Annotated in this window: 33 protein-coding genes and 1 pseudogene (2 of these 34 only partly in view); 19 read left to right on the top strand and 15 right to left on the bottom strand. The window is 40.8% G+C overall.

Annotated features, from left to right (window positions below):
* The 6 genes from GD631_RS06535 to GD631_RS06560 all read left to right on the top strand — a co-directional run.
* Nucleotides 1-1,535, top strand: partial view of a RagB/SusD family nutrient uptake outer membrane protein gene (locus GD631_RS06535; RefSeq protein ID WP_143256886.1) — the 3' portion only. 430 nt of this gene lie to the left of the window's left edge; 1,535 of the gene's 1,965 nt are visible here — the last part of the coding sequence; the start codon falls outside the window, past its left edge; it ends in the stop codon at nucleotides 1,533-1,535.
* Nucleotides 1,536-1,554: 19 nt separating this feature from the next.
* Nucleotides 1,555-2,928 carry a BT_3987 domain-containing protein gene (locus GD631_RS06540; RefSeq protein WP_143256887.1) on the top strand — a complete coding sequence of 458 codons (1,374 nt, stop codon included), beginning with the start codon at nucleotides 1,555-1,557 and terminating at the stop codon, nucleotides 2,926-2,928.
* A 125-nt stretch (nucleotides 2,929-3,053) separates the two neighbouring features.
* Nucleotides 3,054-4,505, top strand: coding sequence for an alpha-L-fucosidase (locus GD631_RS06545; RefSeq protein ID WP_143257091.1), 1,452 nt, complete (start codon nucleotides 3,054-3,056; stop codon nucleotides 4,503-4,505).
* A gap of 32 nt (nucleotides 4,506-4,537) precedes the next feature.
* Complete coding sequence (locus tag GD631_RS06550) at nucleotides 4,538-8,095, top strand: glycoside hydrolase family 2 TIM barrel-domain containing protein (protein WP_143256888.1); 3,558 nt, start codon at nucleotides 4,538-4,540, stop codon at nucleotides 8,093-8,095.
* Nucleotides 8,096-8,135: 40 nt separating this feature from the next.
* The gene (locus tag GD631_RS06555; RefSeq protein ID WP_143256889.1) at nucleotides 8,136-9,662 is read left to right on the top strand and encodes a C2 family cysteine protease; all 1,527 of its coding nucleotides are present in this window, start codon (nucleotides 8,136-8,138) and stop codon (nucleotides 9,660-9,662) included.
* 169 nt (nucleotides 9,663-9,831) lie between these two features.
* Nucleotides 9,832-11,646 carry an AMP-dependent synthetase/ligase gene (locus GD631_RS06560; RefSeq protein WP_143256890.1) on the top strand — a complete coding sequence of 605 codons (1,815 nt, stop codon included), beginning with the start codon at nucleotides 9,832-9,834 and terminating at the stop codon, nucleotides 11,644-11,646.
* A 168-nt stretch (nucleotides 11,647-11,814) separates the two neighbouring features.
* Here the strand turns inward: GD631_RS06560 and GD631_RS06565 are convergent, their stop codons facing one another.
* Nucleotides 11,815-14,733 (bottom strand): M16 family metallopeptidase, encoded by a 2,919-nt coding sequence (locus GD631_RS06565; protein ID WP_143256891.1) that lies wholly within the window; start codon nucleotides 14,731-14,733, stop codon nucleotides 11,815-11,817.
* Between the two features lie 100 nt (nucleotides 14,734-14,833).
* Here GD631_RS06565 and prfB point away from each other — a divergent pair.
* From prfB to GD631_RS06585, 5 genes are all read left to right on the top strand, one after another.
* A protein-coding gene (gene prfB, locus GD631_RS06570) for a peptide chain release factor 2 (RefSeq protein WP_143256892.1) occupies nucleotides 14,834-15,950 on the top strand; the annotation gives its coding sequence in 2 pieces (ribosomal slippage) (nucleotides 14,834-14,896 and nucleotides 14,898-15,950; 1,116 coding nt in all).
* An 84-nt stretch (nucleotides 15,951-16,034) separates the two neighbouring features.
* Entirely contained in the window at nucleotides 16,035-16,169 is a 135-nt protein-coding gene (locus GD631_RS22270; RefSeq protein WP_255435730.1) for a hypothetical protein, read from the top strand.
* Nucleotides 16,170-16,404: 235 nt separating this feature from the next.
* Complete coding sequence (locus GD631_RS06575; RefSeq protein WP_143256893.1) at nucleotides 16,405-17,457, top strand: porin; 1,053 nt, start codon at nucleotides 16,405-16,407, stop codon at nucleotides 17,455-17,457.
* 118 nt (nucleotides 17,458-17,575) lie between these two features.
* A complete protein-coding gene (locus GD631_RS06580; RefSeq protein ID WP_004305204.1) occupies nucleotides 17,576-18,043 on the top strand; it encodes a CYTH domain-containing protein in 468 nt (155 codons plus the stop codon).
* A 58-nt stretch (nucleotides 18,044-18,101) separates the two neighbouring features.
* Complete coding sequence (locus GD631_RS06585; RefSeq protein ID WP_143257097.1) at nucleotides 18,102-19,394, top strand: MgtC/SapB family protein; 1,293 nt, start codon at nucleotides 18,102-18,104, stop codon at nucleotides 19,392-19,394.
* Between the two features lie 219 nt (nucleotides 19,395-19,613).
* On the opposite strand, the gene GD631_RS06590 is transcribed toward GD631_RS06585, so the two are convergent.
* The gene (locus GD631_RS06590; RefSeq protein ID WP_143256894.1) at nucleotides 19,614-20,771 is read right to left on the bottom strand and encodes a DNA/RNA non-specific endonuclease; all 1,158 of its coding nucleotides are present in this window, start codon (nucleotides 20,769-20,771) and stop codon (nucleotides 19,614-19,616) included.
* Nucleotides 20,768-21,793, bottom strand: a complete 1,026-nt coding sequence (locus GD631_RS06595) for an endonuclease/exonuclease/phosphatase family protein (RefSeq protein WP_143256895.1) — start codon at nucleotides 21,791-21,793, stop codon at nucleotides 20,768-20,770. The genes GD631_RS06590 and GD631_RS06595 overlap by 4 nt, the downstream gene beginning before the upstream one ends.
* Nucleotides 21,794-21,993: 200 nt before the next feature.
* Between GD631_RS06595 and GD631_RS06600 the strand changes: the two genes are divergently transcribed.
* The 7 genes and pseudogenes from GD631_RS06600 (at nucleotide 21,994) to GD631_RS06630 (ending at nucleotide 33,472) form a co-directional block, all read left to right on the top strand.
* Nucleotides 21,994-24,522, top strand: a complete 2,529-nt coding sequence (locus GD631_RS06600; RefSeq protein WP_143256896.1) for a TonB-dependent receptor — start codon at nucleotides 21,994-21,996, stop codon at nucleotides 24,520-24,522.
* A gap of 47 nt (nucleotides 24,523-24,569) precedes the next feature.
* The gene (locus tag GD631_RS06605) at nucleotides 24,570-25,412 is read left to right on the top strand and encodes a DUF5689 domain-containing protein (protein ID WP_143256897.1); all 843 of its coding nucleotides are present in this window, start codon (nucleotides 24,570-24,572) and stop codon (nucleotides 25,410-25,412) included.
* A gap of 20 nt (nucleotides 25,413-25,432) precedes the next feature.
* Nucleotides 25,433-27,514, top strand: a complete 2,082-nt coding sequence (locus tag GD631_RS06610; RefSeq protein ID WP_185911590.1) for a DUF6359 domain-containing protein — start codon at nucleotides 25,433-25,435, stop codon at nucleotides 27,512-27,514.
* Between the two features lie 76 nt (nucleotides 27,515-27,590).
* Nucleotides 27,591-28,442 carry a DNA/RNA non-specific endonuclease gene (locus GD631_RS06615; RefSeq protein WP_143256898.1) on the top strand — a complete coding sequence of 284 codons (852 nt, stop codon included), beginning with the start codon at nucleotides 27,591-27,593 and terminating at the stop codon, nucleotides 28,440-28,442.
* Between the two features lie 228 nt (nucleotides 28,443-28,670).
* Nucleotides 28,671-29,253, top strand: a pseudogene (locus GD631_RS06620) (AAA family ATPase); the annotation flags it as partial.
* Between the two features lie 977 nt (nucleotides 29,254-30,230).
* Complete coding sequence (locus GD631_RS06625; RefSeq protein ID WP_143256899.1) at nucleotides 30,231-30,680, top strand: hypothetical protein; 450 nt, start codon at nucleotides 30,231-30,233, stop codon at nucleotides 30,678-30,680.
* Between the two features lie 233 nt (nucleotides 30,681-30,913).
* Entirely contained in the window at nucleotides 30,914-33,472 is a 2,559-nt protein-coding gene (locus GD631_RS06630) for an outer membrane beta-barrel family protein (protein ID WP_143256900.1), read from the top strand.
* Nucleotides 33,473-33,499: 27 nt separating this feature from the next.
* Here the strand turns inward: GD631_RS06630 and GD631_RS06635 are convergent, their stop codons facing one another.
* The 12 genes from GD631_RS06635 to GD631_RS06690 all read right to left on the bottom strand — a co-directional run bounded on the left by GD631_RS06635 (nucleotide 33,500) and on the right by GD631_RS06690 (nucleotide 56,976).
* Nucleotides 33,500-34,873: a glucoamylase family protein gene (locus GD631_RS06635; RefSeq protein ID WP_370511851.1), complete on the bottom strand. Its 1,374-nt coding sequence runs from the start codon at nucleotides 34,871-34,873 to the stop codon at nucleotides 33,500-33,502.
* Between the two features lie 48 nt (nucleotides 34,874-34,921).
* A complete protein-coding gene (gene bglX / locus GD631_RS06640) occupies nucleotides 34,922-37,231 on the bottom strand; it encodes a beta-glucosidase BglX (protein ID WP_143257102.1) in 2,310 nt (769 codons plus the stop codon).
* Nucleotides 37,232-37,373: 142 nt separating this feature from the next.
* Entirely contained in the window at nucleotides 37,374-38,906 is a 1,533-nt protein-coding gene (locus tag GD631_RS06645) for a RagB/SusD family nutrient uptake outer membrane protein (RefSeq protein ID WP_143256902.1), read from the bottom strand.
* Nucleotides 38,907-38,918: 12 nt separating this feature from the next.
* Nucleotides 38,919-41,984: a SusC/RagA family TonB-linked outer membrane protein gene (locus GD631_RS06650; protein ID WP_143256903.1), complete on the bottom strand. Its 3,066-nt coding sequence runs from the start codon at nucleotides 41,982-41,984 to the stop codon at nucleotides 38,919-38,921.
* A gap of 248 nt (nucleotides 41,985-42,232) precedes the next feature.
* On the bottom strand, nucleotides 42,233-43,123 hold the full coding sequence (locus GD631_RS06655; protein WP_143256904.1) for a carbohydrate kinase family protein: 891 nt from the start codon (nucleotides 43,121-43,123) through the stop codon (nucleotides 42,233-42,235).
* Between the two features lie 314 nt (nucleotides 43,124-43,437).
* Nucleotides 43,438-45,582, bottom strand: a complete 2,145-nt coding sequence (locus tag GD631_RS06660) for a GH92 family glycosyl hydrolase (RefSeq protein ID WP_244983361.1) — start codon at nucleotides 45,580-45,582, stop codon at nucleotides 43,438-43,440.
* Nucleotides 45,583-45,616: 34 nt separating this feature from the next.
* Nucleotides 45,617-47,725, bottom strand: a complete 2,109-nt coding sequence (locus tag GD631_RS06665) for a family 43 glycosylhydrolase (RefSeq protein WP_143256906.1) — start codon at nucleotides 47,723-47,725, stop codon at nucleotides 45,617-45,619.
* Between the two features lie 102 nt (nucleotides 47,726-47,827).
* Entirely contained in the window at nucleotides 47,828-49,006 is a 1,179-nt protein-coding gene (locus tag GD631_RS06670; RefSeq protein WP_143256907.1) for a glycoside hydrolase family 76 protein, read from the bottom strand.
* A gap of 56 nt (nucleotides 49,007-49,062) precedes the next feature.
* Entirely contained in the window at nucleotides 49,063-50,241 is a 1,179-nt protein-coding gene (locus tag GD631_RS06675) for a SusE domain-containing protein (protein WP_185911591.1), read from the bottom strand.
* A 38-nt stretch (nucleotides 50,242-50,279) separates the two neighbouring features.
* Nucleotides 50,280-51,893 carry a RagB/SusD family nutrient uptake outer membrane protein gene (locus tag GD631_RS06680; protein WP_143256909.1) on the bottom strand — a complete coding sequence of 538 codons (1,614 nt, stop codon included), beginning with the start codon at nucleotides 51,891-51,893 and terminating at the stop codon, nucleotides 50,280-50,282.
* 27 nt (nucleotides 51,894-51,920) lie between these two features.
* The gene (locus GD631_RS06685) at nucleotides 51,921-55,037 is read right to left on the bottom strand and encodes a SusC/RagA family TonB-linked outer membrane protein (RefSeq protein ID WP_185911592.1); all 3,117 of its coding nucleotides are present in this window, start codon (nucleotides 55,035-55,037) and stop codon (nucleotides 51,921-51,923) included.
* A gap of 127 nt (nucleotides 55,038-55,164) precedes the next feature.
* Complete coding sequence (locus GD631_RS06690; RefSeq protein WP_143256911.1) at nucleotides 55,165-56,976, bottom strand: glycoside hydrolase family 2 protein; 1,812 nt, start codon at nucleotides 56,974-56,976, stop codon at nucleotides 55,165-55,167.
* Between the two features lie 418 nt (nucleotides 56,977-57,394).
* Here GD631_RS06690 and GD631_RS06695 point away from each other — a divergent pair, with 418 nt between their 5' ends.
* Nucleotides 57,395-57,671, top strand: the 5' portion of a protein-coding gene (locus GD631_RS06695) for a hybrid sensor histidine kinase/response regulator transcription factor (RefSeq protein WP_143256912.1). It continues 3,731 nt past the right edge of the window; the window shows 277 of its 4,008 coding nt (coding positions 1-277); its start codon is at nucleotides 57,395-57,397; its stop codon lies off the right edge, out of view.

The following is a 57,671-nucleotide window of genomic DNA, read 5'->3' on the forward strand; positions in this document are numbered from 1 at the left end:
AGGCCTATTATCATTTTCGTCTGTTAGAAATGTATGGTCCTATTCCTATTATAGATGAAAGACCGTCACAAGGTACATTGCCGGAAGAATTTCCGGGACGTTCGCATTTCGATTATGTGGTAGACTATATAGTAAATCAGAAATTAAAGGATGAGACTATCAATGCGCTGCCGGATGTAGGCAATGCAGATGATTGGGGGCGTGCTACCAAAACGACTGCTTTGGCTTTGAAAGGACGTACGTTGTTGTATGCTGCTTCTGATTTATGGAATGGTCGTTTCCCTTATCCTGACTGGAAAAATGACAAATATGAGACTCCAGGGTATGGAAAGGAACTGGTGAGTACTACCAAAGACAGGAAAAAATGGGAAACAGCGCTTGCGGCTAACCTTGCTGCTTTAAAATATGCAGAAAGTGAAGATGGAGGAAAACGCAAGTTAATAGATTTGGATAATATGCCCAAAACATTGATGGATGTAGGTTTGCCATATATCCCGGGAGTAGATACATCGACGCCGGAAGGAAAAGAGTTTGCACAAAGAGTACTTATGTTACGCTCTATCACTGCTTCCAATGAGGATGACGGAAACAGAGAGACTATTTGGGGATTATTCTTGCAAGGCAATGGCTCTCATGACAGAATAAATTTCGAAGCACAGTCACCGAAACATATCGTTTGTTATAATCAAGCAAATAATAGTTGGATGGAAGGATGGTGCGGACTGGCTCCTACTCTTTATAGCGCGGAACATTTTTATACAAAGAATGGGAAATTGCCTGAAAAAGATAGCGAGTTCGCTCCCAAGACTGAATGGCTGGAAAGTGCTAATTTAGATCGACCGGAAATTATAAAGCTGAATGCTTATAGAGAACCTCGTTTTTATGCCACAATATCTTTTGACGGCGACGATTACTCTACGGAAATTTGTGACGGAGAACCTTTGAGGATAAACTTAAGAGATAAGGAAAAACAAGGATATAATCCTAATCACGCGAACCGTGACTTCACTGTTACAGGTTTCTTTATGAAAAAGCATATAGCACCAAACATAAAAATATCAAGTGTAACAGGAGCAATAAGCAACAAAAATTATCCTAAACCTTTATTCCGTTTGGGCGAACTTTATTTGAACGTGGCTGAATGTTATGCTGAACTTGGAGAGATAGGTAATGCGATTAAGTATTTAAATCCTATACGTAAACGTGCGGGAGTGCCTGAATTGACAGAGGCGGACGTTACGAGCGAAATGACAATTGTTGATTGGGTACGTTCGGAACGATTCATTGAGCTTTGGGGAGAAGGGCATCGTTATTACGATGTACGTCGCTGGATGATTGCTCCCGAACAGTTGAAGGCTGGGGCAAGAGAAGGGCTTAATGTCGAAAATGCAGGTATGGACCCTAAATTTGGGGAATTGAATAGAAGAGTAACGATTAATCAACCTTTCCAATGGGATAACCGTATGTATATGTGGCCTATTGATTGGAGTGAAATTGCAAACGATCCTCAGTTAGTTCAGTGCCCGGGATATTAATCGTATAAAGAAATTTAGTATGAAAAAGAAAATATTAGTAACGTTATTGACAGGAGGCTTGATTTTACTGGCTTCTTGTAATAAATCAGATTATGATCTGGAGAAAATGATTCCAGAGGAGTTCCATAAAATAGTGTATTTGAAAACATATGGTAAACAGGAACTGAATTTACTCGTTACAGGAAAGAAAAATGTATTTAATTATTCAGTTTTGAAGGGTGGAGTGATGCCTGAACTTACAGCGACGGCTGATTTGAAAGTAATGACCCAGAAAGAATTGGATGAAAAATATAGCAATCTGGAGAATGTAAAATATAAGTTGATCACAGAAGAAGCTTATACGATTAGTAACACTCATTTTGATTTTACGTCAGAAGAAAACTATAAAGAGTTCAATATATCATTTGATCCTCAAATAGTGGCTGATGATAGTGAAGACGATCCGGATGCTGTGTGGGTACTTCCGCTGTATTTGAGCAGTGATACGGACTCTGTAAATGCAAATAAAAATAATATATTTTTGCAGGTAACAGATATTGTAAGACCTCTTGTCGGGTTTAAAACTACTGCTTTGGAATATCATGAAGAAAGTTTAGGTAGTCCATTACAATCTATATCATTGCCTGTCCCTGTTGTTTTGAATGTAGAAAATACGGGTTGGAACATTGATTGCAGTTTCGCAACTAATGCTGATTATGTAAAGTCATACAACGAAACACATGGAACCAGTTTTCAACTGTTGGAAAGCGGATATTCATTCGATGAGTCTTTGACATTGTCTCAAACTACTCCCGAGGCTTCTATCAATGTCAAAGTCGATATTAAAGATTTAGGTCCGGGAGATTATCTGCTGCCAATAGAGATTGTGGAAACTTCTATATTTAGCATACAGAATGGAAAGAATATATACCCTTTAGCTATACGTATCATGGGTTATATACAAAATAGGGATAAGTGGGAAGCAAAAGCCTCTTCGGATTCTAAAGGTGCTGAAATGGAAGGTGATTATCAAGGTGGGGCAGAACATGCGATTGATGGTAACGTGAATACGTTCTGGAATTCCAGATGGAAAAATCCTATACCTAATCCACCTCATTATTTATGGTTTGACACGAAGAGAGAAACTTTATTCACTCACATTCGTATTGTTCCTAGAGATGTGTTTAAAAACGAGATGTCAGGTAAATTCTATGTAAGTGACAGTGACGTTGCTATCTCTAGTGATGACAGTTCATGGAAAGAAGTGGGTTCATTTACCATGTTAGATACTCCGATTACTCAGATATTTGGTATTGTTCCTACTAAAGGACGTCAGATAATGATTAAAGTTGAATCAAGTACTGATGGTAATAAGACCGCATGTTTTGCTGAAGTCTATGCTTATGGCATGTAAATAAAAACTGGAAAAAGTTGCCATACATATGGCAGACCCCGCAAGATTTTTCTAACTTTATTGCTTGATTTTGCGGGGTTTTCTTATTTAGAGAATATTATTAACAAAATAGCTGATACATGAAGATGAACAGGAAAAGAACTTTATTAATAACGGGACTGACAGCTTTGTTTATGCAAACTTTTGCACAAAAAGCTCCGGAACCCTACGGATTAGTTCCGAGTGAAAGACAATTGGAATGGTATGATCGTGAGATGATTGCTTTTTTTCATTTTGGTATTAATACATTCGAAGAATATGTAAATGAAGGAGATGGGAGAGCGCCGGCCGCTATTTTCAATCCTACCGCTTTAGATTGCCGGCAGTGGATGGAAACACTGAAATCGGCTGGTATTCCATGTGGTATTATTACTGCAAAACATGCTGACGGATTTTGTCTTTGGCCAAGCCAATATACTGATTACTGCGTAAAAAATGCTGCATGGAAAGGGGGAAAGGGAGATGTCGTTCGTGAATTTGTGGATGCTTGTGAGGAATATGGTGTAAAGGCCGGCATATATCTTGGACCTCACGACAGACATGAGCATCTCTCTCCACTTTATACAACTGAACGATATAAAGAGTATTATGCTCATCAGTTAGAAGAACTTATGGGTAATTATGGTAAAATATGGGAAACATGGTGGGATGGTGCAGGAGCAGATGAACTGATTACTCCTGCTTATAAACATTGGTATAAGATTGTGCGCGAAAAGCAGCCTGATTGTGTCATTTTCGGAACGAAAAATTCTTATCCTTTCGCTGATGTGCGTTGGATGGGAAATGAGGCGGGGAAAGCCGGAGATCCTTGTTGGGCTACAACGGATTCTGTAGCGATACGCGATGAAGCTCAATATTATAAGGAGTTAAACGAGGGTGTACTTGGTGGTAATGCATATGTCCCGGCTGAAACGGATGTTTCCATTCGTCCTAGCTGGTTCTATCATGAGGAAGAAGATGAGAGAGTGAAAAGTGTGAAAGAACTTTGGGAGATCTATTGCTCGTCTGTAGGACATAATAGTGTATTACTGCTAAATCTTCCGCCGGACAGACGTGGACTTATTCATTCTGCGGACTCTCTGAATATGGCTTTATTAAAGAAAGGTATAGACGAAACGTTCTCGAAAAATTTATTGGCGGGCTCAAAAATAAATGCAACAAATGTACGAGGTAGTAATTTCCGGCCGGAGAATCTGATAGATGCAGATAAAAAAACGTATTATGCCGGTAAAGATGGTCAAGCAAACTCCGATATTACATTTAAATTACCCCGTACTACGGAATTTGATTGCTTGATGTTGCAAGAAGTTATTCAGTTAGGACATCGGACCACTAAATGGAGTGTAGAATATTCCAATGATGGAAAGAATTGGAAGTCCATACCGGAGGCAAGCGAAAAACAGACAGTAGGGAATAAGTGGATCATTTGTTTTAGTCCTGTGAAAGCTGGTTATGTGCGTCTGCGTATTCAAGATGGTTTGGCATGTCCGGCCTTGCATACATTCGGAGTTTACAAACAATCTTCACTTTTTAAATAATCGGAATAGGTATATTTAATAAAATTATATCAATGAGAGGAATTGCAGGAATATACTTTATCTTCTTTTGTCTACTTTCCGTTTCGGCACAGAAATTTGATCCTAAACAAGGGTATGAAATTCATACTGTAAATGGATTGGTATTAGATAATCAAGAAAGCTACAGTCCGAATTCAAATATTTTTATAGCTAAACGTGAATCTAACAAAGGTTCACAAGTCTGGAATTTGCGTCCGACAGGAAGAGAGGGGTATTATAGTATTGTAAGCCCGCTTACTGAAATGGGGATAGACAATGCAGGACTCGGAGAAAAAGAAGGAGCTATTATTCAATGGGATGCGGATGTAAAAAACTTAAATCAGCAATGGAAAGTGACTAAACTCGATAACGGGAATTATACGTTTTCCAGTGCTACTAGTGGTTATTGTCTAGGGTTCTCAGGGGCAGGTCTTGTGGGAGAACCTGTATTTCAGGTAGAACCGGATGATGCAAAAAGCAATCAGCAATGGAAAATAGTAGAGTCTTCTATGAAAATAGAGCCTGCTCCATTGAAGACTGAAAGCGATAACGACTGGGAAAATGAACGTATCTTTGCCATAAACAAAGAGGATGGGCGTTCTACATTTATTCCATTTGTCAATACGGAGGAGATGAAGAAAGACCCCATTTATCAGTATCCCTGGGAACGTACTAACTCGTCGCGTTACTTCTTGTTGAATGGGAATTGGAAGTTCAGTTGGGTGAAACAGCCTTCTGAACGTCCGAAGAATTTCTATCAGCTTGACTATGATGTGTCTGACTGGAAAGAAATACCTGTTCCGTCCAATTGGGAAATGCATGGATATGGGACTCCTATCTATACCAATATCGCTTATCCTATTCGTAATAATCCTCCTTTTATTCAATCCCAAAGGAAATATACAATAGAGAAAGAACCCAATGCAGTCGGGTCTTACAGACGTGATTTCAGATTGCCGGACGAATGGACAGACAAACAAATATTTATTCATTTCGATGGCATATATAGTGCTGCGTATGTATGGATTAACGGGAAAAAGGTGGGATATACTCAAGGTGCAAATAATGATGCCGAATTTGACATTACGAAATATGTGAAACGGGGAACTAATACGGTAGCTGTAGAAGTCTATAGATGGAGTGATGGCAGCTATCTTGAAGATCAGGATATGTTCCGGATGAGCGGGATTCATCGTGATGTGTATTTGATTGCTACTCCTAAGGTTCGTCTGCGTGACATCAAATTGACTTCTGTGATAAGTGACAGGCTGGATAAAGCAGAATTAAAGGTAGAGGCTGACGTGCGTAACTATACTTTGAAAAAAACGAATGCTTTACTGCGTGTATCTTTGCTTGATACTAAGGGTATTACGGTACGCTCATTCGTTATTGGTGCAAATGGAATTGAAAGTACCAAAGAAGTGAGATGCGAGGGAAAGACAGTCATTAGAGATCCTCTTTTATGGAGTGCGGAAATGCCGAATCTCTATACCGTAAACTTTGAACTGATGGATGAAAACGGTCATGTGTTGGAGGCGACAACCCAGAAATATGGTTTCCGTAAAATAAATATGTGGAATAAGAAGGTATATATAAACAATAAGCTGACTTATTTTAAAGGGGCTAATCGACATGATACCCATCCTCAATTCGGTAAAGCTGTACCAGTGGAAAGTATGAAAGAAGATGTGTTGTTATTTAAACGATTCAATCTCAATACGCTCCGGACGAGTCATTATCCCAATGATCCCAAAATGTATGCTTTATGCGATTATTATGGTATTTATGTAATGGATGAAGCTGATCTGGAATGCCACGGAAATATGTCACTGAGCAATCTTGAAAGTTGGGAAGGTGCCTATGTTGATCGGGTGGTTCGTATGGTAGAAAGAGATAAAAATCATCCTTCTGTGATCTTCTGGTCTATGGGTAATGAGTCTGGAGGCGGGCGTAACTTCGAAGCTTCTTATAAGGCGATAAGAGCATTGGATGACAGGCTTATACACTATGAGGGGATGAATGACGTGGCAGACATCGATTCGCGCATGTACCCTTCGTTGGAAAGCATGATAGAACAAGACAAACAAGAACGGAATAAACCGTTTTTCCTTTGTGAATATGCTCATGCTATGGGAAATGCTGTAGGAAATCTGGAAGAGTATTGGGATTATATTGAAAATCATTCCAACCGTATGATTGGCGGATGTATTTGGGATTGGGTAGATCAAGGTATCAATATGCCCGGACAAGCTACTGACAGATATTATTTTGGAGGAAGTTTTGGAGATTATCCTAACGACAATGATTTCTGTTGCAATGGGCTGATTACTCCGGACCGACGTATTACTGCAAAACTATGGGAGGTGAAGAAGGTATACCAGTATATCACCTTTGATAAGAATGGGGAAAACAGCATAGGACTGCGTAATCGCTATTGTGTATATAATCTACACGATTTCAACCTCCATTATACACTGTTGAAGAATGGAGTTCCATTCAAAGAAGAAGAGTTCTCGCTACCGGACGGAAAACCGGGAGAACACAGAGCTGTACAGGTTTTATATGAACGCTATTTAACGGAAGATGCTGACTATCATATTAATTTGGAGGTAAAACTTAAAAAAGATTGTGTATGGGCAAAAGCAGGACATGTGGTGGCTACAGAGCAATTCCAGCTTAAAAAAGGTCCTGAGGAAAGCATAACTCCTATGCAGGTCGGAACTAATGATTTGATTAAGATTGTCGAAGAAAGAGATCATGGTGTATATATCCGCGGTAATATGTTTGAAGTCGTGTTCGACTCTAAAGAAGGAAAAATGACCGCTTTAAGATATCATGGTAAGAACATGATACATCAGCGCGAAGGCTGGGTTTTCAATGGGTATCGCTCTATAAATAATGATCCGCGGGAGTGGATTGCTTCACAAAAGGAACTTTCATCATTCAAATGGGAAATGGCAGAAGACAAACAATCGGTGACGGTCATCGTTCAATTAGTGGAAAAGTTCGGAAAACAAGACGTAGCTTATTCTGTCTCCTATTGCATACATGGAGACGGAAAGGTGTTTGTTGATGCTTCATTCAAAACAGGATCCGGCTTTGACTTGCCGCGTTTGGCATTGCAGAGTTTCCTGAATCCTGAATTGGAAAATATTGAATGGTATGGACGTGGACCAATAGAAAATTATCCGGATCGTAAGAACGCTGCTTATATCGGTCGGTATAAGAGTACTGTCTCGGACATGGGGGAATATTATACACGTTCTCAAACAATGGGCGGACGTACGGATACACGTTGGATTGCATTAACAGCTAACAATGGAAAAGGACTGAAGATTACTTCTACAGATGTTTTTGATTTTAGTGCTTTGCATTATACAGACAAGGATTTGTGGAATGTAAAATATGGACATGATTTAGAGGATATTCGTCGTTCCGAAGTTGTTCTCAATTTAGATTGTATACAACGAGGATTGGGCAATGCCAGCTGTGGTCCGGGACCTCGTCCGCAATATGAAATAAAGAAAGATACAGTATATCGATATTCTTTTTGGATAGAACCAATTGAATGAAAGACTGTATGATGTGATAACTTGAAAATTAAATAGTGAAATGAAAAATATAAATAGATTCTTATTGTTCTTCTTCTTAAGCAGTGTATTATTGGCTTGCTCCGAGGATGAAGGCGATTCTAGGAGTGAAACGTCATTGCCATATGCCATAATAGGGGAGAATCAGAATATGCCTTCAGGTGGTATTATTATTGCAGAATTCGATGATGCTCCGCGAGGGCAGGATATTAGTAAAATAGTTGACGCTAATGCGGACACTAAATATACTACGGGACACAACACATTTTCTATTATATGGAACGGTGACCAAAGAGCGACTGTGTCCAGTTATTCTTTAACTTCAGCTGACGAGGCTGCAGGGAAAGATCCGAAATCGTGGACTCTTTCCGGATCAAATGATAACAAGATTTGGGTTACGCTTGATTCTAAAGAAGGAGAAATTTTTGAGGAAAGAAAAGAAACGAGAGTTTTCAATATTACAAATGGTACGGCATATAAGTATTATAAGCTGGATATCAATAACAATAATGGAGGCTCCGGGACGCAGATCGCAGAGTGGACATTGAAGCAAGAGGAGGCTATTATTAATATAGATGACTTAATCGAGAAATATGGCAGTGGTTTTACGTATAGTGACTCCAATCCTATGGGGACTCAGTACGAAAATAAGCATGTGACTACAAAGGAAGATCGGGAATGGCTGGCAAATCCTGATAATGAACCGTTACTTCTTCCGGGGACACCAAGTCTGACTCAATTCAAGGAGTTTTATGTGAATCTGTATCCGTTTGGTGAACCTGTGCCGGCAGATGTGAATCAGCATGCTATTGGCGACTGTTGGGCTTTGGCTATTTTTGCGTCTTTCGCTTATCAGTGCCCGGATTTTATCAAATCTATTATCACAAAGAATGACGGTAATACATTTACTGTAAAGATGTTCGATCCTCAAGGTAAACGGGTAGATGTTTGCATCAGATCCACATTCTTGGCAGATGCTTCCGGTAACATTGGAGCTACTACGGGGAAAGGAAATGTTCCGACATGGGCTACTGTATTAGAAAAGGCTATGATGAAATGGGAAAAAATATATCAGGTAAATCCGGATATTAATGGCATAGGCGGTTATCTGGTATCGCCGATGTTTACTGGTGCAGGAGGTAGTTTCTCTTTTGGTCCCGGACAGCTAAAAGCGGCAGAACTTGAACGGGTAGCAAAAGCGTGTTTGCAACAAAGAAAAATTTCAGGAGGTGGCTTTAATGTGGGTGATTTACCGGCCGGGCCGTTGACTACAGTTACATATCATGCTTTCACACTTATGCATTCAGCTGATCCTGATGCCTTATTCTCAATGCGTAATCCATGGGGAATAGATGCGGGCAATGGAGATAAAGTTGACGGAGTCTTGAATATATATGATGACGGAGTTGTGCCTCCGACTGTTGATTTTAGTATAATTGAACCAGGCATAGCTGTCAATTATATGAAGAAAAATTTAGGAGCGTATATTCCTCCTCGATATTCATCTGCCCCTTTATATAAAGCATTACCCTATGAGGTAAGAAAATAATAAAAAGCCATCCCTGGAATAGACGAAAACAGGGATGGCTTTTTAGTTGCACGTTTACTATTCTCAAGCAAAACACTGATTTTCAATACTCATTATAAAACCTCTGGCTAATTTTGCCTAAATGAGATAAAACTAATACCTTTGCACCATATTTACTAATACAAAGAGTATGACTTATCATCATTTATCTGTCCTGGTCCATCGTCAAGCCGAAAAATATGGCGACAAGGTAGCCTTAAAATACCGTGACTATGAGACAGCTCAATGGATTCCTATTTCATGGAAGCAGTTCTCCAGAACAGTACGGCAAGCAGCTAATGCTTTCGTGGCATTGGGAGTAGAAGAACAAGAGAATATCGGTATATTTTCACAGAATAAACCTGAATGGTTCTATGTCGACTTTGGCGCGTTTGCCAATCGGGCTGTTACCATTCCGTTTTATGCAACGAGTTCACCTGCGCAGGCGCAATATATCATTAATGATGCGCAGATTCGTTTCCTTTTTGTAGGCGAGCAATACCAGTATGATGCTGCTTTCAGCATCTTTGGTTTCTGCACCTCTCTGCAACAACTGATTATCTTTGACCGTTCGGTTGTGAAAGATCCCCGTGACGTATCATCTATCTATTTTGATGAATTTATGGCGACGGGAGAGGGATTACCTCATAATGATACGGTAGAAGAACGTACGGAGCGGGCTTCTTATGATGACTTGGCAAACATTCTTTATACATCCGGTACAACGGGTGAACCGAAGGGCGTCATGCTTCATCATTCCTGTTATCTGGAACAGTTTCATACACACGATGACCGTTTGACAACAATGTCGGATAAGGATGTATCCATGAACTTCCTCCCCTTGACACACGTGTTTGAGAAAGCATGGTGTTATCTCTGTATTCATAAAGGAGTACAGATTTGTATCAATCTCCGTCCGGCGGATATTCAGACAACGATTAAGGAAATTCGTCCGACACTGATGTGTAGCGTTCCCCGTTTCTGGGAGAAAGTGTATGCAGGCGTACAAGAAAAAATAAACGAAACAACAGGGTTGAAGAAAGCACTGATGTTGGATGCTATCCGAGTAGGTAGGATTCATAATCTGGATTATCTGCGTTTGGGTAAGACTCCTCCGGTGATGAATCAACTGAAATATAAATTCTACGAAAAGACAATCTATTCTCTACTGAAAAAAACAATTGGTATTGAGAACGGTAATTTTTTCCCAACTGCCGGTGCTGCCGTACCTGATGAAATCAATGAATTCGTCCATTCAGTAGGAATCAATATGGTGGTGGGATATGGATTGACGGAATCTACGGCTACTGTATCTTGTACGCTGCCGGTTGGCTATGACATCGGTTCGGTTGGTGTCGTATTGCCGGGACTTGAAGTGAAGATCGGTGAAGACAATGAAATCCTGCTTCGGGGCAAGACGATTACCAAAGGTTATTATAAGAAAGCAGAAGCTACGGCTGCTGCCATTGAACCGGATGGCTGGTTTCATACAGGTGATGCCGGTTATTTTAAGAACGGACAGTTATTCCTAACCGAGCGCATCAAGGATTTGTTTAAAACATCGAATGGAAAGTATATCGCTCCACAAGCTTTGGAAACGAAACTGGTTATAGACCGTTATATCGACCAAATCGCTATTATTGCCGATCAGCGTAAATTTGTTTCAGCCCTGATAGTACCTGTATATGGATACGTAAAAGAGTATGCAAAAGAAAAAGGTATTGAATATAAAAATATGACTGAGTTGCTGCAACATCCGAAGATTGTAGGATTGTTCCGTGCACGGATTGATACACTCCAACAGCAGTTTGCACACTATGAGCAAATCAAACGTTTCACTTTGCTTCCCGAACCGTTCAGCATGGAACGTGGAGAATTGACTAATACGTTGAAATTGAAACGGGCGGTAGTTGCCAAGAATTATAGTGAGCAGATCGAAAAGATGTACGAAGAAAATGAGAAATAAGTGACAGACGGTGAACGTAAGTATGAAACAATAAACCGTAAATAGTAAGTCGTGAACAATAAAACGGTGAACAATCTGTGTAATAGACAGGTCTGTTCACCGTTTGTTATTTATGCGAATCAGAGTTCAACTACTGATTCGCATTATTTATTGTTTACTCGTTTTTACTTAGTATCCGAAGATCTGCTCCTGTGTCAGTTCTTCAATAGGACCTACAGCTTTCAGCTTGTCCAGTTCCAAATCTTTCTTATCTCCCAAAATGCAATACACATACGTGCGTCCTTTTACCCATTGCTTTTGGAAGTCGGCAATGTCTTTCAGTGTCATGTTCTGTATATCATTGTAGAGCTTGATACGCGGGTCTATGTTTTGGCCTAAATCCTGTGCATTGATATAACTCCAGATGATGTCACCTTTGACAATACGTTCAGTACGCAGGCGATTTGTTAATCCGTCTTTAGCCAGTTTGAAGGCAGCCTCCGATTCAGGCATATTGTTGATGATGTCATTAAATGTGGTGACGGCATCGATCATCTTGTCGTTTTGCGTTGCGATCTGTGTACGTAATATATAGGGGTACTTCAAGTAGTTCGGCGGTAGTATGCTAGCCCAAGCAGAATAAGCCAATCCACGTGTCTCACGCATTTCTTGGAAGACGATGGAGTTCATGCCACCTCCGAAATATTCATTATATAATTTGCGGGTAGGCTCGATGGCTGGATCATACTTCTTGCCGAGATTGGATATCTGCGCCATGTATATTTGTTTGGCGTCATAAGGAGCTATCAGAACTTTAGTAACAGGCGTTTCAAGATAAGAATATTCGTTTCCGGCAGGAATGTCTTTCAAGACTGCCGGAACCTGATGATACTGATTGATGGTAGCTAACAAATCTTTGCTGCTGCTTGGACCGTAGTATAAAATGCGGTGCTTGTAACTGTTCTGATTGTGAATCCGGTCTACTAACTCTTGTGGATTCATATTTGTCAGTTCCGCTTCCGTTAGCAGATTGGTGGCAGGTGATTGGGGGCCGTACATGGCATAGCTCATCAAACGGGAGAAATTCTGGCTCTGATTCAACTTGGCATCAGAACGGGCTTTCAGTATATCTCCAGCCATATTCGCATAGGCTTCTTTGTTTACTTGTGCATCTGCCAGTAGCTTCTCGAATAATTGTACGGCAGCCGGCATATTCTCATTCAGTCCGGAAAGTACGACATACGTGCGTTCGTAGCCCGGAGATACGTAGAAAGTACAAGCCAAGCGATAGAATTCACTTTTCAGTTCCTCCGGTGTCATATCCGAAGTTCCCAGATATTCGAGATAGTCAAATGCTGTTCCTAAAGCCTTGTCATGGTTGTTCCCCATGTCAAAGACATAGATCAACTGGAACAGATCATTGGCTACATTCTGCTTGTAAAGAACCGGAATATCAGATTTCGCCTTTAACTGACTCATGTCTTTCTGATAGTCAAGGAATACAGGCTCGATCGGTTTTACTGCACTTTCCTGTACTTTTACAAGGAACGGACTGGCTACATCACGATTGGTGATGATAGGAGTAATCTCCGGTTTCGTCATCTTCTTTTCGTTCGGGTCTTTTCCCTGTTTCTTGTAGATAACGGCGTAGTTATCTTCTTTCAGGTATTTGTTGGCAAATGTTACAATGTCTTCTTTGGTCAGTTTGGCCATACGGTCGATAGCGGTCACTTCGTCTTTCCAGTCTGTACCATTGATAAATGAGTTGACAAACATGTCAGCACGTCCTTCATTACTTTCCATATTTTGCAGTTCGCCGAGTTTGAAGTTGTTGATGTTGGCTTCCAACATTTTTTCGTCGAAATCGCCGGCGCGGAGCTTTTTGATTTCGCCGAGCAGTAAGTCTTTCACTTCTTCCAGCGTTTGTCCCTGTTTGGGAAGCCCTCCTAACAACAATGCCGAGTAATCCGCCAGTCCCATCGGATAGCCATAACTATTCAGCACTTTCTGCTGTTGATTCAGATCGAGGTCAATCAGTCCCGCTTTTCCGTTGTATAACACTTGGGAAACGACTTGTAGGATTTCAAAGTCTTTGTCAGACACACCGGGAAATCTCCAGGCCAGTGCAACACTTTCAGCATCCGGACCTAATACCTCTTTCACAACAGGTTGTGTGATTGGTGCTTCTTTCGCTAAGTTTAGCTTCGGAAGGTCCGGGTTGGGTTTCAGATCGCCAAAATATTTGTCAATGAGTGCAATTGTCGCATCCGGGTCTAAATCACCGGACATGCAGATTGCCATATTATTGGGTACATACCATTGTTTATAGTAATTCTTGATATTCGTGATAGAAGGATTCTTCAGGTTTTCCTGTGTACCCAACACCGTTTGCGTCCCGTAAGGATGCTTTGGGAAGAGAGAGGAGAAAATGGCTTCCTGCACTTTACTGTTATCACGGGTGAGTGACATGTTTTTCTCTTCGTATACAGCTTCCAGTTCTGTGTGAAAACCACGAATGACATTGTTTTCAAAACGATCTGCCTGAATCTTTGCCCAGTTTTCTATCTGGTTGGAAGGAATGTCTTCCTGATAAACCGTCTGGTCGTACCAGGTATAAGCATTGCTGCCGGTAGACCCGATGGCTGCCATTAATTTGTCATATTCATTAGGGATAGCGTACTTGGAGGCTTCGTAAGAAAGGCTGTCGATGGTGTGGTAGATAGCTTTACGTTTCGCTTCATCCGTAGTCTTGCGATAAATCTCGAATTGTTGTTCGATTGCATCCAATAGAGGCTTTTCTGTCGCGTAGTCTTGTGTGCCAAACTTGTCAGTGCCTTTAAACATCAGATGTTCGAAATAATGAGCAAGTCCGGTTGTTTCTGCCGGGTCATTCTTTCCGCCTACCCTTACTGCGATAAATGTTTGTATGCGCGGAGTTTCCTTGTTTACGGTGAGGTAAACTTTTAGTCCGTTGTCCAGTGTGTAAATGCGGGCTTTTAGCGGGTCATTGGGCACTGTTTCGTAGCTATACTTTTTTTGTGAGTTACAACTGCAAATCACTACTGCCAGGAAGAGTGATAAGCAAGAAAGTTTCAGTAGTTTGTTCATAATATGACAACATTTTAATAACAAAAACAAAGGTAGCAGATTTTTGCTTATCTTTGTCCCCTGATATCTGAAATTTGTAAATAATAAAATTGTAAATCAAATGATTACTATTGAACAACTTAAAGACGTGAAAGAGCGCACTGATGCGCTGAGGAGGTATCTTTGACATCGACGGGAAGAAAATTCAAGTCGAAGAAGAGCAATTAAGAACACAAGCTCCGGGATTTTGGGATGACCAGAAGAGGGCTGAAGCTCAAATGAAACTGGTGAAAGACCTGCAAAAGTGGATTGAAGGCTACAACGAACTCAAGACACTGGCAGATGAACTTGAACTGGCATTTGATTTCTATAAAGAAGAACTGGTGACCGAGGAAGATGTAGACGCTGCTTACGCAAAAGCCAGTGAAGCAGTAGAGGCACTCGAACTCAAAAATATGCTTCGTGACGAAGCCGACCAGATGGATTGTGTGTTGAAAATCAATTCAGGTGCCGGTGGTACGGAAAGCCAGGACTGGGCTTCTATGCTGATGCGTATGTATCTGCGTTATGCCGAGACGAACGGTTATAAAGCTACCATTGCCAACCTTCAGGAAGGTGATGAAGCCGGAATCAAAACCTGTACTATCAATATTGAAGGTGATTTTGCATACGGTTATTTGAAGGGAGAGAACGGTGTGCACCGCCTGGTTCGTGTTTCTCCATACAATGCACAAGGTAAACGTATGACTTCCTTTGCTTCTGTATTCGTTACTCCGCTGGTGGATGACAGTATCGAGGTAAATATTTTGCCTGCCAATATCTCTTGGGATACATTCCGAAGTGGTGGTGCCGGTGGTCAGAATGTAAATAAGGTAGAATCCGGTGTCCGTTTGCGTTATCAGTATAAAGATCCTTATACCGGTGAGGAAGAAGAAATCTTGATTGAAAATACCGAAACCCGTGACCAGCCAAAGAACCGTGAGAATGCAATGCGTCAACTACGTTCCATCTTGTATGATAAGGAATTGCAGCATCGCATGGCAGAACAGGCGAAAGTGGAAGCCGGTAAGAAGAAGATCGAATGGGGATCCCAGATCCGTAGCTACGTATTTGATGACCGTCGCGTGAAAGATCATCGTACCAACTATCAGACTTCAGATGTGAACGGTGTGATGGATGGCAAAATAGATGGTTTTATCAAAGCTTATCTGATGGAGTTTTCTTCACAGGAATCATAAAAAATAAAATTATCAAGTGTTATTTTTGGAAAGTTAAAAGATTTGTTCTTACTTTGTTAGCGTTGAACTTAAAAGCTAACTATTATGAGTAAGGGGAAGAAAAAAGTAGCGATTAGTAAGAAAGAAGAAGAACAAGCACAGAAGGTTGTCAGAATAGTGTTCGTCTCATTAATTATTTTGGCATTGATTATGCTGATTGCATTTTCCTTTTTCGGCTGATAAGTTCACCACAAATTACACAGCCGGCCCAGATTGTTTGGCTATTGATATGATGAATATCAAATTCAATCTGTGGTAATCTGCGTAATCTGTGGTGAACTCTTTGTTTTGTAATGCATTTGTATTCTATGTAATATGAATGTAACTTTTCTGTCATTTTCCTGTATTCGATTTGTCATCTTCGTGTATCCTCACAGTTGTACTTTTGCCGTGAATTTAGTAGCATACAACTGAAATGAGTAGAATCACAACAACCGTCGTCATGCTTTTGCTGGCGACAATGGCCTTTGGACAGGCAAAAGAAGATGCCGGGGATGGCAAGAAGCTGGATAAGCAGACAATGGAATTTAAGGATTACCTGCCGGAGATTCACGGAACTATCCGGGGAAAATATGAATACCAGACAGAAACAAGTGAAAGTCGTTTTGAAGTACGTAACGCGCGCTTCAGTGTTTCGGGAAATGTACATCCGTTAGTTGCCTATAAAGCGGAAATCGACCTTTCCGACGAAGGTTCCATTAAGATGCTGGATGCGTATGCACGTGTTTTTCCGGTGAAAGACCTGAATTTTACGATCGGTCAGATGCGCGTTCCTTTCACGATAGATGCTCACCGCTCGCCACATCAGCAGTATTTTGCCAACCGTTCATTCATTGCCAAGCAAGTAGGAAATGTGCGTGATGTCGGTTTTACGGCTGGTTATACGAATAAAGACGGTTTTCCATTTATTCTTGAAGGGGGATTGTTCAATGGCTCCGGTCTGACGAATCAAAAAGAATGGCACAAAACGCTGAATTACTCCATGAAAGCGCAGTTATTGCCTAATAAGAACTGGAATCTGACACTTAGCACCCAAATGATAAAACCGGAAAATGTGCGGATTAATATGTACGATGCCGGTATCTATTATCAGAATGACCGTTTTCATATTGAGGCGGAATATTTATATAAAATGTACGGCCACGAAGCGTTTAAAGATGTTCATGCGGTAAATAGTTTTATTAATTACGATTTACCATTGAAGAAAGTATTCAATAAAATCTCTTTTCTGGCTCGCTATGATATGATGACCGATCATAGTGATGGTAAGATGGATGAAACGACAAAAGCTCTGATTATAAATGATTATGCCCGCCATCGTGTGACGGGTGGAATCACATTAAGTCTTTCCAAAGCTTTCATTGCCGACCTTCGATTGAACTTCGAGAAATATTTCTATAAGAACTCCGGTGTCCCTAAAGAATCAGAACGGGACAAAATCGTGATTGAATTCATGACGAGATTCTAAAATAAATTGAGACTTGAAAATTGATAATTAAGAATTGTAGTTTTCTGATACATGATGTGAGGTATCAAACGATCATTTTTTTATTCTCAATATTCATTTTTTAATTTATCTTTGTGCCATGGCACAGGAAATAGAACGTAAATTTTTAGTTATCGGTGAATTTAAGTCTTCGGCTTTTGCGCAAAGTCACATTGTACAGGGGTATATCAGTAGTGCTCGCGGGCGTACTGTCAGGGTTCGTATTCGGGATGAAAAAGGTTATCTGACGATAAAGGGAGCCTCTAATGCTTCCGGTACCAGTCGTTATGAATGGGAAAAGGAACTGGCCTTATCAGAAGCAGAAGAATTGATGAGGCTTTGCGAACCGGGGATTATTGACAAGACCCGTTATTTAGTACGTAGTGGCAAACATGTATTTGAAGTCGATGAGTTTTATGGTGAGAATGAAGGACTTATTGTGGCAGAAGTAGAGCTGGAATCGGAAGATGAGGCTTTTGTAAAACCCGACTTTATCGGTGAGGAGGTAACGGGCGATATACGCTACTATAACTCACAGTTAATGAAAAAACCGTATAAAACGTGGTGAGCGTTAACAAATAAACCGTATATTTGTTCTTATATAAAAAAGAGAGCAGTGTATGGATATGGAACAGTTGTACAGCTATGTGCCGCGTGAATTGGTTACTTTTGTTTTAGTAACCTTGTTTTCTTTATTAATCGGACTTTCGCAACGTCGAATCAGTCTGAAGCGTGAGGGTGAAACTACTCTTTTCGGAACCGACCGCACTTTTACCTTTATTGGTATACTAGGTTACTTGCTTTATATTTTAGACCCTACGGATATGCGCCTGTTTATGGGAGGCGGAGCGGTATTGGGATTGCTGTTGGGATTGAACTATTATGTAAAGCAATCGCAATTTCATGTTTTTGGTGTAACTACCATCATTATTGCCCTGATTACTTATTGTATGGCTCCTATCGTAGCTACCCAACCTTCCTGGTTTTATGTCATGGTAATTGTGACTGTGCTCCTGCTGACCGAACTTAAACATACTTTTACAGAGTTTGCGCAACGGATGAAGAATGATGAAATGATTACGTTAGCCAAGTTCTTGGCTATCAGCGGTATCATATTACCGATGCTTCCGCATAAGAATCTGATTCCGGATATTAATCTCACTCCTTATTCTATCTGGTTGGCAACAGTAGTGGTATCCGGCATTTCCTATCTCTCTTATCTATTAAAGCGATATGTATTCCATGAATCCGGAACGTTAGTTTCCGGTATTATTGGCGGATTATACAGCAGTACGGCTACGATCTCGGTACTTGCCCGTAAAAGCCGGAAAGCCTCTGAACAGGAAGCTACTGATTATGTTGCTGCCATGCTGCTGGCTGTCAGCATGATGTTTCTGCGCTTTATGATACTGATACTTATTTTCAGTAGAGAAATCTTCCTGTCTATTTATCCGTATCTGTTGACTATGGCGGTGGTGGCAGCTATTGTAGCTTGGTTTATTCACTCCCGGCAAAAACGCCCGGAAGGCCAGTCTGCTGAAACAGAAGAGGATGATAGCAGCAACCCGTTGGAATTTAAAGTTGCTTTGATTTTTGCCGTACTCTTTGTGATATTTACTTTCTTAACTCACTATACGTTGGTTTATGCGGGCACAGGTGGATTGAATCTCTTGTCTTTTGTTTCCGGTTTTAGTGATATAACTCCTTTTATATTAAACTTGTTGCAAAATACAGGTAGTGTGGCTGCATTGATAATTACTGCTTGTAGTATGCAGGCTATCATTAGCAATATAATGGTAAATATGTTCTATGCTCTATTCTTTGCAGGAAAAGGAAGTAAACTTCGTCCTTGGATTTTGGGAGGATTCGGTGTGGTAATTGCTTGTAATCTCGTTTTGTTGCTGTTCTTTTATATTTAAGAAAAGGGAGCAATTGATCGTTTTTCATTGGTCTTAGTTCTAGTAATTTTCTATTTTGTCGAATATAGTCGATAAAATAGAAGTGTTTTTATCGGCTATATTCGATAAAGTGAAATGGATAAAAAATGAAGAGTAAATTTCATTAAAAAGGAAACTTACTCTTCATTTAAATTCAAAGTGAGATATTTGTTGAATACCTTTAAGTAGTGGTATGACTTGTTACCATTTCCAGTTGTCTTTACTCTTTTCTACGTCTTTTTCTATGTCGGAAGGAAGATTAGGGAAAAAATCAATATCCGTATTAGCTTCTAACTCGTCTATGGTAACCTCATATTTAGAAAAGGGTTCTTTACTATTATAAGATTTATGCTCAAACCAATATCCTATGGCAGAGTATTTTCCATCTTTAAGGGATAACAGTGCCATAAAATAGTATTTGGGAACAGCTATATTATGAGAGCCATCAGATATATATTTTAGTATCTGGTCATCCCTAATTGTTCCCCCTTTTACTACATATAATGTATCTTTTGAATTAGTAATGCTATAGCCTTTACTTTGAACTTGTCTTTCTAAATTTAGCCAAATACCTCCGTTGAATCCATCTTGAATTTGTGGACTCATATTTGACATATAGAATGTTTTCTTGTTGGCTGCTACTGAATATTGTCTGTCTTCAGAGGCGATTAAATGTCCTCTACTGTAGCTAGAACCAGAAAAAGCTTTTTCTCCAAGTCTGTATGCTGGAGGTAATGAAAGATCTTCTGTGAAGCTCTCATGCCTTCCAACGTCTTTGTCAGAAGTGGCAGTGCTAAAAGTGCATGCGACCCAACGAGAATGCATTTTACTACAATCATACTCATAACTATAAGTAATAACCTCTTTGTTATTCTCTTTAGTGGTGTGCGTAATAAACTTATACATATTTCCGGAACGTAAAGCTGGAATTTCAATCCTGCCTGCATATCCCGAAGGCTTTTCAGGATCTGGGTCTGGATCCGGATTTGAGCTATTGCCAGCTAATTGTTTGAGTGTAAACTCTGCTTTTTCTTTCCCAGCTATGATTGTAATAATGACGTTCCGTTCAGCTCCGGTATTTGCTTTCATATATCCACTGATAGAGCCATTTCCATTGCCAGATGCTCTACTCAATGTACACCAAGTCTCACTGCTTGAAGCCTGCCATGTGCCGTCCGCTTTTACACGGATGATAAATCCGCCTCCATTTGCATTGATTTGCGTTTGGTCAATAGAGGCAATTCCTTGATTGGTATTGCCCGGATTGTCCGGAAGTTCAGGCGAATCCTGTTCACTACATGAGATTGCAGTGCTACAGGTTATGAACAGGATGAATAGTCTAAATAATGCTTTTGTCATTTCACTTCTTTAATTAGATAAATAATAGTAGGCAAATGATCGCTATATCCGTTTAGCCATACACCACCTGCTTGCGTCCGTTTAGGATATCCTTTATATTTCCCTTCTTTTTGGAACATAAAATCACGGCGGAAGATTTCATGTTTATAAAATTTCAGTGTACTGCGGTCAGTGCCCAATAAATTCCCGGTGAATACGATTTGATCGAATAAATTCCATTTGCCTTTGTACATCAGAGTTCCGTATCCTTTTTTCAAAGTATCCCACCAAGGATTGTACAAGTCTGTAGGTCCTACATCAGCAGGCTTACGTTTAGCTCCAAGTGCTACAGCCATACTTTTATCCATTGGGTCATCATTCATATCTCCCATAATGACAATTTTGGCTGCGGAGTCTTCCCTTAACAGTGAATCTTTGATAGCTCTAACCTGTTCTCCTGCGCGTTCACGTGCTGGAGAAGCGGCAGCTCTCGAAGGCCAGTGATTGACGATAAAGTGCATTTTCTCACCTGCGATATTGCCACTGGCAATCAGGAAGCCACGTGTCTTATGCACCGTATCATTGATATATACATAAGGTACGAGTTTACTATTTGTCAGTTCGAACAATTTGGGATTATAGAAGAAGGCACAGTCCACACCACGTTGGTCTTCTCCTTCGTAGTGAACATATTGGTAACCTCTGTCCGCTAAAGCCGGTTGCTTCAGTATGTCTTCCAGTACTCTGTAATTTTCGATTTCAGAAACGCCGATAATGGCGGGACCCATTGGTAACTTGTCGGTACTTAACATACTCAATATTTCCGACATGTTTTTCAGCTTAGCCTTATACTTCATCGTATTCCACTGATTAGTACCATTAGGAAGATACTCGTAGTCATTCTTGCCTTCATCATGAATGGTGTCAAACAAATTTTCCATATTGTAGAACGCTACACTGTAGAGGGCAAATTTCTTTTCTTGTCCGTAGGCCATGAGGACGAAAAGAGCGAGTACACCTAAAGTCATTAAGCTTTTTTTCATCTTTAAAATTGATTTTAAAAGTGGGTAATTTGTCATTTGTATGACAAATATCTAAAAAGAAAACGGAAAAACCACCCTTACTAGTTACTTTTTTTGCAAAAAACATTGTTATATATAAAATTCTTTGTTATTTTGCGTAACAGCTTATTTCTTTTATGTTGCAAAACGAAAGACCAATTAACATTAATATAAATTAAATTATGAAACAACGACTAGGGTTAGCGATCGTGCTATTTTGCTTAATGCCAGCACTTTTTGCGCAGCAAAAGGCAAAGCAAAACGCCCGTGAGGACAATGCTTCTTTCATGTTTACAGAATCACAATTGAATGAGGATGATGATGCAGCACAGAGCACATCTGCATTGGTCACTTCTAACAATGATGTTTATCTGTCAAATGTAGGTTATCTGTTTAGCCCAATGAGATTTCGTGTAAGGGGATATGATTCCCAGTATAGTGACATGTATATCAATGGGGTACAGTTTAATGATGCAGAAACAGGACGTTTCAGTTACGGATTAATAGGAGGATTGAACGATGCTACCCGTAATAAGGAGGGGATCGGTCCTTTTGAATTTAACAACTTTACTTTTGGCGCGATAGGAGGTGCCACCAATATCAATTTACGTGCCAGCCAATATGCGGCCGGTTCAAAACTAACACTGTCAGGTAGTAACCGCAACTACATTTTGCGTGGAATGTATACTTATTCTACGGGTTTGATGAACAATGGCTGGGCATTTACCGGATCATTGGGCTATCGCTGGGGTAATGAGGGAAATATTGAAGGAATCAAATATAATTCTTTTTCTTACTTCCTCGGTGCGGAGAAAGTATTTAATGATCGCCATAGTCTCTCTTTGGCAACTTGGGGAACACCGACAGAGAGAGGACAGCAAATGGCGGCAACCGAAGAAGCTTATTATTTAGCGAACAGTCATTATTATAATCCGAACTGGGGATATCAGAATGGAGAAAAACGAAATGCACGTATTGTACGTCAGTTCGAGCCATCGGCTATTGCTTCATGGAATTTCACCATTGACGATAATAAGAAGTTAGTGACAAGTGCCGGATTCAAATATTCCAATTATGGGAAAAGTGCTCTAGGTTGGAATGGTAATGCTGCCGATCCACGCCCGGATTATTATAAAAAGTTGCCTAGCTCAATCTTTGACGTGTGGGAATCTGTTCCTACTGCCGATGAATTGCAGCAGTTTAATGAAGTCACAGATAATTGGAAAAATAATAAAGCTTATCGTCAGTTAGATTGGGATGCTCTTTATTTTGCCAATAAACAGGCGAATGCATTAGGTAAAGAGACACTTTATTATGTAGAAGAACGTCATGATGACCAGTTGGCATTCAACCTTAGTTCTGTATTCAACCATCAATGGAATGAACGTAACAGCTATGTTGCGGGAGTTGCCGTGAATACAACGAAAGGTATGCATTATAAAAAAATGAAGGATTTGCTGGGCGGACAGCTTTATACTGACGTCGACAAATTTGCGGTACGCGATCATGGAGCTAGTTCCAGTATGGTGCAAAATGACCTTGATAATCCTAACCGTCGTATTGGTGAAGGTGATAAATTTGGTTATAATTATAACATCTATGTGAATAAGCAGAGTGCATGGGTACGTTATCAGGGCAACAATGGCGGATCATTAAACTATTTCGCTTCCGGTAAAATAGGATCTACACAAATGTTCCGTGACGGACTGATGAGAAACGGACGTGCTCCGTTGAAATCACTTGGCAGCAGCGGTACGGCGAAGTTCCTTGAAGGAGGTATAAAAGCCGGTATGAATTGGGCTATCAATGGTAACCATTCTTTCACGCTGAATGCCGGATATGAAGAACGTGCACCACTGGCTTATAACTCCTTTATCGCTCCTCGTATTAAGAACGACTTTGTGAGAGACTTGAAAACAGAGCGCATCATTGGTGGTGATTTGACTTATAACTTCAACACTCCATGGGTGATGGGACGTTTGACTGGTTATTATACTCGCTTCCAGAATCAGGTAGAAATGGATGCTTTTTATAATGATAGCGAAGCACGTTTCACTTATCTTTCTATGAATGGCATTGAAAAGGAACATTGGGGAATAGAAGCAGCGGCTACCTTTAAGTTGACAAGCGAACTTTCATTGACGGCTATCGGTACTTGGAGTGAAGCTAAATACACCAATAATCCGGATGCTGTATTGACATATGAAAGTGAGAATGAGTCAAACCTCGATCGTGTTTATGCTAAAGGTATGCGTGCTAATGGTACTCCGCTTTCGGCTTATAGCCTTGCTTTGGATTATAACGTAAAAGGTTGGTTCTTCAATTTGACCGGAAACTATTATGATCGTGTATATATCGATTTCTCAAGCTATCGTCGTCTTGGCAGCGTATTGGATAAAAATGGTGCCGGTGTAGATGCTAATGGAAATCCGGTTCTCCATGTACCGGGTCAGGAGAAACTGGATGGTGGATTTATGTTGGATGCTTCCATCGGAAAATACATTCGTTTACGCAATGGAAAGAGCATTAGCCTTAATTTGAGTTTGACTAATATCTTGAACAATACAGATTTGCGTACAGGTGGTTTCGAACAGAACCGTGATGATAATTACAAAGACGGTGACGCACGTGTTTACAAGTTTTCTAAGAACTCTAAGTATTTCTACGCATTCCCGTTCAACGCTTTCTTGAACATTGGTTATAGATTTTAAGAATGTGTAGTTATCAATCCAAAACAATAAGAAAGGAAGAAACAATTATGAAGAAATTACTATCTATATTATGTACCGGATTGCTGCTATGTGGCGCAGGTCTCACTTCCTGTGAGAACTATGATGATCCGGTGACGGGAAATGCTTATGGCAATAATTCAATCCCGGAAGGACGTACCATTTCAATAGCTGCGCTGAAAGAGAAATACAATGATTTCATCGATACAAGTAAAGATACCTATACCACTATCGAAGGTGAAACGCGCATTGAAGGAGTGATTACCTGCGATGACGAAAGTGGAAACTTATATAAGAAGCTGGTGGTAGCAGATGAGACAGGTGCTATCGTTATCGGTGTTAATGCAACCGGATTGTATGCATTCTGCCCGGTAGGACAGAAAGTGGTAGTCGACTGTAAGGGTTTGCAGATAGGTAGCTATCGTAAACAGGCGCAGATCGGAACAGTATATAATAATTCTGTAGGCCGTATGCCGGAATATGTATGGAAACAACATGTACGTCTGATTAATGAACCCAAATTATATTATCCAGAACTGACACCGATTGAAATTACTACTCCAGCTGATCTTGCTGCTATAGACTTGAAAGAAGCTCCGGTACTGGTTACTTTCAAAGATATAAAACTTTCCGAAGCAGATGGAACAGCGACTTATGCTCCAGGAGATGAAGGTTCAGTAAAACGTTATTTCACTTATGCTGACGGTACGCAGAGTGGAAGTAATCTATTCCTTTATACCAGTGCTTATGCAAACTTCTCAATGGAAGTAATGCCGCAAGGTAGTGTAAATATTACAGGTATTTTGTTGCGTTACAATAACCAGTGGGAGGTTGTTGTTCGTACTTTAAGCGATATCAAACGAAATAATTAATTCAATTAACACATATAATTATGAAAAAGATTCTAAATGCTTTATTCTTGACACTGCTTGCGGTGTTTACATTTAGTTCATGTAGTGATGTACCGGCTCCTTATGATATATTGGGAGAAGGTGATGTTCCGGGATTGACGGGTGATGGTACGAAAGAAAATCCATATAATATAGCTACTGCTTCATTGAAACAAGATGGTTCTGTTGCTTGGGTACAAGGATATATTGTAGGTTCGGCAGATGGGGCATCTTTGGCTGATGGATCTAAGTTTGAAGCTCCTTTTGTTGGTGCATCAAATATTTTGATTGCAGATGATGTGAATGAAAAGGATTACAAGAAATGTATTCCTGTACAGTTAGTTGCCGGAACAGATTTGCGGGCTCAATTAAATTTGGTTGATAATGCGGCTAATCTGGGACAAGTTGTTATTATTAAAGGTACATTAGAAAACTACTTTAAGCAAGCTGGTGTAAAAGCACCTACTGCTGCTGTTCTTAATGGAAAAGAGATTGGAGACGGTGGTGAACCTACTCCGGGCAATGTAACGATTACAGAAAATCAACCTTATTCCGCGTCGTTTGCTTCAGACCTTGCAGGATTTACAGTTGAAAATAAAGTAAGTGAGGGTTTGACTGGAGATGTTTGGTATTATAGTAGTAAATATACTGCCGCTACTTCTAGTTCGTATAATGGGACAACAAATGTTCCAGCAGAAGGATGGTTCCTCTCTCCTGTTTTGGATATGACAGCTATTAGTAAAGCAACATTAACATTTGAACATTCTTCTTATAAAGAAGGTAAGCCTGAAGAACTGATGTTAAAAATTAGGCAAGAAAATGCTACAGACTGGACTGATTTGGTTATTTCTAATTACTCTAATGGTCGTGATAATCATGTAACTACTACCGTAGACCTTACGGATTTTGCATCGAAAAAGGCACAAATAGCTTTTGTTTATAAGAATGAAGCTGGTGGTTCTGATAATACCTGGTATATTTATAATCTGAAAGTTGCTGCTGGTGAAGGTGGTGGAGAAACTCCCGATGATGATCCATTTGGTTTAGATACTTCAAATCCAAAATCGACCTTTAGTGCCGATTTTGAGGAAATTACTGCTATAAATCAGAATTATAGTTTGGAGGGTTGGATTAATAAATCTATCCAAGCATCTAATGTTTGGCAGACTGGAATATATAATAATATAGATAAGTATATTAAAGCGACCCCTTATAATGTCGCTGCTAATGAAACAATGGAGGTATGGTTTATAACTCCAGCTTTTACAGTTAGTACAGCGAACAAATTTACATTTGATTGTGCAGGAGCAAATTGGCAAGCCGATATGACATTGAAAGTATTCTTCTTGCAGAAGGATGCAAATGGTGTGGTTACTAAGAATGAAGTTACTGTCGCTCAAATACCTACTTCTGGAACTAATTTTGAATGGGTGAGAGATATAAATGTTGACTTAAGCAGTTATAATGGTAAGGTTGGGTTTATCGGCTTCCAGTATGCGGTTGTAAGTACAGGTGTGAATAAAAATTTGCCTACATATCAAATTGATAATGTAAAATATGTAGGAGGTGGCGGAGAAACTCCCGGAACTGAAAGTGTAATATTCACAGAAACTTTTGGCGAGACTTTGTCGACAGGTAGTACTGAAAAGTTTGCAATAGCAGATTTTGAAGAATGGACAAATGGGGTAGGATTGGTGTTCTCTACGACAGATCCGAGTAAAAAAATAGAGATTAGAAGAACAAAAACTATATCTAATTGTGTTTGGCTGCCTGCCAAGAATATCTATGGCTTTAAAATAGAAAATATAAATACAACAGGATATCGTGATTTAGTGTTGAGTTACAAAATTTTACCTAATACTCTTGCCTCATCAGGTGTTAAAGCAAATCAAGCTAATATAAATGTTAAGTGTGGTGAACAGATGATGACCATTCCTTCTGTGGAACTTACATCAACTTCTGAATATAAGGAAGTTGAACTTACAGGAATCCCGGAAGGTATTACTTCGATTGAATTTATTTCCACAGAGAATAATCTTGTAGGTTTTCGTCTTGATGATATAACATTGAAAGGTAAGAAATAATAAAGGATATATGGTGATAGGCAGTTATAGCTCTTTGTTATAACTGCCTATTCTGTTATCTTAAATAATATATCTTATGAAATTTAAAATAGAATATATTTTGCTGTGTTTGTGGGGGCTAGGCTTACAATCTTGTAGCAAAGATGAAAACAACAACTCCAATAATTTTGCCACCGGCATCGTAGAACTTCCTGCTCTCCGCAATGGTGTAAACGATGTGTTTGTAACTCACTCTACTACTTTCAAAGGGCAGAAAGTAACCTCTTTCAGTATGGAATACGATAAGAGTAAGAAACATTCCCGTTGGATTGCTTTTCGATTCGATAATCAAACTAGACTGCAAGAGGCAACTCGTAGTGATGAATTTATTCCGGACCCTTCTCTTGATATGGAATATCAACGTACTCAAGTAGATTTTGGGAAAAAAGGTTATGATAGAGGGCACCTCTGTGCTTCTGCCGACAGACTTTATCAACAAGAAGCTAATGACCAAACCTTTTATTATACGAATATGAGTCCGCAACGGAACAATTTTAATACAGGTGTTTGGTTGGCATTGGAAGGACAAGTACAGTCATGGGGGCGTAGCTGTACAGCTTCAGATACCTTGTATGTAGTAAAAGGCGGAACGATTGATAAGGAGGAACAAGTCAAAGAATATATAGGTGGCGACCGTAGCAAGCCTGTTCCTAAATATTATTATATGGCTTTGTTGTTTAAAAAGGGAGATTCTTTCAAAGCAATTGCTTTTTGGATGGAACATACAGACAGTAAACCGTCAAAAACAATAAAACTTGTTGACTATGCATTATCAATAGATGAACTGGAAGAAAAGACAGGAATTGATTTTTTTCCGAATCTAAATGATAATTTGGAAAATGCGCTTGAGGCTACGTATTCAACAAAAGCGTGGCCGGGATTGGAATAAGATCACTCGTTAATAATTTTAGTGCTCATATACTCCGATTTTATAAATCAATCATATAAAGGTAATAAATTATCGGGTACTTGTACTTCATTGCTTTTAAAAAGAGGAAAGTATAAATATAGTTGCTTTTAACTGAATGAGGAGGTGTAGAAAACAGTACGTACTGTTTGAAGTCTATATTTTAATGCCTAAATTTGTCTACGTTTCAATTTTATAAGGATAGGCATTATGGATACTACTTTCAGAATATACCCGATAGGAATACAGAATTTTGAGCAGTTACGCAATAATAACAACGTCTATGTAGATAAGACGGAGTTGATTTATCGTTTGGCTAATACCAATAAGGCTTATTTTTTGACTCGTCCCCGTCGTTTCGGAAAAAGTTTGTTGGTATCCACTCTTCATGCTTATTTTCGGGGGAAGAAGGAATTGTTTCAAGGTTTGGCAATGGAGCGTTTGGAGAAAGAGTGGAATGTCTTCCGGTGTTGCACCTTGATTTCAGTATGACAAAGTACACAGCACTTTCCGACCTCTTGGGACAGTTGAATCTGAACTTATACGATTGGGAAAACTCTATGGAAAGGAAGAAATAGAAGGTACGCCCGCGGAACGTTTCCGGGGAGTGATTCGTCGTGCTTATGAACAGACGGGCAAACCGGTAGTAGTACTTATTGACGAATACGATGCTCCTTTATTAGACAGTAACCATTTGCCGGAACTGCAAAATGAACTTCGAGAAGAAATGCGGAAATTCTTCAGTCCCTTGAAAGCGCAAGGAGCACATTACACGCGTTTGGTTGCAGGTGGCAGATGTTTTTATGTTTTTTCAACTTTATAGAGGAAGGATTACGCATCAAAATTAGGGTCACAACCGTAAGTCATAAACCCAATTCACCTCTGTGTCCTCCGTGTCCTCTGTGGTGAAAAGAATCAAAACTGCATAGAAACGAGTTAAACGTTGCGCTAATGAATGGGTCAAGGGTGAGGGGTGGTGAGGGTAGATTTATAACCTTTTATTTTATTATTTTCTATACTATCTCCTTTTTTATCTATAAAAAAAAATACGAAAGTTATAAATCTACCCTCACCACCCCTCACCCTTGACCCATATCTTATAATAAAAAGATAACGGGGAATCTTAAAAACTCAATCGTCTTTTTCAGATTTACCACAACGTTTTCAGAATACTCCATTATTTTATTCAAAACAGTGCAGGAATGAATCAAATTTTAGGGATATAGCTGTCCTAAACCAAATCCTCCAAGAATTACAATTGAGTCGGCTTGCTGAATATACATAACTTCCAGCATTTATTTCCATATTTCCACCACATTTAAAAAAATATGTATATCTTTGTCGTACGCTTTCTGCTCATCAGCGTGATGAAATTAGCGGGAGGCGCTATATATTACTAATTTGAGTATATGTGTATTATCTCTCACCTCTAAAAATAGCAAGTTTAAGTAAAGAGAGATGATTCGACAGATACTCCACGTGAACGGCTGTATATCAACATATCCGTAAGGAATGTGTTATATATAAACGATTGACGTGGGTGTCTGTTGTTATCATTGTCTTTTACGAGGGTATTGCTAGCCTAAGAGGTGGATAATGGTGCAACAGCATTCACGTCTTTTTTGTGTCCGGTCGGTTATGATTACCCCAAAAGTCTAACCTAAACAATTCCCCGTCCGCCCGAAATACAGAAAACGTGGATGCCGGTTGTGCCACATAAACAAAATAATACTCCATTTTTATTGTGGAACACATTAAAACAAAAGCATTATGCCAAAATGGATTAGCGTAGAAGAAGCGGCGGCCAAGTATGGAATCAACAAAGAAGTAATCTGGCTTTGGGCGGATATGAAAAGATTCCCGATGTCGTATGAGAAAGGTATCACCACTGTTGATGAAGAAAGCCTTATCGGATTCCTGCATCAGAATAAGGATCGAGTTACAGCCGAGTATATCGACACATTGGAAGACCTATGTATTGGAAAAGCAAATATCTGTAACTTATATGCTGAAATTATCGGTTGTCAAGACAAAGAACTCTTGTATCAAAGGGAGCAAATCGCTCGAATGAAAGAGATACAAACAGCTATGAAAAGGCAAAACAGCCGGCTCCGGGATTGTGAGAAAGTGTTCACGAAATATGAAGAGAACTTTAGTACCTGCTGGATTGGAAGAATCTGCGCTCACTTAAGGCGACTGATACGGTTGATACGACGGTAAATACCATTCTATCTCATTTTAAACCCTGAATAGATATATTTAAAGATATCCCTAAACAGAAATGTTTAAAAATACTAGAAATATACTGTAGTAAGATTTTTTATCCATTCGTTTTATATTCTTAACTCCGAAAAATTCGTAAGTGTAGATAAACCAACTACTTTTGGCTCTCGAATTTGCAGCATTTTTGAATGTCTTGCGTCTAATAAACATAAACTAATATATTTCTAGTCATGAAACACAGACTGCTACTACTGATTCTATTCGTATTCGCTACCTCCGTGGCGGGGTGGGCACAAAAATCCACAGCTCCTTCTTATACAGTCAAAGGAGTACTTATTGATTCTTTAACACAAGAGGGAGAGCCGTATGCTACCATCAAAATAGCAAAGAAAAATGCTCCGGATAAAGCAGTCAAGATGGCGGTGACTGGGGCGAATGGTAAATTTCAGGAGAAACTGAATGTCGCTGCGGGCAATTACATCATCACCATTTCTTCGATTGGTAAAGCACCGATAGTAAAGGAGTTTACTCTAAAACCGTCTGCGAAGGAGGTTGACTTGGGTACAATGATTTCTTCGGAAGCCAATAACGTATTGAAAGGAGTGGAGGTAGTCGCACAAAAACCTTTGGTAAAGGTAGATGTGGATAAGATTGAATATAATATTGAAGATGACCCGGACTCAAAATCGAACAGTATATTGGAGATGCTTCGGAAAGTGCCTTTGGTAACAGTGGATGGAGAAGACAATGTACAGGTGAATGGCAGTAGTAGTTTCAAGATACATGTGAATGGAAAGCCCAATAATATGATGAGCAATAATCCGAAGGAAGTACTGAAAAGTATGCCGGCAAACACAATCAAATATATTGAGGTGATAACTTCACCGGGAGCTAAATATGATGCGGAAGGTATCGGAGGTATTCTGAATATCGTCACAGTAGGTTCCGGATTTGAAGGCTACACGGCTACTTTCAGAGGAAATGCTAATAATAACGGAGTAGGTGCCGGCACTTACGCAATGGTGAAACAAGGTAAACTGACTGTTTCTGCCAACTACAACTATAATTATAATAATAGTCCGCGCAGCTATTCCGACAGTTACCGCGAAAACTATGAGCCTGCTAAGGAGAATGAAAAATACCTGGAATCGGAGAGTAGCTCCAAGTCGAAAGGTAATTTTCAGTATGGCAATTTGGAAGCCAGTTACGAGATTGATACGTTGAGGCTGCTGACGGTGGCTTTCGGTATGTACGGCAGTAATGATAAAAGTAACAGTGACGGAAATACGATTATGCACGGAGCTGACCGCCAGGATTTTGCGTACCGTTATAGAACGGACAATCATGGAAAAGGATCATGGTATTCTATCAACGGAAATATAGATTATCAGCGTACTTCCCGAAAAAATAAAGAACGGATGATTACGTTTTCTTATAAAATCAATTCCCAACCCCAAACGAATGATTCATATAATACTTATCTGGACATCGAGCCTGATGAAAATAAACTGGATATTATAAAAGAATTGTCATTAAAGAATTTCCATTCGGACGGGAAGACAAATACGATGGAGCAGACTTTCCAAGTGGACTATACTACTCCGATTGGAAAACTGCATACGATTGAAACCGGAGCCAAATATATTTTCCGACGTAACTCCAGTGATAATCGGTTTTATGAAGCCGAGGGAGCAAGTGAAAACTATGCATATAATGAAAATCGTAGTAGCGAGTACCGTCATTTGAATCATATTCTCTCTGCTTATGCCGGATATACGTTGAAATACAAGGGATTTACTTTTAAACCGGGATTGCGTTATGAGCAAACTATACAAGAAGTGAAGTATCTGGTGGGTCCGGGCGAGAACTTTAATTCGAATTTTAGTGATCTGGTTCCTTCCGTTTCGTTGGGTATAAAGCTTGGCAAGACGCAGAATTTGCGTGGTGGATATAATATGCGTATCTGGCGTCCGGGTATCTGGAATTTGAATCCTTATTTCGATAATCAGAATCCGATGTTTATCAGTCAGGGAAATCCGAATCTGAAGAGTGAGAAGAGCCATTCGTTCGACTTGTCTTACAGTAGTTTTACGTCCAAGTTCAACATCAATCTTTCTTTGCGTCATTCTTTCAATAACAATGGAATTGAAAGAATCAGTCGCTTGATTACTGATAAAGACGGAGAAATCTTTGAAGGTGGGCATAAAGCTCCCTACGGTGCACTGTATAGCACATATGGTAATATCGGAAAGAGCCGGGAAACAGGATTAAACTTCTATTTGAACTGGAATGCTTCTCCTAAAACGAGAATTTACGTCAATGGACGTGGCAATTATAGCGATTTGCGGAGTCCTGCCCAAGAGCTGCACAATTATGGATGGAATGCTTCTGCTTATGGAGGAATTCAGCAGACCTTACCGGGAAAAGTACGTTTGAGCCTGAACGGCGGAGGTAGCACACCCCGAATCAGTTTGCAGGGAAAAGGTTCAGGATATAGTTATTATAGTTTGGGATTGAGCCGTTCTTTCCTGAAAGAAGAACGTCTTTCTTTGAATATTTATTGCAGCAATGTTCTGGAGAAATACAGAACTTACAATAATCACACAGAAGGAGCTAACTTTATTTCGAAGAGTTCGAGCAAATATCCGAGCCGGTATTACGGTTTCAGTATCAGCTATCGGCTTGGAGAGTTGAAAGCCAGTGTGAAGAAAGCCGCACGAAGCATCGACAATGACGATGTGAAAGGTGGCGGAGGAGGTGGAAACACCGGTGGTGGAGGTGGTCAGTAGACCACTTCCGCACACCGTGATTCCCTCTTATTTCTGTCTCACGTCTTGCTTGTTGGTGTTAAAACCAAGTTTGGTTAATCCGGCCTGTACATCAGGATGGCTCATGAAGAGTTTCCATAATAATCCGGTCCGGTAATTTTCGATCATGACAGCAATAGGACCTTGGTCGATAGCCAGATAACGTTGCGGATACCAATGGTCCGTTTCGCTGAAAGCATCGTAGAATCCGAAAGGCCCGAACACTTTATCTCCCATACCATACAGATGGCGCATCACTTGCATGGAATATTCCGGTGTATAGACAATAGACGAAAGTGCGGCGGTAGGGGAGATCACTCCTTTGTCGTCCTGTTCATTGGGCGAATGAGCCGCATATCCATCGACGGAGTAGCTGGCGGTCAGTCCCCAACAATCCGGTCCGAAACCTTTGTAATGTTTAGGGTTGCGGATGCAGTAAGCACGGTTGACCAGTGTCAGGTTGCGCATTTCGTGGAAGTAGCTGGGGCAGTATTCATCTTTCAGTCCCACCGGATCAAGTCCGAGGAAAGAGTATTGAGCCCAGAAAAGCGGTCCGGCTTCGGTGCCCTGATAGCGGAGATGTAACTCGATACCTTCCACTTTATGCGGAGAAACGATGGCTCCGTTCTGTGCCCAACCGTCATGATAGACAGCCGCAGGTACTCCGTGTGTAGGAGAAGCGGCGGCAAGAATATACATAATCATACATTCGTTGTAGCCGTGTACAGGGAAATTCATTTCCCAGCCATACGTCGGACTCCAATGCCAGTAAAGAACGTTTTGTCCGCCTTGCCGATACCAGTTCCAGTCGACATCCCGCCAAATCTGGTCGATACGTTGGGCGAGTGCTTTCTCTTTCTCGTTTCCGTTGACATAATATTGGTGTACGGCCAGCAGACCTTGGATGAGGAAAGCGGTCTCTACCAGATCGCCCCCATTATCTTTCTGACCGAATGGTTTCACCTTGCCCGTATCACCATACCACCAATGAGGGTAAGCTCCGTGGAAACGGTCTGCCTTTTCGAGGAAAGAAACGATGCGTTCCATTCGCGCCAGTCCCTCTTCGCGAGTGACGTAACCACGGTCGATTCCGGCAAGGATAGCCATGATGCCGAAGCCGCTGCCGCCGGAAGTGACTACATTGGCATCGTTTTCTGGATAAACGCCGTCCACATGATAACGTTCGGGAGCCAACCCGCTATTCGGTTCGGCACCTTCCCAAAAATAAAGGAAAGTCCGTCGCTGGACGCTATCCATCAGGGCGTCGTCCGATAACGAGTCGGTGGCTGCGGAAAGGTTGTCGCTCTTGCTTTTCCCTTTACAGCTCTGGAAAGTCAGGGCAACGGTAGATAGAAACAGTAACATGAGCGGAAGTGCACTCATCTTTATTATTCTTTTATATTTATCGTTCATAATCAAGGTAATAAAAGTTTAGTTTAATGTGAACTTCGCGGTTTTCACATCACGGCTGTTCGTACCGATCATCACTTCAAAGTCGCCCGGTTCGGCAACCAGTTGCAAGTCATAATTATAGTATCGAAGCATTTCCGGAGCAATCTTGAAACGGACAATCTTCATTTCTCCCGGTTCCAGGAATATCTTTTGGAAACCTTTCAGCTCTTTGACGGGACGGGTACTGCTACCCACAACGTCGCGGATATAAAGCTGTACCACTTCCGATCCGGGCCATGTTCCGGTATTGGTAACCTCCACTGCGGCAGTCAACGAACCGTTCATGTCCATGGAGGAATGACTCAAGTCGATGTCGCTGTAAGAGAACGTCGTATAAGAAAGGCCGTAACCGAACGGATAAAGCGGATCATTATCCACATCGAGATAGTTGCTGCGGAATTTCTCAAACCATTTGCCATCTTTCAATGGGCGTCCGGTATTTTTGTGCGCATAATAAAGAGGTATCTGGCCGACATTCTTCGGGAAAGTCATAGTCAGTTTACCACCCGGATTGACGTAACCGAAAAGTGCGTCACCAATGGCATAAGCGACTTCACTGCCTCCGAACCATACATTCAGAATGGCAGGCACATGCTCCTGTTCCCAGTTCAGCGTAAGCGGACGTCCGGTGAATAACACCAGTACCACCGGTTTGCCTGTCTTTAAAAGCTCTTTCAACAGATTCTGTTGTACGTCGGGAATATTCAAGTCCGTACGACTGCTGCTTTCACCACTCATTTCAGAAGATTCACCTAGCGCTGCGATGATGATATCCGACCGACGGGCTACGTTCAATGCTTCGTCCAGCAACTGCTGGTCGGTGCGGTTGTCACGGTTCAGGGAACGGCCGAACATTGTTGCCCGTTCTTCATAACTTGCATCACTAATCAGATTGCTTCCTTTAGCATACATGATATTCGCTTTTCCGGCTGTCATCTCTTTCAATCCTTCCACCAAAGAAGGGCAACGGTCGAGCACAGCGGCTACGCTCCATGTACCCGGCATATTGCTACGGCTGTTTGCCAACGGACCGATTACTGCAATATTTCCTTTAGGGTTGAAAGGCAACAACGGATTTCCGTTCGGATTACCGTCGGGACTGTCATTCTTCAGAAGAACGAAACTTTCTGCTGCAATTCTGCGGGCTGCATCACGATGCGCTTTGGTAAAGATGTCGCGTGCCGGACGTTTCGGATCGCAATATTTATAAGGATTATCAAACAATCCCAGTTTATATTTGGCTTCCAGAATACGACGACAAGCCGTATTCAATGTTTCCATAGAGACTTTTCCTTCCTGAACGGATTTCTTCAGTGTTCCTACAAAACCTTCGCTTACCATATCCATATCCACTCCGGCATTGATGGCACGGGCAGATACTGTCTGAAGATCACCGATACCATGATCGATCATTTCTGAAATTCCGGTATAATCAGTCACTACAAAACCGTTGAATCCCCATTGTCCGCGAAGAATATCCGTCATCAGCCATTTATTGGCAGTGGCCGGAATACCGTCTACTTCATTAAAAGAAGCCATCACGCTACCTACACCCGCTTCAACGGCTGCTTCATACGGCAACATATAATCATTGAACATTCGTTGGCGGCTCATATCTACGGTGTTATAGTCACGGCCGGCTTCGCCTGCCCCATATAACGCAAAGTGTTTTACGCAGGCCATGATTTCGTCATTCCGTTCCATGTTTTTCCCCTGATAGCCGCGCACCATCGCTTCGGCAATCATTGCTCCAAGAAACGGGTCTTCGCCGTTGCCCTCGGAAACACGTCCCCAACGAGGGTCACGTGAGATATCCACCATCGGGCTGAAAGTCCATGAGATCCCATCGGCACTCGCTTCTACGGCTGCAATGCGGGCAGACTCTTCAATGGCTGTCATATCCCAGGTGCAAGACAAACCGAGCGGGATAGGGAACATCGTTTCATATCCGTGAATAACGTCCATCCCGAACAATAACGGAATACCCAGCCGGGAATCTTCCACAGCCTGTTTCTGTACTTCACGTATCTTCTCTACTCCTTTCAGATTGAACAATCCTCCCACTTCACCTTTCTTGATTTTTGCGGCGATATCGCTGCTTTTGGCTTGTCCCGTAGTAATCTCTCCGGTGACTGGAAGGTTTAACTGTCCGATTTTTTCTTCCAGCGTCATTTTATTCATCAATACGTCGATGAAACGATCCATATCCTGTGGCGACTTTTGTGCCGACGCGGTTAGAAAACCTGCGGCAAACAACAGGACGGATAGACTTAACTTTTTGTATATCATGCTATTATTCCTACTTTTATATCTATTCATATAAAGTCCTCCTTATACGCTGAATGCTCGGTACCGAGGAGGACATTGTTCGACACCGGGAAACAGTAGTTCCGGCACCGAGGAAACAACCGTTCGGCACCGGGAAACTTTCTTATTGGTAGTCGGGGTTCTGTACCAGTACTCCCTTAGACTTGTCGATCTCTGTCTGCGGCAGTGGAAGCAGTGCGTTTTTGTCCTGATAATTGGTTTTACCGGCTGCGTGCAACACTTCTTTTGCGATGCCCCAACGAACGAGGTCATAGAAACGGTCGAATTCCAGACCTAATTCCACACGACGTTCGTGGCGGATGGCCTCACGCAATTCTCCCTGATCGGTAGTCGTCACTTTAGGCAATATATTGGTATTGGTGCCTCTGGCACGTGCACGAACTTGTTCCAGGTAGCCGATTGCTTCGCCCGGGATGCCTTTTTCGTTGGCCGCTTCGGCTCCCATCAACAGTACGTCTGCGTAGCGGATCAGACGAATGTTTACCCAGAATCCTTTGTTGGTATATTCTTTACGCAAAGCCGGGTCGGTATAGGCTTTTTTGTTAAAGTAAGCACCTATTGCCGGAGAAACCGGAGATTCGCCATAAGGCTCGTTGGTGTTTTCCGGAGTGATAGGATCGCTGTCCGAGTGGCGGAAGTAGAGTAGGGTCGCATTTTTACGTGGATCACCCTGCTCGTAAGCTTGTGCCATATTTTCTGTTGCCATGTGCCATCCCCATCCCAAGTCCCATTGACCTGCTCCGCGCACACCTTGTACTTCACAGAACTGGCTACCGATAACGGTACTTTGAGGAAGAGCTGCAGTGGCTGTACATTGCAATTCGAATATGGAACCTCCGTTATTTTCACCGTCATCTGTGAAGATCTCGTTATACGGAGTCTTCAGGTTGTAGAGTCCCTTGCTGATGACATCGGTGGAGGCTGTGTACATATTGTCCCAATCGTTGCGCATCATATAAGTGCGTGCGTGTAAAGAGCGGGCAGCTCCCCAAGTCAGTCGTCCGGTGTATTCGGTACTCCAGGTTTCCGGCAATGACTCTTCCGCTGTCTTCAGGTCCTTGTCAATCAGCTCATAGATTTTATCAACAGTTGTCTTCGGGATATTGGCTTCCGATGCATCGTTGATTTTATAAGTCACCAGGGGGACTTCTCCGAAAGCTCTTACCAGATTGAAGTAACAATAAGCACGGAAGAAAGAAGCCTCTCCCTTATTGATGATGTCCTCGGCCTCTGTTTGTCCGGCTGTCTCTTTTTCTGCAATGGCGTCAAGAATGTCATTACATTGGTAGATGATGGCATAATTCTGTCCCCAATAAGCACCCAGCAGGCCGTTGGTCGGCGTATACACGAAATCATCATACATTTCGGCTACATCAGAACCATCGCTGGCAATACTTCCTTTTTCCGAATCTTCCGAACGGAAACAATGGATGGCAAAAGCGGGAGGTCCGGCTGTGACATTATAGTTACGCATCATCGTATAGACATTATAAATCTTACCGTTGACCAGTGCGTTCGGATTGTCATCTTCCGTGAACTGTCCTTGTGGACTACGATCCAGAAAGTCACTACAGCTACCTAGCGATAGCGCGGCTGCAGCAATAAAGATTGAATATATATATTTATCTAGTTTCATACAATTATAATTTTAGAATGTTAGGTTGATACCGAAGGTATAGACTGCAGGTACAGGATAACTGCCGTCATCTACTCCGAATGCGGTGGCAGTTCCTCCAAGTTCGGGAGTATATCCGGTGTTATGTTTCCATGTTTTCAGGTTCTGTATATTGACATAGACTTTCAGAGCCTGCAGGCGTATTTTAGAAATCAAGTTCTTGTCGAACGTATACGCTAACTGTACGTTGCGGATACGGAAGAATTTGCCGTCCTCAATGTAATAGTCAGAGTTGAGGTTGTTGATGGAATGTTTGGTGTTCAGCAACGGCTGGGTGTTGGACGTACCTTCTCCGTGCCAGCGATCCAGGCGTTGTTCCAGGTAGTTGAACTGGGCAAAGTTGTAGTTATCCCATGTGCGGAAAATCTTGTTTCCACCTTGTCCCATCATGTCGATGCCTAACGACCAATTCTTGTAGTCTACTCCAAGAGAAAAACCGTAAGTGACCTTTGGAGTCGGGTTACCTATCATGGTACGGTCTTCCGGGGTGATTTCGCCGTCACCGTTCACATCGGCGAATTTCAGGTCACCGGGGGTGACGGTAGCCAGTGTATTTTTGGGTGACGCGTCAATATCCGCTTGTGACTGATAAACGCCTGCCACCTTGTAACCATAGAAATATCCGATAGGATAACCTGCCATTGTATAGCTTTGCTGCTTATCTCCGGCAATGATGGAATATCCTTCCTGAACAAGACTTTTGACCTCATTCTTGATAGTAGTCAGGTTGGCACTGACGGAATATCCCCAATTGCCAATCTGATCGCGCCAGGTTACAGCCATTTCCACTCCTTTATTCTGAATCTCTCCCAAGTTACCGATACCAGGGATAGTTCCGGAAATTCCGGGAACTTCGGCTAACAAATCTTTGGTATTCTTCTTATAGTAAACACCCTCAAAATGTAAGCGGTTGCGAAGTAGGTTCGTTTCAAATCCCGCTTCCCAGGCTTCTACTTTTTCCCAACGCAGGTTAGGATTAGGCAGATAGGCCAGTTGATATCCGGGATAAATGATGGATGGTTTACCGAATACGGCCGAATAAGCATTGGTCAATAAAGGTTCGGCAGGATAGGCTTTATCCAGATTCTGGTTTCCTAACGTACCGTAAGATGCTTTGATTTTCAACATATCCAGCCATTTGATGTCTTTCATAAATTCTTCTTCAGACATCAACCAACCTCCACCCAGTGAGAAGAAGTTCTGCCATTCATTTCCTGTATAGGAGAAAGCGGAGGAACCATCCCGACGGAAAGAACCGTTGAACAGATATTTGCCTTTATAGTTGTAAATCACACGTGCAAGTACGGATAGCGTGCTGCGTTCCCATTGAGTACTTCCATTGGTAGCGGTGGCCGCATCGCCGATGCTGACAAACCATTTGTCCGGATCGCCCGGGATGACCAAACCTACTCCTTGTTTGCGTGCTCCGTCCAACCGGCTCAACGAATTGTAATAAGTAGTAAAACCGGCGGTGGCCGTCAGGTTATGGTTGCCGTTGTCAAAGCTGTTGGTATATGTCAGCAGGTAGTCACTCTGAACTTTTGTTTCATTCTCTTTAAACTGGCTGACCTCGGTCTTTCCTGTTCCCAAAGTAGAGATCCCTCCGTTGACAGTGGCATCGTATACTTTTACGATCGGTGTATACGTCCGTCCGTTGTTCGACGCATAATCCATGGAGAACATCGCTTTGAACGTGAAATGTTTCAGGAAGTCTACCTCACCATAAATGTTACCGGATGCCCGGTAGTTCTCTGCTTTGGTAGTATTCGCTTTCAATTCGACGTCTACCATCGGGTTGTTGATCTGTGCTTTCTGGAATTCGGGCAGAGCCGTATATAATCCGTATTCATTGTTATATACCGGAGCGATAGGAGTTGCACGCAGAGCATTCAATACCTGTTTGGAATCTGCAGGAAGCATACGTGCTCCGTTGAATTGGAAACCGACTTTCAAAAAGTCCGTAATCTTATAATCATTACTTGCGTTGATGGTTACCTTACTGAATTTCTCATGTTCGATGTTTCCTTGTTCGTAAGAGTAACCTACTCCCAGATAGAAACTATGTTTTGGGGAAGCCCCTGTAATACTGATATTGTTATTTGTAATGAAAGCAGTCTGGAAAATTTCATCCTGCCAGTCGGTATTGGCATCCCAGCCGGTATAATCGAAAGGGTCATCTTTCTGATTGGCGAGCTGTTCGCTGTATAGTTCCCTGAATTGTGAACCGTTCACCAATTTCACTTTATCTACCACTTTCTTGAAACCGAAAGAAGTATTGATATTAACCAACGTTTGTCCTTCTTTGGCTTTCTTTGTGGTAATGATGATAACACCATTCGCTCCGCGAACACCGAAGATAGCCAGAGATGACGGGTCTTTCAGAATCTCCATAGATTCGATGTCCTCCGGATTCAGGAAATTGATGTTGTCATTGAATAATCCGTCGACAATGTACAGCGGTTTATATCCGTTGATGGAGTTTGTTCCACGAATACGGATTTCCGGGTCTGATCCGGCCCGTCCGGAGTTTACAATCTGTACACCTGCCACTTTCCCCTGAAGGGAAGACAGCGGATTCATTGCCGGTTTGTTGGCTAACTCTTCTCCTTTGACATTGGTGATAGAACCTGTCAAGTCTCTTTTCTTTGCACTACCGTATCCGATAACGACTGTTTCGGCTAGTACTTGTGAATCTTCTTTTAAAGTGACATTGATGACATTTTGCGCCCCCACTTTAACGGTTTGCGAGGTCATTCCCACGTATGAAAATGCCAGTACGTCCTCCGGAGTGACAGAGATTGAATATTTACCGTCCATGTCCGTGATGGTTCCGGTGGAAGTTCCTTGTACGAGTACCGATGCACCGATCAATGGCTCATTGGCAGCGTCCGTCACTGTTCCTGTCACCGTCTTTGTCTGTGCAAAGGCTGATGCAGAGGCCAGTAGCAGGCAAACAAGCGTCATGATGCTCCTTGACCTGATGGCTTTTTTCTGAAGATGTTGTAAAAGTCTAGTCCTCATTGCATTAAATTTTTCCATTTGTTATTATTTAGGTTGAAGTCTTTTTTCTGCCGTCTTTTGGCAAGAGTAACAAAGGAAACAAACGAAATTCAAAAAAGATTTTGGAAAAAAGAGGGAATGGTTGATTTTAACACTAAAAGGGAGGTAACTGTTGAAAAAAAATCAGGCACGAACCGATGTCGTTCGTGCCTGGATAATAGGATGGGGATTCTCCATTGAGGGAGGTATATCCTATGTATACGCTGTTCGTTCTATGATTTCCTGTTTTAAAACATCTGCTCCGCAGTGGTCATACATTGAATGACATCTTCTTTGCTGCCACTGAAAGGCCCTGATTTCTCAATTTTTAAAGTTGACATGGCGGCTGCAAAACGTCCGGCTTCTTCGATGCTGGCACCCGATACCCGTTGGTATAAATATCCGATGGTATACGTGTCTCCGCATCCTGTTGCGTCTACCACTTCTTTGGGTTTATATGCCGGAATGCGATAGAATTCTTTTCCATCAAAGATGAGTGAACCCATGCTTCCCAATGTGACCAGTACTTCTTTCACTCCCCATTCATGTAATTGACGGGCAGCTTCCTGTGGATCGGAAAGACCGGTCAGCACTTCCATTTCATGCTCGTTGACTTTCAGGAAATGGATATATTGCAAAGCTTCCCGCTTATCTGTCCAGTCCACCGGATAGACGTGGGTGTCACGCACTTCACGCAAATAGCCTTGCGAGTCTACTGCAATCAACCCTTTTTGGGATAGTTCTTTGATTACTTCCAATGAGAAGTCATCTGCCAGTAGAGAGCCGAGATGGTAGATTTGCGCATCTATATCTTTCAGCTGGCCGGCAGTGAACGGATCGGCTTTTGCTAATACACGTTGAGTGCGTTCGTCCGGATTGGCGCCATAGATATTCTCGAAGTATACGGAATATTTGCTTGGTAAAGCGGTTACATGAATACCCATTTCACGTAGTTGCTCCACAACGTTCATTTCAGTGGCACCGACTGCTGTTACTAAAGCGTAATCGATGTCGTTAAAATGGCGGATGGCATGTGAACAATAAAAAGCCGTACCTCCCGGCATATAGACAGTGTTTTGGGGAGTGACTACTTTGTCTAATGTGATGTGACCGATGCAGCAAAGTTGATGTTTATTCATGTCTAACCAATTAAAAAGCCTCCAAGATTGTATCTTGAAGGCTTCTAGTTTATTTTTAGTGCGGATGATGGTCACTAAATACGGACTATCTTATGCACTGTTGTATCATATTTTACAGAGCCCTCGCATTGTTCATGTCAGCGAATAAGTCACCGAACGTATAACGAACTCCTTATTTTACCTAAATCAATGAACTTTTAATTCTGCCGCAAAGGTACTTTTTATTTCTGATAAACCTAGTTAAAGTGACAAAAAACGTCCAATCTCATACCTTATCTTTTTGAGGTTCTTCCGTTTATTTTATAATTAACCGCTCACTCCACACTAATTATCAACTCCTTGCCTTCCTTCAACTTATCATGGGTGATAAAGTAACTTTCTACTTTTTCGTTGTCATAAGTAATGTTTGTTATCTTTTCTCCGTTTCCTTTTTTCTTGATAGTGAAGTCTTTGCCATTCAAATTAAATGTCGTCTTGTCGAATAAGGGTACAGTGATAATATACTTAGGATCGGCAGGTGAATAGGTATATAGTCCTATTGCATTCAATATATACCACGAAGACATCTCTCCTGCGTCATCCATGCCACAATACGCTAATTTTTCGGGTCCCATGCGATAATAACCGTTCAATATCTTATTCAGTATTTTCTGCGACTTTTCCTGTTTGTCCACAAAATAATACATATAAGGAATACTATGTCCGGGTTGGTTCCCATGACAATATTGACCGATAAAAGTAGTCAGGTTATGTGCTTCATATCCTTCCCATGGAATAGTAAATAAGGAGTCTAATTTAGTTTCAAATGCCTCTTTGCTGGGGAATAAATCAATGAGACCTTGAGGATCGTGGAGAGCAAAGAAGGTTGATTGCCATCCATTAGCTTCACGATACATATATTCATAGAATGGTCTCTTAGGGTCGAATGGAGTTACCCATTCTCCATTTTCCAATCGGGGACGCATCTGCTGAGTGGTGGGATCGAATAGATGTTTATAACTATCTGTTCTTTTCATCAGTCTTTCATAATTTTGCATATCGCCCAATTCTTTTGCCAGCAAGGCAGTGGCATAATCATCGTATGCATATTCCTGCGTCTTTGTCACAGCTGCTTTTGCTACTGTTTCCAATTTGGGATCTTTAATATCCATTTCGGATATCCATCCTCGCTCCATATATTCTTTAATATGAGGTCTGCTGCCCTCGCCTTCAGCAAAGGCATTGTTTAAGAGTATTTTATATGCTTTTTGTACATCAAAATCACGGATACCTCTTAAATAACTTCCTGTAACAAAGACAGACGCATGGTCGCCATGAAAAAATCTAGGCATAAATCCTCGAATCTCTCCATAATCTGTAATAGACTTTATGACATCTGCCGTGACATCAGGAGAAACCATACCCAGCAAAATCAACTTGTTACGATAGTCATCCCAAAAAGAAGGCTCACTATAGTAACGGAATCCTTTGTTTACCACTTCACCTTTAGCGTCAACATATTCTCCATTTACATCGCTCAATAGTATAGGCCATAGAAACGCTTTGTAAAGAGCAGAATAAAAGGTTTCTTTCTGTATTTCTGTACCACCTGACACTTGAATTTTAGATAACAGTCCTTCCCATGTATCACTTGCTTCATTTCTCACTTGTTCGAAATCTTTTTTGAGTATCTCTGCTTCCAGGTTTTTCTTTGCATTTTCGACGCTGACATAAGAGAATCCGACTTTCATTTCGAGAGGGGCATTAATGTCCTCATTATTGATAAAATTTACAATACGAACTTCTGTATCTCCATCTTTCAATGATTCTATATCCTTGATTTTATGATTAGTAACTGCATAGAAATAGAAAGTAGGGCCTGTCTGTTGATAACCGGAGAATACGTTATCGCCCGCTTTCTCTATATTCCAGCTTCTTATATGCTCATTAGAATGGGATAGGTCGACCAACAGTTTTTTCCCTTTCCCATCTTTATAAGTATATTTATGATAACCACATCGTAAGGATGAAGTCACTTCCGCATTAATATCATATTTTTTGAGATAGACCTGGTAATATCCCGGACTTGCCGATTCGTTATCGTGGCTATATCCCGTATAATAAGATTTTGGCTCGACATTTCCGCTTACTGCTATCAATGGAACATAACAGAGATTCCAATGCCCTTTGCTGGTATGAACAAAAGCATGGATAATGGTATCTTCATACTGATAGCCCGAACCACTTCGCCACATGGTAACGGGGGTGACTTGCACCATAGAGTTAGGCAAGGATGCACCGGGGAAAGTTTCCGCTCCCCATGCCCTGCGAGTAGGATTGTACCCTAAATCTATACTGTCCCACAAAGTGGTAGTCCCTATAAATGGATTGACATAATCGGTCAAACGTTTGTTCTTGTCTTTCTGAACTGCACATCCTGCGACAATAGCCAGAAGGGCGAGGATGTTAATAGCTTTCATTTTTCCAAACATATATTTTCTATTTAATCAATTTTCATCTGAATACAGGAGCATTATATCCGGTGTAAGTAGGATATGTATTATTCACAACAGGCCATCCATTCATCCAATTTACTTTATCAAGCATCAGACAACGATAATCTAGCTCGTCAATATATCCATGATACAGAATCCAGTCCTGGCCTGTATCGTCTGTGATAATGCGTGAACAATGCCCGGTTGAAGAGAACCGGTGGTTGCCTTTTAACATCAACTCATGCTTGACATCGTTCATATCTTCCCCTTTTTTATTGGTATATGGACCCATGATGTTATTCGATTGTCCGACGACTAAACTATATGTACCACCTTTATGATATTGCCCGGTAGATAATATCAGATTGTATACTCCGTTTCTCTTGATAACATAGGCGGCTTCGTATTGGCCTCCGGCAACTTTCTTTCTTACTGCTCCTTTCTTGATAGACATTCCGTCAGCAGTCAGTTCTATTACGCTAATTTCACGAAAACTGCCCCAAAACAGGTAGTTGCGGCCATCCTCTTGATAAAGATAGGCATCAATGGAAATATCAACTCCCTGCTCGTTACTGTCTATTAGTTTTCCATAATCGGTAAAAGGACCAGTTGGCGAGGATGAAGTAGCGATGCCGATGGCATGTTTCCATTCGGGTGCGGGTTGTGAGTAGTATATGATATACTTGCCATTTACTTTGCTTACAGTAGGTGCCCAAATACCGGCATTATTTATTCCTGTTATTTGAGGATGAGTTTCGTCTGTGAAGATGGAACCAGCTCTTGTCCAGTTAATAAGGTCCCGCGACTTCATAATAGGTGCATTTTTCATATTGGGATCTGTCAGAGAGTGTTCTGTTGCATACAGATAGAAGTAGCCGTCATCTCCTCTTATCACATCGGGGTCTGGCAAGGAAAAGGTTGTAAATACCGGATTTTGGTATTTGGCAGTATAATCTCCATGAGAAGTGATGTCCAGAAAATCATGAGTATAATTCTTTTCGGTTGTCATTGAAATCAAAATAGTGGTATAATACCTATTTAAGTCATTTTCATCACATAGTTCAGCAGGAAACTTAAATTGTGCCCCATCCCATTGTCCGTTTGCTGTAGGAGCCATATCTCTGTAGCCTGCTCTGTCAATTGGCGGTCTTTGTCCGAATTCTGGTCCGAGTTGTCCCCAGGCTTCTTCTTGTTCGTTAATAGTGAAGATTATTTTGTATCGTTCGTCAAAGCCCCAGTCGGTAGCGAATAATTGTATATTATAATCTTTTAGCTCCCAGCATCCCTTTGAGGTATAAGTAAATTCATTTTCCCGTCCTGTCCAGCTAAAACGGATTGCCACTTTATTTATTTTTTCTATGGTAGCCTGATAGGTATCGAAGTTCAAACGGATCCGATAAGCCCCTGTCTGTGTTACTGTTGCTCCGGAAAACTGTTGTCCGGTAGTCTCGTTCAATGTTATACCATCTTCTTTCAGGTTGAATGTTCTTTTTTGCTCACCTGATTGTGAATAAAAAGAATAAGGTTTGTTAGCTTCCAATTTTGTATATATTTCATAGATCGTGGAGCCATTCATTTTTACTTTTTTCACTTCCTGACCATCTTCTGTTCCTTCGCCTGTGATGTATAACTTCTCTCCCTCTTTGATGATGCCACCTAAATCAGCCGGCAGAACGAAAGTGATACCTCGATATTCTTCAGATAAAATAGATTCTGAACCTTTGATAGTCTGTATAGCCCATTTTAGTTTTATATTGTTTCCGGCAGTACCTCCGGCAGCGGTTGCGATATCTTTAAGTTTGCGTTGTGTGATTCTGATATGGGTATTCGCCCCTGCATTGTCTGATGAGAACTTATATACAGGAGCTGAAAAATTGCCATTCTCCTTATCGAATAAAATTGTGTAATTTACATTTTTCGTTTCACTTTTTGACCATTCAAATAGCAGGTCTGTAATAGATTGTAATACAATGTGATCGTTGTTAATGGGGGCATTAAGATTCTTCACTGCAATTAGTTTCTCATCTTCTATTTCATCTTTGTCGTCACAAGCGATTAAGCTGATTCCCAACAGGCTTATTATCATTACTAAAGTGAGTAAAGATTTAGAATTTATGTGTTGTTTCATCCGATATTATTTATGATTGGATAGAATAAGATGTTATTACCCTGCAATTTTGACTAATTGCAGGGTGTAAATAAGCACTGAATTATTTATTATAGATTTTGCTTAATCTACAAATCCATTTTTCTCTAATAAAGCCATAGCTTCTATAGTTGTTGTACCACTTATAGCTGAACGTAAGTCGCCCCATGCTGTATCCCCTTTCGGCATTTGCCACCACGTAGGACTCATTTTGATATCCGGCTTTTCGGTGCCAAGAGTCCATAAGTAGTTTGCGTTATTCTTCAGGAAAGCAACAAAACGCATCCTGTCACCATCCGAAAGATCCGGATGCTGTATCAGTATGGTGAAGTAGCGTACAAATATACCTTTGAAGAGGTTACAGTCGTGTCCGCCGCCATCGCCGGTTTGTTCGCCATAATCCCTCATAACCTTGTAGGCGGTGTTTACGTTATTTGCTATATGATAACGGGCAACTTTCACTGCATCATTAAAATATACTTTCTCTTTTGTGATATTATACAATTCGATAGCTGCTCCCATAAATGTGCCTACATCATATGAGTAATCTCCGTTTGTAGTGTCATAATTTTCAAATACTCGTCCTGTAGACAATACAGTCCGATGATATTTCATCCATTCATATATCCGTAGTGCCCATTGTAGATTAGTGAATCCGTTGATGGTCTCATCGGGGTACTTTTGTGCAAATCTGGCTGCAATAATAGCTGCAGGTCCGTTTGATGGTATGCCTTTTCCCATACTTTCAGCATCGGTTCCTACTTTCCATTGGATACCTCCACCGTCGTAATCATTCCAACCTTCTGTGATCCATGTCCACAGATCGTGAGATGATTGTAAGAACCGGTCGTCATTGGTTGCATAGTATGCACGTAGATGAGCCATTGCATGCCAACCCATATCGTCATAAAAATCGTGTCTCCATTTACCTCCATTTTTGTTTTTTACTCCATCATAAAAGTCCCAGATGACTTTTTTATACTTTTCATCATTGGTACGCAGGTAAGCATCCACTACTACGTCCAGACCATGCGCTTCGGGCCAGTAGTCATTTTGCGCTATTTGTCCGTCGAATGTATTGTTGAAGCATCTCACGGATGTGTTCCAATACCTGTTTACAAAAGTCGTTGAAGCACTGTCGGCTGCTGCTACCCATGAGTACTTGGGAAACTGGTTTACTTCTATATATTCATCATCGTATGTTCCACACGACATCAGAGAACATGAAAATGTAAGGAGAATTCCGAATAATATATTTTTCATAATTAATTCTGTTTTTAGCGGTCTGTTTCTCGTAAGGGAAACAGACCGCGTATGATTTAGTCACCTGTATTTATATTAGTAAAGTCGTGAGTGTAATTTTTCTCAGCAGTCATAGATATTGTAACATCTGTGAAATATTTGCTGAGATTATTTCTGTCGCAAAGTTCTTCCGGGAATTTGAATTGGCTACCGTTCCATTGTCCATTATCGGTTGGAGCCATATCACGGTATCCGGCTCTGTCTATGCTAGGTCTGTTATCAAAGAACTTCTCTTGTATTTGTCCCCAGTCTTCTTGTTTCCCGTCTACAGTAAATTCAATCTTATAACGTTCGTCAAAGCCCCAGTCGGTCTTCTGTAATTGTACATTATAGTTCATGAGTTCCCAAACACCTTTCTCGGTATAACTAAAAATGCCACGGACATTTGTCCATGAATTACGTATAGCTACCTTATTTATCTCTTCGAAAGAGATCTTTTTATTCTTGAAGTCAAGTTTAATACGGTAGACTCCAGCTTTATCTACTGTATAAGGAAGCGCTTCGTCTCCGGCAGTTTCTTCAATCGATTTTCCATCTTCTTTTATTGATATGATCCTGTCAGAGTTAGCTTGTAATCTGGTGTAGAAATAGAATGGTTCGCCGGCCTCCAGTTTTGTATATATCTCGTAATAAACGGTCGATTCTTTGGTCTCTATCATCTTCACACGCTGTCCCTGTTCCGAACCTGCTCCACCAATGTACAATCTCTCTCCATCATCCAAATCTTCGAGACCTGCCATACGGAGCAAGGTGATTGTTCTTGATTCTTGAGCCAAAGCGAAATTCATTCCCCTGTTTGAGCGTACGGTCCACTTTACGGTTGCTTCTTCTTCCGACTTTGCACCTGCAAGCCGGGCTATTCTATTCAAGCCTTTTTTCGTAATGGTAGCTCCGGTATTTAAACCGTTGCCGTCTGCCTGATAAATATATATAGGGTTAGAAAAGTCCCCGTCAAGTTTGTCGAATAATATATCGTAATAAACTACGCTGTTATCTTCTGCTTGGGCTTTCTCCCATTCAAAGTACAGGTTTGATACATCTTCTATTACTGCATATCTGTCTTCAACCGGTTCATATAATTTAGGAACTGGAGTGACAGATACACTCTCAAATTCTTTCACTTTTTCACAACTTGTGAATACTCCTAATGCTAATGTAAGGAATGCTATGGCCGTAAATAATATTTTGTTTTTCATCTTTTTATATATTAAATGATTTAAAAAAAGCGTCATGATTAATATCCGGGGTTTTGTCCCAGATTTTGGTTGATCGTAAATTGTTTTCTCGGCACAGCCCATAGATAATCCCGATCCCTGTTGAATGAATTTTCATGATACGAGAAGTAGGTCAAATCACCGTTACTCAACTTAAATTTGGCTCCTCTGAATGGCTCATTCAGGACATCTTCTGCAATTTTCCAACGACGTATATCATAAATGCGTGTTCCTTCCAGTGCCAGTTCTACGCGCCGTTCGTCTCTGATAATTTGCCGAATATCTCCACTTGTCGGATAGTTCATTGCTGCTGGTGTTTCATTGAATCCGGCGCGGCGGCGGAGCGCTGTGATGGTTTGCTCCCAGATTTCAGGAGTCATTTTATCCAATTCGTACATAGCTTCTGCATACATTAACAAAACGTCGGCATAACGCAGTGTTACAAAGTTGATGTTACAACTCCATGAAGTCCCTACTGTCCACGCACTTGGATTCGGATCATAATACTTCCTGTAGAAGTATCCGGTTTGTGAACCACTGGCATGGCCAATCTTGTCTTTATTATCTTTTGATGCACCGTTAGGATTAACATTTACCGTATAGGACGAGCCGTCTCTTTTTTGTACTACACTGCCATTGCGCACGATTGTCATATCCATGCGGGGATCACGGTTGTCGTAAGCGCTTTTTGCTTCATCCCATTTGCTTCCATCTCTCATGAGATAGGTATCTATAAGGCTTTGAGTGGGACTTGCTACTATGTATTGCACCGATTCTAAATTGAATGGAACATATGTTGATATATCACTCCATGTACGTACTTTAGGGACATATTGAATATCCAGGATTATTTCGTTATTATATTCATTCGCTTTATAAAATAGTTCCTGATAGTTGGAATGAAGTGAATATCTTCCATAGTCAGCTTTGCCAATTAACTTTTCAGTATACTTTTTCACTCTCTCCCAATCGTTGAAATTCAAGGCTACACGAGCGTTAAAAGCTACTGCCGCTCCACATGTAATCCGTCCTCTGTCAGCTCTTGGATACCGTTCTTTAGTGGGTAGTATTTCAGCTATTTCTTCCAATTCCCGATGTATCCATTCTACGATGGTAGCCTGTTTGGTTCGCTCAATAGTTCTTGCTGTTTGCTCATCAATATCCTGTGTGAAGAAGGGTACATCTCCATACCAATTTGTCAATTGGAAATAAAGGAAAGTACGTATAAAGCGGGCTTCAGCTTTCATCCTGTTTTTGAGATTTTCATCCATTTCTACTCTGTCGATATTGGCTAGAAGTGTATGGGTTGTCTTTATCCCACCATATAGTTCACCCCAGACTTTATCAAAAAGCCCTGTTGAAGATGTAGCCTGTCCGTTACTGATAGTCTTGACATCATCACCACCATATCCGTTATAGAGGTTGTCACTCAATCGTTCGTCACGGAATACCCATTCCGTACTATTCATCTGGCGATATGCCATATGCAAAAGCGAAGCTGCTTTCTCTTCTGATGTCCAATAGTTGTTGTCAGTAAATTTATTTGTAGGAGATACATCCAGATCGACGCAACCGGATGAAAATATGCAAATAAACAGACACCATGAAAAATATTTAATTATTGTTGTTTTCATATATTATACTATATCTGATTATTGTATTTAAAATACGATCTCAATACCACCACCATAATACTTCAGTGTGGGGTAGTTACGTCCACTGTTTGCACCACTGGCATTCATGCTGTTACCAAATTCGGAAGACTCAGGATCGATAAATTTATTTTTTGTGATTGTTAATAAATTCTGTCCAGTCACATATACCCGTACTTTGTTTATACCTATTTTCTGTGTTATATTTTCTGGAATAGTATAACCAATTTGTAAGTTTTTCAATCGCAGATATGCTGCATTATAAATGTTCCTGTCGGACGAATGTTGGTAATTGTTTGCATATGACGACGTTGCATAGTCATTTATCAACCGTGGATATTTGGCATCTGTGTTGCTCGGACTCCAATAATCCAACTGGTGCTCGAACATGACAAAATAATAACTTCCATGAAACGGCTCAACCATTTCGCCACGTAATGCCATATCGCGTTTGCCTACACCTTGCCACAACATATTGAAATCAAACCCTTTCCAGTTGAGTAAATAGTTGAATCCAAAGATATAGCGGGGGAAAGCATTACCTAGGATATAACGGTCGTTGTCATCTATCACTCCGTCTCCATTGCGATCTACATACTTCACATCTCCAGGCGATAAGTTTGCTCCGATAAACACTGCTGAATTTCGTATTTCTTCTTCGTTTTGATATAGTCCATCTGTTTTAAATCCATAATAACTATGCAGAGGAACGCCTTCGCGAACAATACGTTCTATTCCGTCTACTTGAAATATATCCTGTTTTCCGTATTTTATTACTTTATTAAAAGAATCTCCTATATTGAATCCAAAGTTATGGGTAAAATCGGAATGACTTAGCCGGTAGTTTATCGACAATTCCCATCCCCTGTTTCTCATCTCTCCAATATTTTTATAAGGTACGGCTCCTCCTAAAGTACTCGGGGTTTGTGGCACTAACAAAATATCGGTAGTGTATTTATTGAAGTAGTCGAAAGATATACTTAAGGTATTTTTCAATAAAGTAGCGTCAAATCCTATGTTGAATGTCTTCGTCTTTTCCCATGACAACGTTTCATTGCCAAAGGTATAGCCTGTGCCTGTTACCGGAGTTTTATTAAACCCATATTGATTCTTATAAATATCGTAAGTGGTGAAATACTGGTAATCTGGCACGGATTGAGTTCCCAACAACCCATATGAACTTCTTATTTTCAGGTCGCCTACTTTTTCTTTCCAGAAAGAGAAAAAGTCTTCTTCCGAGATTCGCCATCCAAGAGTCGCCGATGGGAAAAATGCCCATCGATGCCCTTTTGCTAACAATGACGAACCATCGTAACGGGCACTTACTTCAGCATAATATTTATCCATGTATGAATAACCTAAACGACCCAACCACGAATGAAGCGCACGCTCCACTGTTCCACCAGGTGTATTGTAACTGCCAGGATCTATTTCGGTGTCATCTGTATCCGTATAGAGATCAGGATCGACATATTTTCTTTTGATCTCATTAGCTTGTCTGCGGAATGACTCTGTTGTATATCCAAATACCCCCGTAACATTATGCACTTTGTTGAAAGTACGGTTATACTCTAAAAGGAACTGGGTATTCAACATGGTTATTTTTCCGTTATAGTCCTCAATGCTATAATCTTTCTTATCGCTTTCATTTATGATTTTATCCCTGTCAATATAATCATATACCGGGTGATAACGTCTTTTTATAAGACGATGTTCGGATCTCAGGTCATAGCCTAATACAGCTTTCGCTTTCAACCCTTTCCAAATGTTTAGTTCCCCGGATACAACCCCTTGAAAATGGTCGTCGTCGTTAGTTGTAAGACCACCATGATATAAGGTGGCAAGGAAATTACCTCCGGTGGTGACGTCTGTATTGTAATATTTTCCATCCGCATCGGGATATATGTCATACGTATTGTATGTTGGCACGCGCATAACATCTGATAACCATAAACCACCTCTGTCCGAACGCCCTTCCTGCCTGTCGTAAGCCAATAATGCAGTCAGTTTCAAACGGCCTATGTCAGATACAACATTACTTCTGAAATTGTATCTTTTAACTCCAAAGTCTTGCCCTTTATAGTTACTCTCCTGATCGTAATATCCGAAGGAAATATTGTAAGAGGTAGTCTTAGAGCCTCCTTGTACACCTACATTATAACTTTGTTGCAGAGCATTCTTCAATATAGCTTTATATCCCCACTCACTGTCTCCTTGAGCAAACTGGTGTATTTCCTCGGCAGTGTAAATAGGGTCTTTGCCAGCGTTTACATACGAGTCGTTACGCAACAGCGCATTTTGATAGCCCGGTAGCGGTTTCAATAAGATATCTGGGTTTTGCGTTCCAATAGAGGCATTGAAAGAGACTTGGGGTTTCATATCCAAATGCCCTTTCTTTGTGGTAATCAGTATGACTCCATTGGACGAACGTGAACCGTAAATGGCGGCTGTACCAGCGTCTTTCAATATGGAAACGTTTTCTATGTCACTTGGGTTAAGCATATTCATTGCTTTAACATCGTTGGCAATCATTCCGTCTATAACAATCAGAGGGTCGTTGTTATTCATTGAACTGACACCTCGAATATTAATATTCATTGAGTTGTCGTTCGGATTCATACTGCGTTGCTGAATCGTGAGACTAGGTGACGCTCCTTGCAATGCCTGGGTAAGATTGGCTACCGGACGATCTTTAATAAGTTTATCTTTTACCTGATCGACTGCCCCTATCACATGTTTACGGGTAGTAGTACCATAACCGATAACAATAACTTCATCCAATAACTTCGAGTCTTCTCTCATTATAAGAGCTTGAAATGATGTGTTTCCTGCTTTCTTCTCAATGGTTTGAAAACCAATATATGAGATTACTAACACATCATCACCATTGCACATGATGGAAAATTTTCCATCTACATCCGTCACTGTTCCATTGGTGGTGCCTTTTACGACAACACTTACGCCAATCAACGGTTCTCCCTGCTCATCTTTCACAGTGCCTTTTACGGCTTTTTCTGTTCGAGATTGCTGTGTGACACCAGTTTGAGCAAATCCTTTTGTGGAAATTCCTGCATATAGCAGTATTAAACCGGTTAACATTAATAGTTTACATATTCTACTAGTCATATTATAACTACTTTTATTGATAATAAATTGTTTTTTTGTATACCTTATAATCATCCTGCAACACTGGCTGCTTTGTTGCAGGACAACTATAAAGAATCAGTTTCCCCTAATACCCATAGTACATTCTTTATTCAGATAGTGAATTACTGATTTCCTGATTGATCTTTTTAATGCGGTCTTCCTCTACTTTAATAACCTTTCTATCATAGGTTATTAAACCATTTACTTCTCCTTCTACATCTGTCGTTTGTGTGTATACACCACCAGATATTCCTCTTTTTACCAATTCTAGTAATTGCTGTCCGTATCTCACATATTCGTCTGTTACTTCTTTTGCGCTCTTGAATTGTACATATCCCCAGTTTTTGTCGGGTTGCCATAAATGGCCTGTAAGCGGCATACCTATTCCACCATATTCGCCAACAACAGTAATTCGTTCGTTATCATACATCATCAGTTCCGGTGAAGGATATTTATGGAAATCGAGTATGTCTCCAACTTTTAGATAATGATTGCCACCACTTGCTGAGTTTACTAGACGTGATGGATCATAATACTGAGTCCATTCCGTAATTTCTTGTGTTTTGAATTGTCCCCATGCCTCATTGAACGGAACCCATACGGTGATAGATGGATAAGGCATCAGGTAATCCATTATTTCTTTCCATTCTTTGCGGAAGTTTAGTTCCGATTCGATGGAACGTGTGACTTCTTTTCCGTCAAAGTAGTGGTGCATATCCCAATGAGGTCCCTGATCTCCATTGGGCATATCTTGCCATACGAGTATGCCTAAACGGTCGCAATGAGTGTACCAACGTGCCGGCTCTACTTTTACATGTTTGCGAATCATATTATATCCGAGGTCTTTCGTCTTCACAATATCATATTTTAAAGCCTCGTCTGTTGGTGCTGTATAAAGCCCGTCAGGCCACCATCCCTGATCTAATGGTCCGAAATGGAATATATCTTTATTGTTCAATTGCATGCGTATTATACCATTTGCATCACGCTTTTTCGACACCTTGCGCATTGCGGCATAACTGCTAACTTTATCTACCGTTTTTCCTCTTTCGATGATAGCAATATCCAAATCGTAAAGGAATGGAGATTCGGGCGACCAAAGTTTCGCATTCGGAATAGAGATATCTAGTGTCTGTCCTGCAACTCCTTTTGCTGAAGCGATGACTTTATTGTTATCTTTTAGTTTAACTTCTACAATATCAGATGATTCCGTATTCTTTGTACATACCTCTACTTTTAAATTATTATTGTCTACATCGGCAATGGGGGTAACGCCAACAATGTGTTTGTTATTCACCGGCTCCAACCAGACTGTTTGCCAAATACCGGAAACGGGTGTGTACCATATTCCATTAGGGTTGGTCACTTGTTTTCCTCTTGGTATAGAGCTATCGCTTGTAGGATCCCATATTTTAACTACCAGTTTTTGATTTCCCGAAGTTAGGAATGGGGTTACATCGAAACTAAATGGTGTATATCCTCCAGTATGAATTCCTATTTTAATATTGTTGAGATAAACTTCTGCTTTCCAGTCCACTGCTCCAAAATGTAGTATTATATTTTTGCTTTTCCAGTCGGAGGGGATTGTAAATGTACGTCTATACCATAGTTCTTTTCCTTTGCCCAGCTCTTTTTGGACACCGGAAAGACTTGATTCAACAGCAAAAGGAACAAGAATTTTTCCATCGAACGTTTGAGGTTCCTGCTGTCCCATAGGTAAAATTGCATAATCCCACAAACCATTCAGATTTTGCCATTTATCGCGTTCCATTATCGGACGGGGGTACTCCGGCAAAACATTGTTAGGATCAATTTTTTCTGCCCAATCCGTTTTTATTTTATCACCCACAGGTTTCCACTGCGCAGATAATGACATGGAAGAAAAGAGTAAAATAATTAATAAAAAAGGTGTTTTCATTTGAAGGTAGATTTTTGTATGTAATTAGTATAAATATTTAGAAACTATAGAAATTACTGAGTTTGAAGCGTAACTGCTATTCCCCAAGGAAGGAAAATTACTGCATAACTGGTAAGTTGTGTTTTCTTGTTTGTCGGTTTTTTCATGGTATTGAATATATGGTTATCAATTTATAGCATATATGAATCAAGCTGTTTTTTTATATTAAAATAGGGCTAACAAACTCTCGGTCTGATTGATGGCAAAAATAGATAAATTCACTATTGCCAAGGTGGTATATTTGAGTAAAAAAATGGCAATAAAAGGTTTTAATAACCAGATTGACTAAAATGTGATATAAATAAATAATAATTGATATTTTCTCACTGCCGATAAAAGCGTATATTTGTCGATACTTTCACGTTATACCATTCTTTATATGAAAAAAATCCATTTGTATATTTTGCTTTGCCTTTCCTTCTATAGCATTGCTTCCTTTTCTCAGGGGTACTCTAATTTTCATTTCAAGAAGTTACAAGTAGATAATGGACTTTCCGCAAATTTTGTCTTTTGTATCATGCAAGATACGAAAGGTTTTATGTGGTTTGGGACAAAGGATGGTTTAAATAAATTCGATGGGAATAGTTGCAAGGTATTCAGACATAATCCTCAAAAAGAGAAAACAATCGGAAATAATATCATACATTGTATGATAG

It is taken from the genome of Bacteroides luhongzhouii, assembly GCF_009193295.2.
Taxonomy (GTDB): Bacteria; Bacteroidota; Bacteroidia; order Bacteroidales; family Bacteroidaceae; genus Bacteroides; species Bacteroides luhongzhouii.

What these genes read in the sequence shown, in the direction of transcription:
- GD631_RS06540 (WP_143256887.1), top strand. Translation starts at nt 1,555, where the DNA reads ATGAAAAAGAAAATATTAGTAACGTTATTGACAGGAGGCTTGATTTTA.
- GD631_RS06545 (WP_143257091.1), top strand. Translation starts at nt 3,054, where the DNA reads ATGAACAGGAAAAGAACTTTATTAATAACGGGACTGACAGCTTTGTTT.
- GD631_RS06550 (WP_143256888.1), top strand. Translation starts at nt 4,538, where the DNA reads ATGAGAGGAATTGCAGGAATATACTTTATCTTCTTTTGTCTACTTTCC.
- GD631_RS06555 (WP_143256889.1), top strand. Translation starts at nt 8,136, where the DNA reads ATGAAAAATATAAATAGATTCTTATTGTTCTTCTTCTTAAGCAGTGTA.
- GD631_RS06560 (WP_143256890.1), top strand. Translation starts at nt 9,832, where the DNA reads ATGACTTATCATCATTTATCTGTCCTGGTCCATCGTCAAGCCGAAAAA.
- GD631_RS06565 (WP_143256891.1), bottom strand. Translation starts at nt 14,733, where the DNA reads ATGAACAAACTACTGAAACTTTCTTGCTTATCACTCTTCCTGGCAGTA.
- GD631_RS22270 (WP_255435730.1), top strand. Translation starts at nt 16,035, where the DNA reads ATGAGTAAGGGGAAGAAAAAAGTAGCGATTAGTAAGAAAGAAGAAGAA.
- GD631_RS06575 (WP_143256893.1), top strand. Translation starts at nt 16,405, where the DNA reads ATGAGTAGAATCACAACAACCGTCGTCATGCTTTTGCTGGCGACAATG.
- GD631_RS06580 (WP_004305204.1), top strand. Translation starts at nt 17,576, where the DNA reads ATGGCACAGGAAATAGAACGTAAATTTTTAGTTATCGGTGAATTTAAG.
- GD631_RS06585 (WP_143257097.1), top strand. Translation starts at nt 18,102, where the DNA reads ATGGAACAGTTGTACAGCTATGTGCCGCGTGAATTGGTTACTTTTGTT.
- GD631_RS06590 (WP_143256894.1), bottom strand. Translation starts at nt 20,771, where the DNA reads ATGACAAAAGCATTATTTAGACTATTCATCCTGTTCATAACCTGTAGC.
- GD631_RS06595 (WP_143256895.1), bottom strand. Translation starts at nt 21,793, where the DNA reads ATGAAAAAAAGCTTAATGACTTTAGGTGTACTCGCTCTTTTCGTCCTC.
- GD631_RS06600 (WP_143256896.1), top strand. Translation starts at nt 21,994, where the DNA reads ATGAAACAACGACTAGGGTTAGCGATCGTGCTATTTTGCTTAATGCCA.
- GD631_RS06605 (WP_143256897.1), top strand. Translation starts at nt 24,570, where the DNA reads ATGAAGAAATTACTATCTATATTATGTACCGGATTGCTGCTATGTGGC.
- GD631_RS06610 (WP_185911590.1), top strand. Translation starts at nt 25,433, where the DNA reads ATGAAAAAGATTCTAAATGCTTTATTCTTGACACTGCTTGCGGTGTTT.
- GD631_RS06615 (WP_143256898.1), top strand. Translation starts at nt 27,591, where the DNA reads ATGAAATTTAAAATAGAATATATTTTGCTGTGTTTGTGGGGGCTAGGC.
- GD631_RS06625 (WP_143256899.1), top strand. Translation starts at nt 30,231, where the DNA reads ATGCCAAAATGGATTAGCGTAGAAGAAGCGGCGGCCAAGTATGGAATC.
- GD631_RS06630 (WP_143256900.1), top strand. Translation starts at nt 30,914, where the DNA reads ATGAAACACAGACTGCTACTACTGATTCTATTCGTATTCGCTACCTCC.
- GD631_RS06635 (WP_370511851.1), bottom strand. Translation starts at nt 34,873, where the DNA reads ATGAGTGCACTTCCGCTCATGTTACTGTTTCTATCTACCGTTGCCCTG.
- bglX (WP_143257102.1), bottom strand. Translation starts at nt 37,231, where the DNA reads ATGATATACAAAAAGTTAAGTCTATCCGTCCTGTTGTTTGCCGCAGGT.
- GD631_RS06645 (WP_143256902.1), bottom strand. Translation starts at nt 38,906, where the DNA reads ATGAAACTAGATAAATATATATATTCAATCTTTATTGCTGCAGCCGCG.
- GD631_RS06650 (WP_143256903.1), bottom strand. Translation starts at nt 41,984, where the DNA reads ATGGAAAAATTTAATGCAATGAGGACTAGACTTTTACAACATCTTCAG.
- GD631_RS06655 (WP_143256904.1), bottom strand. Translation starts at nt 43,123, where the DNA reads ATGAATAAACATCAACTTTGCTGCATCGGTCACATCACATTAGACAAA.
- GD631_RS06660 (WP_244983361.1), bottom strand. Translation starts at nt 45,582, where the DNA reads ATGAAAGCTATTAACATCCTCGCCCTTCTGGCTATTGTCGCAGGATGT.
- GD631_RS06665 (WP_143256906.1), bottom strand. Translation starts at nt 47,725, where the DNA reads ATGAAACAACACATAAATTCTAAATCTTTACTCACTTTAGTAATGATA.
- GD631_RS06670 (WP_143256907.1), bottom strand. Translation starts at nt 49,006, where the DNA reads ATGAAAAATATATTATTCGGAATTCTCCTTACATTTTCATGTTCTCTG.
- GD631_RS06675 (WP_185911591.1), bottom strand. Translation starts at nt 50,241, where the DNA reads ATGAAAAACAAAATATTATTTACGGCCATAGCATTCCTTACATTAGCA.
- GD631_RS06680 (WP_143256909.1), bottom strand. Translation starts at nt 51,893, where the DNA reads ATGAAAACAACAATAATTAAATATTTTTCATGGTGTCTGTTTATTTGC.
- GD631_RS06685 (WP_185911592.1), bottom strand. Translation starts at nt 55,037, where the DNA reads ATGACTAGTAGAATATGTAAACTATTAATGTTAACCGGTTTAATACTG.
- GD631_RS06690 (WP_143256911.1), bottom strand. Translation starts at nt 56,976, where the DNA reads ATGAAAACACCTTTTTTATTAATTATTTTACTCTTTTCTTCCATGTCA.